Here is a 57,671-nt window from a genome sequence, read left to right on the forward strand (position 1 = left end):
CATTTAATTTATCTTCTACTTTATATTTAGACACAAAAACACCCCAAAGTTTTGTACAAACTTTGGGGTGCAGTGCAGGGGTGTCTTTTTATTTACTTACTTTGTCTAAGTAATTCTTTTCTTAGTTCATCATCAACAGCATAGATGAAAAGTCCGTGCACACCACGTTTTAGTAAAACGTTTAGTTGGTTTCGAATTAGCTCAGAAGATATATCCTTTTGTTCTCCGTTTTCCATTGTTCTTTTTTCTTTAACCTGTCTATCAAAGCTTTTTGACCCATCATAAACTAATTTACCGTTTCTAAACTTAATAGATGGGCCAAGGATAACCCCACAATAATTCAAGTCAAAGCCTTGAATTGTGAATGTTGAACCAACCTCATTAATTGTTTGAGGCTGTTCAGCCCATGATAGTCCTCGATATTTCTTCTCAGCAGGTAATTGATAATTCCAAGGAAGATTAAATTTATCACCAATTGATACTCTCCATAAATCATCAATAGTAGTTCCATCATCTTGAACAACTTTATGATATTTACTGGATTTAAATTTCCAATCATAAGTTGCAACCATTCTAGATAGTCCCTTTGTTAATGACTCGATACTATCATTATGCTTCTTGATTGCATCGTACATATCATTGATATCGTCAAAAATTCTTAAATCATATTTGTCATCATATGGAATCTTTTTAATTTCATCCTTAGTAACAATATCCTCAATCCAATCAATTGTTTCTTTTGAAGCATCCATTCTATTTTGTTCAGATAATTCAATAAGTTGATGGTTTGATTTGGCTCTGTTTATTAAGTCATCAAAAAACGATTTTTCAACGTAACCATTTCGTTTTAAAACTTGCATCGGATCTAGAACCGCTACAACAACATCAGATACGCTTCTTATATCTTTTAAATGACCTGACCCTTGATATACCATGTAACCTTCGGTAAGCAGCAAATGGGCTTCATCAATCAAAGCAATATCTATTTTTGAATTTTCATCTCCAACTTGATGCTTATTTAAAAACTTCGTTGGTTTATTAACTATCGAATCTCCTAGTCTTGTTTTAATACCTATTTTCTGAGCAATGTTTTCATATACTTTCACTTGTTGATCATGATTTACGATCATATATGCTTCTTGATTTTCAGGTTTATTAAGTTCAGCAAAAAGAGAACTTAATAGAACAGTCTTGCCCGTTCCTGCAGAACCTTTAATGATAATTAAATTATCCTTGCTATGACCTTTTCGAATGTCTTTTATTTTATCAATTATTTCATCTCTAGCGTCTAGTTGTTCGTCAGTTAACTTATGAAAAGGAGATGCTTTAAAAATTGCAGAATTGGTAATATCATCCACACTTGGGAATATATCTTTATTTTTCTTAGATAATTCTTTCCAAATATTTTGAAAGATATTTCTAAAATGATCTCTTGTAAAATACAAATCTTGGTCATTTGATCTACGATTATTAAGTTCACCAATGGCATCATCACTAAGAAGATATTTCATTAATTGATTTTCAATATCTAAAGTTAACGACTTATTAAATTCTTTATGAGCAATAACGATAATTTTTGCATCATTAGAATTATTTAATTCTGTCCAATCAGTTCTATCTTCTGATTCGCTGTTTAAATGTTCTTCTGTTCTTCTAACTATATTGTTGGTTTCTCCAACATATGCTTTAAATTGACCGAACTTCTTTTTATTACCACGAATTTTATCTATAACTAGGTATACCGTTGGAAATCTGGTTATTAGTTCATGCTCTTCTTTAGTATTATTTTGTTTTAAAATTTCTTGTTTTATGTCACTATTAATATTGTAATCATATTTTCTAATAATTGGTTTAGCTATGTTGCTATCTGACATTTATAAAGTACCTACCTTAAAGGAGATTTTTATGGAATATAAAACTATAATTCAAGAATTAATTGAATTTAGAAACGACAGAGGCTGGAATGAATATCATACTCTTATATCATTATCTAGAGCTTTAGGTATTGAAGCTTCTGAAGTCGAAAAAATCTTTCTATGGAAGAAAAATGATAGCTCTCTATCATCTAAAGAAAAAGATAACTTGAAGTTAGAATTAGCTGATGTACTAATATATTGCTACTACATGTGTGAAAAACTACAAGTTGAACCTAATGATATTATACAAGATAAAATAAACATTAATAAAGGTCGAAATTGGAAATTCGGCAAATAAAAAAGACACCCTAAGGGCGTCTTTTTTATTATTCATCAATTTCGAAAGGTGGTAATTCGTCTATCAAATCAAGAGTCTTCATGCTTACTGTTATCACAGAAAGTAATAAATTCATGATGTACTTAGGATCATCACTAAATTCATTAGGATCATCTGTAATACCTGATTTTTTATCAGTTTTAACTCTGTATTGATCAATTATCCATTCAATAGCTGGTTTTCCGTTAACAACATAATTGTATGCTCTTTCCGGAATGTTGGTTATCTTAATATCATTGTTATACACAATTGTGTCTAACTCACCCTTCTTTGGATGTTTCATCTTTTCAACTAGATAACTTGGGTTATCATTTGAATATTTAATTTGAACTTCATCAATCTTATTTTGTCTTTCATAGTTTAGATGTAAATCAGCTAGTTTCTTACCGATTTCAATATATTTATTTCTATTTTTTAATTTAGGAATTCTTGGTAAATCCTTCTTTAAATCATTTTGATATTTGTTTCTATATTCAGTTGAATGAAGAACCCCATATACATAATAGAATTTATCATTGCTAGAAACATTGCTAATTTTATTATCGAATAAATTATCTTCTTCATATAAAAATCGAGGAAAATTGCGAGACTTACTAATCATATCCATAAATGTAACATTATCAGTAATAAGGGTACTGAACTCACCCTTATATCCAGCACCGGAAACATTTATGAGCTGATTATCACTTTTATTTGTTGGAAAAGTTTTAAAGGATTTTCTAGTTCTTTCATTTAAAATATGATCTCTATACAAATATTTTTTTGTAAACGGTCTATACATAGACATGATTACATTATTATCATTATAAGTTAGTTTTTCATTTCGCACAGCTGCCATCTTTAAACTAGCTGACCAACTTATTTTCCTCTCGTCATTATTAACAAAAGAACTCAAGTTTTTAACAGTTATTTTATTATGAATTTTATTTATGTTCTCAACTTCATCATTATAATTATTTATCATCAAATTAATATTTTCAGATACTTTCTGTTTAGAGAATCCGCTCACCCAAGCATCTCGATTGGTTACTATTCCTATATCTTTAATATTAAATATTGAATCGTCCTCATCAACGATTGATTGATAATTTTTATATTTTTCATCCCGCTGATTAATCCAATCGTTATTTTTATCAGGTGAAATATCCATCCATTTAAAATTAAAAATTGATGGTTTAGAACCTAACACTGTTAACTTATCATTTTGACTTAGATAATCTCCTATATCATGGTAATGAATTTTATGAGCACTAGTCCCATCTTTTATTAAAATAGATATAACTATAGATGTTCGGCTTCCAGATCCAAAAACGTTTCCCCCTTCTCTTCTTCTCAAATCACCCTGTGTTCTAGCATCACCTCTGATATTAAAAATAAATAAGTGATTAAACTCTTCATATAACGTCTTTCTTAATCCGTCAGCCGACTGGCTATCTATATATGATCCATTAGATACAAACCCAACGATTCCTCTATTACTAATTCTATTTGATGCCCATCTTATTGCAAGAACATAACTATCATACATTCCTAAAACACTTGTAGATCGAGATTTACTTACATATGTTTCAGAAATTGATTTAAATAACTCAGGATATGCTACATTTTTATTGTTATCGTTTTCACTAGATTGTCCTTTAGAGTATGGGGGGTTCCCAACAATAACAGTTATCGGCGTTTCTTGTTCCTTCTTCAATCTTTCATCATTTTCACCAAAAATTTTATCATCTAAAGTATCTTTATTTTCTGTACTTGCAAATGTATCGGTTAAAACAATACCCTCGAACTGTTTATAATCATCTTTTTCATTACCATATTCATTATTTATTTCTTCGAACGTAGATTCAATATTAATTGCAGCAATATAGTAACTTAACAATATGATTTCATTTGCATGCATATCATGCATATATTTAGATAGAATCGCATCAAAGGTTACTTCTCCATTATCAAGTTGTTTTTTGAAATGATAAAGCAATCTTGTCATGAATGTTCCAGTACCAGTGAAAGGATCTAAAATATGAACATTTTTATCGATTAAAGATTTATTGAAATATTTTCGTAATGAATCATCAACTGAGTTAACAATAAAATCTACTACTTCCACGGGAGTAAACACGATACCTAATTGTTCAGTAGTTTTCTTGAATCCTGTTCTAAAGAATTTATCATAAAGGGTTAGGATAAGTTTTTGCTTACCAGCAGCATTATCTATTCCGGTAGCTCTTAGTTTTATGGAATCGTAAAATGGTTTTAATTCGACTTGTTCCTTATCAAATCCAAACATGCTAAATGCTCCAACAACATCATTCATAGCTTTTGATACAGCATTATTTCTTACGAATGAATATTCACCAAATAACGCTTCAAAGATTGGTTCGGTAATCAAATGCTGAGCAAGCATTTCAATTGCTTGTTCTTTTCCAATACTGTTATTAATGTTGTAATGCAAACTGTTTAAAAAGTTATCAAACGCCATTTTCGCACCAGCGTTCGAATCAATAATGTCGCTAATTCTAGTAATATGTCTCTTTGCAATATCGGCAACATCTTTAGACCAATCTTCTAAATATCTTCTATCACCAACTTTTTGTACTACCTTACCGTAGAAAGCATTACGCATTTCTTGCCAGTCAAGCGGTAATTCAAGTTGTTCTGTAACATTTTCTTGTTCTGCCTTTAATCCATCTGCTTCAGTAACATTTTCATCAGGACTACTATTAACCCCAATAAGCTCAAGATTATCTGGTTTCTTCTTGTTTAAATCAATCTTATTTACTTCAGCATCAAAACGATCATCAGTTGAACGCAATGCATTTAATACTTGCCATACTTCCTTGTACTTGCTGTCGTTATCTAATGCAGTACTTGGATCTACACCTTCAGAAACAACAATTGGTAGAATAATGTATCCATATTCCTTATTTTGAGCTTTTCTCATGATACGTCCAACAGCTTGAACAATGTCAACCTGTGATTTCTTAGGACTAAAGAAAATAATTGCATCAAGATTTGGAACATCAATACCTTCAGTTAAGAATCGAACATTAGAAAGAATTCTAGCACGATTATCTTCAATATTCTCGTCACCAAGCCAATCAATTTGTTCAGTCTTTTGAAGTGCATTAAGTCCACCATCTACGTGGTGCACATCAACCATAAAGCTCTCGCTAGATTGAGTATCTAGATATTCATTAACAACAGAAGAGAATTCTTTAGAAATAGCCTTTGAATGCTTGATAGTATCTGAGAATGCGATTGCTCGCTTCATTGGAGCACCTGTAACTTCACCTGTAATTCCGTTACGTTTTACCATAGCATTCCAAACACCAATAATTTTACCGATATCATCAACTTTTAGTTGATTATCAGCAGCCATTATTTGTTGCATATCCTTATTGATGTAAGTCTCACTTACGGCTAAAACAGAAACTTTGTAATCAGTTAAATATCCTTGAGCAACTGCATCACCAAATCCCAAACGGAAGATTTCGTATCCATATTTTGCAGGATCATCCATTGAAGAAACAACAATGCTATTTTCCTCAGCTTTTTTCTTAGCATTTTGGTCATAAATCTTTGGAGTAGCAGTTTGATAAAGTCTAAGCTTACCTTTAACATTCGAATTAGAATGTACTTCTGTGAACATACTATCTTCATTTAATTTATTTGCACCAGTTGTTCTGTGTGCTTCATCAGCAATAATTAAATCAAATTCTGGATAACCCATTTCTTGAGCTTGCTTAATAACATCGATGGATTGGTAAGTTGAAAATACTACCGTCATTTCACGTCCAGTGTCTAACTCTTTTACATATTCATAATTATTAATTAGTTCGTTAACATCAGTCGTTGCTGGGAATCCAATATCTTTAGAGCTTAAATCATCTTCACTTTCTTTCCCCTTCTTTGTTGCTTTACGATCTGAGACAACAGAAAAAGAGGTCATATGAATGTCTTCACTGACATCATCATTCCAATTAAATAATGTTTGTGATAATAACTGAATACTTGGAACTAAATATAAGACATTAAACTTATTCTTTACTTGGTCCTTCATAAGAGCTTCAGTAATTTTTAAACTAGTAAAAGTCTTTCCAGTTCCCGGAGCCATGATTAATTTACCGCGGTCATGGTATTCTTCATTGCTCTTAAAATATTGAACAGCATTGTTTATTGCTTCTTCTTGGTACCCTCTAAGCTTTTTTGGCTTTTTAATTGATAAGTCATTATCTTCAGAAAATGAGAATTTACCCCAATCTACACTTGAGTTCTTCAATTGTGTTAAACCGATAATTGAAAATGGTTTTGAAGTGTTCTTTAATGTTGATTCCGCATTTTTATTCCATTCATCAGTAGTTGAAACAATAATTCCAGCTGAATAACAGTCTTTACCTGTCTCCGCAACGAAAGAATTAATTGCATCTTTGCCGACTTTGCCTTTATAAAATTTGGCTTGAACAGCTGTTAATTGACCATTAAAATCTTTAGCAACAATATCAACACCTGTATCAATACGTGATATTCCAAGATTTGTTGGAACGTCGCTTAGCATCCAGACATCTGAATACTTCTTTTTATAAATTGGTTCATTTTTTAAATACGCAACTACCATCTTTTCAAAAGCAGTTCCACGATCTCTATCATTTGTTAAATGTTCATTTATTTCATTAATTAATTCATTAAATGTTTTTGAACTCAAAATCGTCATCCCCTCAAAAGATGTAACTTATTTACATCTATATGTATATAAGCATTTTACCATTTAAATCGGTACTGTTTCCAATTAGATTAAAATTAAAACAATCATAAAAAAGCACATCCAAAAAGGTGTGCTTTTTGTTTCTTATAATAATTAGATTTCGTAAAAAGAATACTATTGCATATTATTTATTTCATTCTCGAGTTCGTGCTGAAATTCATCTAACAATCTTATCATATTATATATTTCTATTTTTTTTAAATTTTTAGAGTCTAATAACTGTGAGCCAGAATGAATTACTGGATTCTGATTCCTAAATTTATAAGTTTCTCTCACTCCATCGGCCAGTTCATTTATACGATTATTATTAACCTTATCAACTATTTTTTTAATTGATTTTGCTTGATAACTTTTTTCAAATGATACTTTTCCTTTTTTCTTTTTACTGTCATTTATTCCCAATCGAGCCATTAAATACGCTAAATGTCTATCAAAATAGTTCTTATAATAAGCAAATGTTTCAAATAAATTATTCTGATTATCATTTAATAAATACATGAAGTATAAATAATGAATGATTCTATCTTTATTCATCTTTTTTTCGATTTCATTACTATCTTCTGTTAAAGTATATTCTACATCATGTTCACAATAATCATTTATATAACAAAATAGTTCTTTATTTTTGTCTTTCAAAATCTTTTTTAAATCATTATGTTTGAATTTTCTCCCCAGCAAATATTGATATATCATAATTTCATAATATCTAGAATACTCATCACTTCTGGATTTTTCAAATACTCTACGTAAAAAGTTCTTTATTAGGTATCCATCATTACTATCAAGCAACATTTGTATAAATTGTTTTGGATAATGCCTGAATATGCTTAATTTATTTGATAATTCTGTAAGATATTGCACCACCTCATTTTCATGAAATAACCCTTTATTCTTATAGAGTAACCAATTAAAAATCTCAGTATAATGAAACGAATATTTATTATTCCCCATGTTTTTTTTCAATACATCTTCGACTTCCTTATGATCTGGAAAATCAGGAAGATTATTCAATTCCTTAAGCATTTTTACAAAATCGTCTTTTGAAAATAGCTCTTTATAGTCAACATCTTCTAAATTAACTATATAATCATAAATATTTTTATAAAGTTCTTCATCTATGTTCTCAGATACTCCAAAACCTTGTTTATTAATATTTATATTAACTCCAATATCTATTGATGCATTCTGTATTGATTGAGTTATCTGTTCCTTTACCATTCTGATATCTTTACCATCACAATTAAAAACTATATATAAATCATCAACATACCTCAACAATTCAAAGTCTTTAGAATCTAGAAAGCTTTCTATTCTTTTAGTAATATTCCTATCATATTCTGTTAAGTAGAACATGGTCGCTATAAAAGAAATTCCAGTATTATCCATTATTATTGGCATTCTATTCTTACCAAAATATTCTAATAACTTTTTATAAAAGTAAAGTGATCTGATATCCTCTCCATCACACATTTTCTCGATATTCTTAAATAAATATTCTAGTCGTATATTTGGATAAAAATTACTTATATCCATCTTGATATAATAATCATATTGGCTTTTATATTGTTTTAATGCTACTGTAAATCGTTCATAACTTTTTGAGTAATTTAAATCCTCTGTATCATAATCACCAGCATATAACTTACTATGTATATCATCTTTATATTCTGATTTTAAATTATTATGAAAATGTCCTCCAAGTACAATAAAAAATAAAAAAATTATAGGAGTGACCAAATTTATTTCTCTCAAAGTTCCATCATTTTTTGTAACAACAGTCTTATATGATTTTAGCTCTTGATTATTTAAGAAAGCACATGTTCTTATATAATCATCGAAAAACCTTCTAGATAGAATCATTTCTCTGGTTTTTTCATCCATTTTAGTGAATGGATATGATTGTATATATTTACATAAGACATTATTATCAGTTTCAAAATACATACTGATATACTTATTCCATTCTTCATAAGAAATACTTATAAAATCATTTTCGTTCAACAATATGTACCTACCTTTTTACCATTTTTTATATGTATTTAGTATAAATATTTGTGAGTACTTAAACAACAGCATTTAATAAATAGTTATATAATTTTAATCTTAAACTAAAAAAGACACCCTGTCTCAGGGTGTCTTTTTTTTTATCTATTTCTTTTCAAATACAGTCACTGATTCAACGTGAACAGTTTGTGGGAATTGATCAACTGGTTGAACTGGTTGAGTAATTTCATAACCGTATTCAGCTAAACGACGAGCGTCACGTACTAATGTTGATGGGTTACATGATACATAAACAATCTTCTTAGGTGCTACTTGAGCAGCACTGTCGATGAATGATGATGCAAGTCCCTTACGTGGAGGATCAACCATGATAACATCTGGTTTCAATCCTTGTGCTTGCCATTTTTCCATTTGGTCTTCAGCACTACCTGTTACAAAAGTAGTGTTGTTGATGTGGTTCTTTTGAGCGTTAATCTTAGCATCTTCAATGGCTTCCTTAACGATTTCCACACCGTAAACCTTCTTAGCATGTTCAGCAACTGCTAGTGAGATAGTACCGATACCACAGTAAGCATCGATTACGGTTTGAGTACCATCTAGTTGAGCCTTTTCAATTGCTAGAGAGTAAAGTTTTTCAGTTTGTTCAGGGTTAACTTGGTAGAATGAGTTCAATGAAATAGCGAACTTCAATCCAAGTAGCTTGTCTTCGATGTACTTCTTACCATCTAGGCAAACAGTACTCTTACCTAACAATCCGTTACCATCTGACAAGTTGATGTTTTGCATGATACTTGTCACTTCTGGTAAGGCTTCCTTGATTTCACGCACGATGATATCAACCATTGGAATCTTCTTGGTGCGAGTAATTAAACCAATCATCATTTCGTTAGTGTAATGACCTCTTCTAACCATGATGTTTCTAATCACACCACTGTGCTTAGTTTCATTGTATGGTTCGATATGGTACTTACGTAGGATGTCTCTAACAACAACAATCGCCTTGTCGATTTCTGGATCTTGAATGTAGAAATCTTCAATGGTTACTAGGTCGTGTGAATGCTTACGGAAGAAACCAGTTTGTAGTTTTCCATTAATTGAACGAACCGGAATTTGCGCCTTGTTTCTGTAATGGGTTGGGTTATCCATCCCAATAGTTGGCAATACTTCAACATCCATCTTGGACTTATCGAAAAGTTCTTGAATTTGGTGTTGTTTGAATTCCAATTGTGCATCGTATTTTAGATGTTGTAATGGAGCGATTCCTGTACGAGTATAGTTTCTATCGATGTTTTCTACACGATCTGGTGATTTAGTTAGTAACTTTTCTAACTTCGCGAAACCAAAGTTTTGGTTAACTTTGATTACCTTAATCAAAGCTTTTTCGCCTGGAAGAGTGTCTTCAATAAACAAAGGATAATCCTCAATCTTGGCTACTCCCAAGCCTTGGTAAGTTAAGTCGATAATATCGACTTCATATTCTTCGTTCTTTGTAACTGGTGCTTTAAATTTCATATTTACCCCTTTTTCTAAACAAAAAAGTTTTGTTGTAATCTTCTAAAATAATCATACAACAAAACTTTTCGTTTTTAAATTCCACTATGATAATTTATCAACTTTATCGACGAATTCTCTTTCGGCCTTTTCAGCATCAAAACTGATAGACTTCTTTGGCATTTCATCGACATTAGCAAACATTTCAATATGTTGCTTTAAGTCAACAAACGTCATTGGTGCGTCGCCACCATATTCACCGTCCAGGTTAATTTGCATCTTGTCTTCGACAGGATTAGCAACTAACTTGCTGGTCTTTTTGTAAATGATTCGAGGGTCATTGATATGGCGACCACCACTTAAGACTTTCGCAAGCAGTTGAACAATTTCAACGATGTTACTGGTCTTAACAATAATCATTGTAAACTTACCATCATCTAACTTGGCGTCAGGAACAATTTGTTCCAAACCACCGATTGAGTTAGTCATGGCAAGTAAAAACATTGAAGCTTTACCTTTGAATTCTCCACCATCATATTCAAGATCCATTTCGATTGGCTTAATTCTTGGAAGCAACTCAGCTCCACGAACTAGATAAGCCAAGTAACCAAAAATGGTCTTTAAATCTGAAGGAACATCGTAGGTTAATTCGGTTAACAAACCTCCACCAGCGATATTCATGAAATATTTTTCTCCAGCTTTACCAATGTCCATGTTGAAAGTTTGACCTTTCAAAACAACTTTGGCCGCCTCAATTGGATTTTCTCTTGGAATATGCAATGCACGGGCAAAGTCATTGGTAGTCCCAGCTGGAATAATTGCTAGCTTAGGACGTTTTTCTAGTGGTGCAATCCCATTAACAACTTCGTTAATAGTTCCATCCCCACCAGCAGCAACAATCAAGTCAAAGCCATCTAGTGATGCTCTCTTGGCTTCATCGCGTGCTGAGTTAGGTTTAGGAGTGGTTGCGTATGCACTAGTTTCATAACCAGCTTCTTCGAAAACAGCGAGAATATCAATCAGGTTGCGTTTCAAAGCCTCACGGCCAGATGTTGGATTGTATATTACACGTGCCCTTTTTTGCATTTCCAAATTCTCCTAAACTTTATTTATTAATGGATGCCATTAATAACTTGTTAACAACTTGTGGGTTAGCCTTACCACGAGTTTGTTTCATAATTTGACCAACTAAGAAACCAATAGCACGGTCTTTACCATTATGGAAGTCTTCCACAGATTGTGGGTTGTTTGATAGCACTTCATCAATAATTGGTTGTAATTGTGCTGGGTCTGATAATTGAACCATTCCGTTGTCTTCAACGAACTTCTTAGGTTCTTTACCTTCAGTAATACCCTTGAAGACTTTCTTAGCCATCTTAGATGAAATAGTACCGTCTTCAATTAGCTTAATCATTGTAGCTAAGTTTTCTGGTGTAATTTCAGTTTCAGATAGGTCTTTTTGTTCATCATTCAAGTATGCGTTAACGTTAACTTGTAGGTAGTTAGATGCCATCTTAGGATCTGCACCTAATTTAATCATGGCGTCGAAGAAGTCAGCCATTTCCTTAGTTTGAGTAAGAACCATTGCATCGTAGTCCTTCAAACCAAATTCGTTAACGTAACGTTGACGACGACTAGCTGGCATTTCAGGCATTGAATCGTTAATTTCGTTGATCCATGCATCTGTGATGTCTAGTGCTGGTAGGTCAGGTTCTGGGAAGTATCTGTAATCATCCGCACCTTCCTTAACACGCATTAGGACAGTCTTACCAGTTGTTTCATCGAAACGTCTAGTTTCTTGTTGAATTTCGCCACCAGCCATGATTACACGTTGTTGACGTTTTTCTTCGTATGCAAGACCTTTTCTTACGTAGTTAAATGAGTTCAAGTTCTTTAATTCGACCTTAGTACCGAATTCTTTTTGACCGTATGGGCGAATTGAAACGTTAACGTCCACACGCATTGAACCTTCTTCCATCTTAACGTCAGAAATTCCTGTAAATAGGATTCTTTCACGTAAAGCTTCAAGGTAAGCATATGCTTCATCAGGTGAAGCGATATCGGGTTTTGAAACAATTTCGATAAGTGGAGTACCTTGACGGTTCAAGTCAACGTAAGAGAACTTGTTTCCGTGGGTATTCTTACCGGCATCTTCTTCAATGTGCATTTCTTCGATACCGATTTTCTTCTTTTTACCGTCTACTTCGATTTCAATCCAACCATCATGCGCATCAGGAGTATCCTTTTGTGTGATTTGGTAAGCCTTTGGGTTATCTGGGTAGAAGTAGTTCTTACGATCAAAGTGAGGGTATTTTTCAACTTCAGCATGTAGTGCTAAAGCAGCCATAATACCTGATTTAACAACACCTTTGTTGGTTGATGGTAATACCCCTGGGTATCCCCAATCAATTACGTTGGTGTTTAAGTTAGGGTCAACCCCGTATTGTACGGGAGATGGACTGAAAATCTTAGAGTTAGTCTTTAATTCAACGTGGACTTCTAGTCCAATTGTAGTTTCAAAGTTCATTATTGTGCTCCCCCCATCTTTGGATCTTGCTTATGGAAATCAGTGTTTTGTTCGAAAGCGTAAGCAGCTTGGTATAGAGTTGATTCATCAAATGGCTTACCGATTAATTGCATACCAATTGGTAGTCCGTCTGAGAAACCTGCAGGAACTGACATTCCTGGAAGACCTGCCATGTTAACAGGAATGGTTAAAATATCATTCATGTACATAGTGATTGGGTCTTTTTCATCCTTCAAGCTGTAAGCTGGAGTAGGAGCTGTTGGAGTTAAGATCACATCGTAATCTTGGAAAACCTTCTTGAAGTCGTCAATGATTAAAGTACGAACTTCAGCGGCCTTCTTGAAGTAAGCATCAAAGAAACCAGCTGATAATGAGTAAGTACCAACCATGATACGACGCTTAACTTCGTCACCAAAACCTTGTGAACGACTCTTAACGTATAATTCTTCTAGGTTCTTAGCATCTTGTGCTCTGTAACCGTAACGAATACCATCGAAACGTTGTAAGTTTGATGATGCTTCTGAAGGAGCAATGATGTAGTAAGCAGCTACACCGTACTTACTGTTTGGAAGAGATACTTCTTCAACAGTTGCACCTAATTCACGGTACTTGTCAGCAGCGGCTAAAATAGCGTCTTGAACATCTTTATCAACACCTTCACCTAAGTATTCCTTAGGTAAAGCAATCTTCATACCTTTAACACCTTTATCGATGTTTTCAGTAAAGTCAGGAACTTCCTTGTTTGAACTTGTCATATCATGTTCATCTTTACCGGCAATGGCATTTAGAACGACGGCGTTGTCTTTAACAGTTCTAGTCAATGGACCGATTTGGTCTAAACTTGATGCGAATGCAATTAATCCCCATCTAGATACACGACCGTATGTTGGTTTCATACCAACGATACCGTTAAATGATGCTGGTTGTCTGATTGAACCACCGGTATCTGAACCTAGTGATACTAAGACATCCCCTGCAGCAACTGCAGCAGCAGCACCACCTGATGATCCACCAGGTACCTTGTCTAAGTTCCATGGGTTCTTAGTCTTGCCATGGAATGAAGTTTCAGTTGAACCACCCATGGCGAATTCATCCATGTTGGTCTTACCAATGTTGATAGTGCCTGCTTCTTTCATCTTAGCCACGGCTGTACCATCAATGATTGGTTTGAAGTTTGATAGCATCTTTGAACCTGCAGATGTTAATACACCCTTGGTTAACATGTTATCTTTCATCGCAACTGGAATACCTGATAATACGTTATCTGGGTCAATTCCGGCCTTATCAATTTCTTGGGCTTGCTTAATTGCATTTTCTTCATCGAAAACGACGAAAGCGTTAATATCTTCATCGTTCTTCTTAGCATTTTCAATTGTTTGTCTTGTTAATTCTTCGGCGGTAATATCACCATTAACTAGGCTTTCGTGAATGCTAAAAATATCTTTTCCTAAATAGTCCATCTTCACTAGTCCCCGCTTTCATCAATGATTGTAGGTGTTCTAATTAATCCGTCGGAAACGTCTGGTGCGTTATCTAATAATGCATCCCTTTGTCCCCAATTATCAGCAACATCTTCTCTCATAACGTTAATTTGATCTGTAACACTAAATGTTGGTTCGACATTGCTAGTATCTACATCATTTAAGGAATCAAAAATTCCCATGATACTACCTAATTGGTCAGTAAAGTATGGTAGTTGTTCATCGGTTAATTCTAGCTTAGCCAATGATGCAACGTGACTTACTGTCTCTTTACTAATTTTTTCAGACATCGTTGTTCCCTCTTTCTTATATATATTGATAATACTGCTATCAGTATTTTAACACATTCACATTAGTAACTGGTAAAAACGTGAGTATAGAAATTCTTTGATCCAGTTTTTCTTGATAAGAAACTTTGAATTCCTTCTGAAGAACTAACTTGGATATCAATTGGAATGTTGTTTGGTAAGTACTTCTTAGCTGTAGAAGCTACATATTGAGTGAAACTGATGATTTCACTTTGTCCATAGAATTGAGTGGTGATGTTAACGTGTAGACCACGTAAAGTTCCGTCAACGTAATGAGCTTGAGCAGTAACACCACTTAAGTTAGGGAAGAACTTTTGAACTTGGTTCTTGAAGTTTTCAAAAGCGTCTTCGTCATTACTATTAACTTCACTGGTTGAACTATCTGGTAGGACATAGTTCTTAATATCTAGTGACTTCCAGTTATCAACACTGGTTGATCCGGCCTTATTAACTGAGTATGAGTAGAAGTTACCACCAACTAAACTATCGTTAGATGCTTGTTTATATAAAGCAATCACGATTGGAATGTTCTTTAGGTCCTTCTTTTGTCTTAAACGTTGTAATACCTTGTCGGCAATTTCCTTACCTTGTTTTTCAATATCACTATCGCTTAATTTCTTTTGGTAAACGGCACCATAAGCTTCCTTACGGTAGTAGTAAACGGAGTTAATTCCAAGACCAACGGTCATTCCCTTAATCTTTAGAGAACCATGACTTTGTTCCATGAAATCTTGTTCATCCATTTGTTGTAAGTAAAGTGGTTTCTTAGTATCACTACCTGCTGGGTTCAAACCATCAGGATTGTTCTTACTCTTACGACCTAACCAATCTTCGGCAGTACTAGTGTCGATGTATTGGCCTTCTTGTAGGATGTATGTATCTGTTGGGAATTGATCCTTTGAGATACTTAGTAATCCATTTTCAAAACCTTTTAGGTTTAATTGGTTGTCATTTTGTTGAACAGAAACCCCTCTGGATTTACTTGTTAAGTAGTGACCATTCTTAATTACACCTTGATAATAATTGCTATTAGTTTGGGAAATAACTTGAGTACCAGATGAACTGCTACTGTTATCGTTGCTTCCACAAGCTGCTAACACTAATGCACTTAGTAGTGCTACAAATAAAACGTTTAATTTTTTCAACTTGCTTTCCTCCACAAATTACTTAGTTTCATTAACTACAGCAATAAAATCTTGTTCGGTCCATACATCTACACCGAGGCTTTGGGCCTTTGTTAACTTACTTCCGGCATCTTCACCGGCAATTAAAACATCAGTCTTCTTAGAAACGCTTCCGGTAACCTTTGCTCCGTGTTTTTCCAACCATTCGCTGGCCTTTGGACGTGTCCATTCTGAAAGTTTTCCAGTTAAAACCATTGTCTTTCCAGCAACTGGTGAATCAGAAGTATCAATATCAGCTTGAGTAGCTCCTAGATATTGCATGTTAACACCAACTGATTTGAATTCATCAATTAGTTTTTGTGCTTCCGGATTTTCGAAGTAAGTCACAATACTATCAGCGATTGTTTGACCCATTCCGTTAATCTCGGCAATATCTTCAGCACTAGCTGCCATTAGCTTATCCATGTCACCAAAGTGTTCAGAGATAATTCTAGCGGCCTTGGCACCGACGTGTCTGATTCCTAAACCAAATAGTAATCTTTCAACTGAATTACTACGGCTATTATCAATTGCAGATAATAAGTTTGTTGCGGACTTACTACCAAACTTATCTAGTGTTTCAAGTTCTTCTTGAGTTAGTTTGTACAAACTAGCCGCATCATCTAACATGTGACGATCGAATAGTTGTTGGACAATTCTTGGACCCAATCCATCAATGTTCATCGCATTTCTGGAAGCAAAGTGATTAATTTGTTCACTTAATTGAGCTGGACACTTTGGATTAATACATCTCAAAGCAACTTCATCATCCAAATGAACTAACTTATCACCACATGATGGACAAGTAGTTGGAATAACATATTCCACACTGTCAGCTGGACGTTTGCTTGGGATATATTCAGAAATTTCTGGAATGATATCTCCAGCCTTGTGCAACTTAACAGTGTCACCAATGCGGACACCCTTTTCTTCAAGATAATCAGGGTTGTGCAATGATGCCTTAGAAACCTTAGTACCTGCTAATTGAACTTCGTTCATGATAGCAGTTGGTGTAACCACACCGGTTCTACCGACAGTCCATTCAATATCTAGTAGTTTAGTTTCCACTTCTTCTGGTGGGAACTTGTATGCAATTGCCCACTTTGGCACCTTCACAGTGGTTCCGATTTGTTCTTGTAAGGATAAGTCGTTTTCCTTAATAACAATTCCATCGATACCATAGCTTAGTTCATCACGGCGTTGTGTGTAATATTCGATGTAGTCATGGACATCGTCCATGTTCTTAATCACACGGTATGTGGGATTAATGGTGAAACCTAAGTCCTTAAGTTCTTCCAATAATCCAGCTTGGGTATTAGTTTCTAGGTCATCGTAATTTGCAACGTTGTACATGAAGGTACTTAGTTTACGATGTGCGGTAACCTTTGAATCTAATTGTCTTAGACTTCCGGCTGCCGCATTACGTGGGTTGGCAAAAACTGATTCACCATCTTTTTCACGTTGTTCATTTAGTTTCACAAAAGATGACTTAGGCATGTAGCATTCACCACGCACCTCAATGTCGATTGGACGAGTTAACTTTTGTGGAATTGATTCAATCGTTTTTAGGTTGTTGGTGATATCTTCACCAATTGTTCCATTTCCACGAGTTGAACCTTGAACTAAAATCCCGTTTTCATAGCGAAGTGAAATTGCTAAACCATCAATTTTTAATTCACAGTTATACTCGTTGATTTCTGGATAGTTCTTATCCAAGCGATCGATGAAGTCCTTTAGTTCTTCTTCAGAGAAGACATCCCCTAAAGAAAGCATTGGAATTTCATGATTGACCTTGTTGAAACCAGGTAAAGTTTGTCCCCCAACGTTTTGGGTTGGTGAATCACTAGCAATTAAATCAGGATGGCTAGCCTCGATTTCTTGAAGTCGGCGGTAGCTCATATCGTAGACATGATCTTCTACGCTTGGACTATCTTCTTGATAGTATTGACGACTCCAAGTCTTTAGTTGGTCTTTTAATTTATTGTATTCAGTTTGAATATCGTTACTTTGATCAGTCAATTAGCTCACCTCTATTGAACTTTTTGAATTGGTGCGAATGCAGCTAATAGTCTTTTTAATCCCTTGTCTGGGAAAGCAATATCTAGTTCCATATCTTCGCCAGTACCGTTAACTTTCACAACAGTACCTGTTCCCCAGGCCTTGTGTTCAACCTTGTCACCAACGGTCCATGCCTTCTTGTCAGCACCAGTTCCTTCAGGTTTTTGAACCTTCTTGGCTGGTTGCTTGTAAGCACGTTGTTGTGCAAAGCGCGCATTACGTTGGCTTCTGTTTGAATCAAATGGTGTCTTTACAGTACTGCTTTGTGCAAAGTTGTTTTCTGATTCAATTAACTCAGGTGAAATTTCGTTTACAAAACGAGATTCAGGATTAGTTTGACGACGACCATATAACATTCTTGAGAACGCGTTAGTTAAGAATAATTTTTCTTGTGCACGGGTAATTCCTACGTATGCTAAACGACGTTCTTCTTCTAGTTCCTTTTCATTTTCCATTGAACGACCTAGTGGGAAGATTCCTTCTTCCATTCCCATTAAGAATACAACTGGGAACTCTAGCCCCTTGGCAGCGTGAAGTGTCATTAGGGTAACTTGTGGAGAGTTTTCTTCGACATCGTCTTGTGCGGAAACTAAGGCTAGATCTGCTAAGAAGTCGGTTAATGGTTCGTTACCATCTTCGTTGTCTTCTTCACTCCTGTTGGTATCGAATTGTTGAGTTACTGAAATAAATTCTTCAATATTTTCAATTCTAGCTTTGTTTTCAAGTGAGTTAGTCTTCTTTAGTTCTGCTAGGTAACCAGTGTCATCCAATACGTGTTGGGCAACATCTGTGACGCTACCTTCTTTGGCAACCTTTTGAATCTTAGTCATCACGTTGGCAAAGTCAGCAATTGAGTTTCTAGCACGACTTGAAAGTGTGTTGTTTAAATCAACGTTTTTGGCAGCTTCTAGCATTGACCAACCGTTTTCACCGGCGAAAATTCTAAGTTTATCAACACTTGATGCACCAATTCCACGTTTAGGTTCATTGATGATACGTTCTAAACTCATTGAATCACTTTGGTTAGCGACTAGTGTTAGGTAAGCCAAGATGTCTTGGATTTCCTTTCGGTCGTAGAACTTGTGTCCACCAACAATGTTGTATGGAATGTTTGATTTTAGAAGTGTTTCTTCAATAATACGTGATTGAGCATTGGTACGGTATAGGATAGCAAAATCATTGTATGAGTAATGCTTTTCATCCATAATCTTTTGAATTTGGGTAACTGCGAAACGTGCTTCATCAATTTCGCTTTGGCCACGGTAGTATGAAACCTTGTCCCCTTCTTTGTTTTCGGTCCAAAGGTTCTTGGCCTTTCTAGCAACGTTGTTTTGAATAACGTCGTTAGCAGCACTTAAGATGTTCTTAGTTGAACGGTAGTTTTGTTCAAGCAATGTTGTGTGCGCGTCATTGTAATCATCTTGGAAGTTCAAGATATTGTTCATGTTGGCACCACGCCAACCGTAGATACTTTGATCAGAATCCCCAACAACACAGATGTTTCTGTATTTCTTAGAAAGCATAGTAACTAGTTTGTATTGTGCTTCGTTGGTATCTTGGTATTCATCGACGTGAATGTATTGGAATTTATTTTGGTAGTATTCCAATGTTTCCTTATCGGATTCAAACAATTGGATGGTTAACATGATTAAATCATCAAAGTCCAATGCTTGGTTTCCGTGAAGACGTTTTTGGTATTCGTCATAAACCTTAGATACAGTTTCTTCAAATGGACTGTTGTGGTCAATTGATTCACTGTATTGAATTGGGTCTAATAAGTCATTTTTAGCGTTTGAAATAGCTGAAAGAATTGCTCTTGGGTCGTTCTTCTTAGGATCAATATCAAAGTCCTTTAGAATTCTCTTTACCAAGGTTCTTTGTTCACTACTACCGGCAATGGTAAATGCACGGTTAAAACCAATTTTATCAATGTGTCTTCTTAAAATTCTGACACATAGAGCATGGAAAGTAGAAATCCAAACGTCGTTTCCACCGTAATCTAGTAAGTTAGAAACACGTTCCTTCATTTCACGAGCTGCTTTATTGGTAAAAGTAATTGCTAGGATATTCCATGGCAATACGTTTTTTTCTTCGATTAAGTAAGCAATGCGATGGGTTAAGACACGGGTCTTACCACTACCTGCACCGGCCATTATCAATAGAGGACCTTCGGTACATAGTACTGCTTCTTTTTGTTTATCATTCATTCCTGAAATTAAATCGTTTACTGGCACAAAAAACACAATCCTCTCAAATTTATATATAGTTTAATTATATCATAGCTGGGCATATTTTCATTTAGCACCAAATAAAAAAGTCGGCAAATTATGCCGACTCTTTTTAATCTTCTACAAAAGTGACTTTGTCGTTATCTAGTGATTTAATTTTCGCAAGTGATTCTAGATGAATCCCTGTCTTTTCAATCAAATCGTGGCCCTTTTGATATGATTTTTCAATTACGATACCAATTCCATTAACTGATACGTTAGCTTGTTTAGCTACGTCCAATAATCCTTGAACAGCTTGGCCATTGGCTAAGAAATCATCAATGATTAGTAGACGGTCATTGGGTTGAATAAATCTTTTATCGATACTAATTTGGTTGCTGGTTTGTTTAGTGTATGAATATACCTCACTAGTATATACGTCATCTGTTAGTGTTAAACTTTTGTGTTTTCTAGCAAACACAACTGGGACATCCATGTACAATCCAGCCATTACTGCAGGAGCAATTCCGGAAGATTCAACAGTTACGATTCTAGTAATGTCGTCGTCCTTAAATAGTCTAGCAAATTCCTTACCCATTTCAGCCATCAATTTAGGATCAACCTGATGGTTTAGAAATGCATCAACTTTTAATACATCCCCAGGTAGTACACGTCCGACTTCTTTAATCTTATCTTCTAGTAGTTTCATTTGATGTTCCTCCTGTAGTGGTAGTTTGTTTATCATATTGATATAGCTTGTATTTACGGATAATTTCAATAATCTTATTGCGATATGTTGGATCAGTCGCATATCCGTCAACTTGTAACCCCTTTGCAGCAGCAACGTAATTATCTGAGTCAATTACATCCTTATACTGATTTGGGTTCCAATCAGTCCCATTTACGAGCAATAGCGCGTGGCTTTCAACTGACTCGGACCAACTGTTATACACTCTAAAACGACCCGTGATGGTGATAAATTTGCCGTTTACAAACTCTTGGGTAGAAAGATTCACAGATGGTTGGTTTCCCGACGCTTTAACACCGTATAAGTTATTATATTGACTAGATAATTGACTAGTTCCCCAGTCTGACTCAAGGATTGCTTGGGCCAAACTGATACTAACTAGGATGTTGTAACGTCTTTGCACGTCATTTGCGGCCGGTAATAAAGCATTGATGAACTTACGATGTTTCTTTAACACATTCTGTTGTGTATATGAATCATACGTGTAAATGCGATCAAATATCTTCATCCCGCCTGCGAATAAGAGTACGCCAACGATTAAAATAAAAATAAGACATCCAAAGTTAGATGTTTTCTTCTTTCTTCTTCTTCGATATCTTCTTTTACTCACAGAATCTCTCCTTATATTATTTAATATTCTAAACTATTCGCTAAAAAAAAGAAAATCAAATTTTAACTTAAATATTGTTTAATTGACAAATGACTCATTTTTCTGTAATTTTAAGGTATAAGTTAGGAGATGTATGCTTTTGGTAAAAGATAAATTAACAAGCAATGACAAATCACCATTTGATGTTGGTGACCAAGTTTCATTCATGCTAGAAAAGAAGAAATTCCAAGGAATCATTGAAAAAGGATACAACAACTCATACATGATTGGTTTTCAAACTACCGATCCTGCATTAGAGGACAAATACCACGGAAAGATCGTTATTAACAACAAGAACATCACCATGGTAAAAGAAGGACCTCACAACTCAAAAGGTAAAAACAAGGATAGTGAATCCGACGAAAAGTAATAAAAAAGCACTGATGACATTAGTCATCGGTGCTTTTTTTGCGTATTTTCAATAGTGGTGAACCAATCACTGGTACCAATGCACCAGAAAGAATGGCTTCCACTAATCCGTTGGTTGCTGCTACGAATAATAGGTATGGTAGTAGTTGATCAACATTAATGTGGTAGATGTTAAATGCATCCCCGCGGTAGAATACATAGACCAAACCTAATAACACAACGGTGTTGACTAGTGAACTGACGAACCCAGTGATTGACATATACATGCGATATGGCTTGTTAGGTTTGTATAATCGTTTGAAAATTAATCCAGCGACTAAACCAACTAGGATTCTTGGTAGAACAGAAACTAGTGGGTTCGTAAATACATAGATTGCCAATGGACTAGTTGGCCACCAAAATGCGCGGACAAATGTGATCAATCCCCAAACACCACCGACAATTGCCCCCTCTTTAGTGCCAAGCAGAATTGCTGCTAAGACAACTGTGATTGGAATGATGGTAACACTAAGTGGTCCAATTGGAATGTTTCCCAATCCAGGGATACTTGTTTGTATGATAATTATTGCGATAAACACGGATAAGATGTTCATCTTATAAGCTTTATTTCTAATGATCATCATCTCCTCTTTGAGATTTTACTTTCATATAAAACAACATTGAATATTAAACACTATTTTAATTAATAAGTCCACTTATGTATAAAAAAAGAACTTCCACACGGGAAGTTCTTTTGAAAACAGAAAGATAAGTGTATCTTAACGTTTTGAGAATTGACCAGCTTTACGAGCTTTCTTAAGACCTGGTTTCTTACGTTCTTTCATACGAGCGTCACGAGTTAATAAACCGGCACTCTTTAATGAAGCACGGAAGTCAGGATCTACTTCTAGCAATGCACGAGCGATTCCGTGACGAGCTGCACCAGCTTGTCCTGAGAAACCACCACCGTTAACATTGATTAAAGCATCGTAGTTACCTGATGTTTCAGTAACATTGAATGGTTGCATTACCACTGCTCTTAAGTTAGGGAATGGAATGTAATCTTCAATATCCTTTTTGTTCATAACAACTTTACCAGTACCGGGTACTAAAATTACTCGGGCTACTGAGTCTTTACGACGGCCTGTGCCGCGATATTGTACTTGAGCCAATTAAGTTTCCTCCTTAAATTAGGTTATTAATGTCTAATACTTCAGGGTTTTGTGCTTGGTGAGCATGGTTAGCATCAGCGTATACGTGTAAGTGTAGTAATTGCTTGTGAGCTAATGTACCACTTGGTAGCATACCTTTAACTGATGTTTCAACTAACTTGTCTGGAGTATCATTTAACATTTGACCAGCAGTTTTTTGTTTTAGACCACCTAAATAACCTGTGTGGTGGGAGTATAGCTTATCGCTAGCTTTACGACCTGTTAATGCAACTTTTGAAGCATTAATAACAATAACGTTATCGCCAGTATCTACATGAGGTGTAAATGTTGGCTTGTTTTTTCCTCGTAAAATAGAAGCAACGACAGTTGATAGACGACCTAAACTGATATCAGTTGCGTCAATGATGTACCACTTGCGTTCTACTTCACCTGGTTTTGCCATATATGTTGTACGCACTTTAATCTTCCTCCATGTTTCTGTGTTTGTTCGACACCAATATAAGTTTCCGGGGCTTATTGTGGGGCAAACAATACCATGCTTTATACTACAATTTTTTAATTATAAAGTCAACCTAAAATCATCTTTGATGATGAGGTAGTTTTGTAGGATGAGCAGGATCATCTCCCTCATAGTATACATGTTTTAAGTATAGTCCGCTAGCGGGAACCGTTCTTCTTGCTTCAGTACGATCCTTAACTTTGTATAGTCTTAAAATATCATGTACATCCCTTGAACCTGAACCAATTTCAACTAAGACCCCTACCATGATTCTAACCATGTTATATAGGAAACCATTACCGTAAAATTCGAATATTAATTCATTTTCTTTTTCATCAATTCGACATTTTGCTTCGTAGATGGTTCTGACATTAGTTCTAGCTGATGAACCTGAGGCAACAAAACTAGTAAAGTCATGTTCACCAATCAAGTCTTTTAGCGCAATGTTAATCTTGTCAATATCAACCGGGAATCTCCATTGCGCTGTATATCTTCGTTTGAATGGATTACGGAATTCGCCCATATCCATTCGATACATGTATCGTTTCCCTGATACATCGTATCTAGCGTGAAAATCACTTGGGACCTTTTCTACCTTTTTAATTTGAACATCCAAAGGTAGCATGCTGTTCAATGCCTTTAGCATGTTTTCTTCAGGAAGGTCGTATGGAAAGTCAAAATGAGCGACCTGTCCTAATGCATGAACCCCTGCGTCTGTTCTACCTGATCCATACACAGTAATTGCTGGGTCCGGATTTTTAGCCATCTTATTAACAATCTTGGTTAAGATTCCTTCGATGGTTCTTTTCTTTGGCTGACGTTGGAAACCGTAAAAGTCGGTTCCATCATAAGCCATCGTGATTTTATAACGATATGACATTTCTATTATCTAACTCCTATATATAAATATAACTATCGCCATGACTAAAATTAATAGCATGCATACAAAATCATTTGGTTTCCATTTAAATGTATGAAAGTGAGAACGTTCCTTGTTAGTCTGATAGCCCCTTGCTTCCATTGCGATACTTAAATCATCGGCATGTTTAAAGGCACTGACAAACAAAGGTATCAATAATGGGACAAACGCCTTAACACGTTTGATTAGTCCCCCATCACCGAAGTCGACACCACGAGAACGTTGTGCATCCATGATTAATTTAGTTTCATCTGTTAAGGTTGGCACGAATCTCAATGAGATAGAAATCATCAAAGAGAAAGTTTCAACCGGGAAATTAAATCGCTTTAGTGGTTTTAATAACGCACTAATGCCTTGTGAGATTTCAAGTGGTGATGTCGTTAGTGTCAACACAGTCGACATCGCAATAATTAGCATAAAACGAATCGTTAATACGATTGCGTTTAAAATTCCATAGCTTGTTAGTTTAACAATTCCCCATGAAAAGTAAACGTGCCCACCTGAGCCAAAGAACACCTGAATCATGACTGTGAAAATAATCACCCACAGCATTGGCATTAATCCCTTAATGAAGTATCCAAAGGAACACTTTGATAACAATACGAATAACAACACAGTGGCTGCCATCAAGACGTATGTAATTAAATTGTTGGCAAAGAAAACCATGATGATATAGGCAAATGCGATTAACATCTTGGCGGCTGGATTCATTTTATGAATTAGTGAGTTACCAGGAAGGTATCTTCCAAATATAAAGTTATTCATCCTTATCTTCATTCCTTAATTTATTAATGATGCCGTTAATTAATTCGTCCGCGTCTAAAGATAACTTATCTAGTGTTACACCTTTATCAGCCAAATCCTTGGTAATCTTAACAGTCTCAGGTACTTGTAGATCATACTTGTTCAAGAAATCCACGTCCGTGAATAGCTCGTCAGGATAACATTTTTTAACAACCTTACCACCACTCATAACGACTACTCGATCAGAATATTTGGCGACGTCATCCATTTGGTGACTAACTAAAACGATTGTCATGTTTTCTTCTCGATTAAGTCTTCTAATCAAGTCGAGGATATATTGTTGTCCCTCTAAATCTAAACCAGCAGTTGGTTCATCCAACACTAGGATTTCTGGGTTCATTGCTAAAACACCAGCAATCGCTACCCTTCTCTTTTGACCACCTGATAAATCAAATGGTGACTTCTTCAATAGGTCATGGTCTAAATGAACCAGGTCAGCTGCATGCATCACAGTATCGTTTAGTTCTTCTCCGGTAACGCCAAAGTTACTTGGACCAAAGGCAATGTCTTCCTCCACTGTTTCCGCAAACAATTGTTGTTCTGGAAACTGGAATACCATGCCAATCTTTTGACGGAGTGGCTTTAGGTGCTTGTTATTAGTACGACTTGTGATTTCCTTATCACCGATTGTGACACTACCACTAGTTGGTCTTAATAAGGCATTAATATGTTTAATCAATGTCGATTTTCCACTACCAGTCTTACCGATAATTGAAACAAAAGAACCACTCTTTATCTTCAATGAGACATCTTCTAGAGCATGAAATTCTAATGGCGTGTTTTCTTGATATACGTGACTTACATTTTTGAATAATATTGCGTTATCCATTCTACAATCTCCTCGTCATTCAAATAGTCATCAGAAATATCAAAGCCCTCTTCCTTCAATCTTAAACGTAGTTGTTCTGAGAAAGGTAGCTTCAAACCATATTCCTCGACATTGTCTAATTCAGTGAATAGCTTTTGTGGAGTGGTATCTAGTACCATCTTACCGTCACGAATTAGAATCGTACGATCTGATTTTTCGATTTCGTTAATATCGTGTGAAATCGATAATACAGTTAGATTATACTTTGTTCTAACATCATTAATCAAATTTGTTATTAAGTATTTTGCTTTCGGATCCAACATGCTAGTGGCTTCATCCAAGATAATAATCTTGGGGCTCATGGCTAGAATCCCTGCAATGGCAACACGTTGCTTTTGCCCACCTGATAATCTGGTTGGGTCCTTTTCAGCATAGTCCAACATATCAACGTCAGTTAACGCCTTTTCGACCGCATCTTTCATCTTATCCTGTGGCATGTTTCTGTTTTCTAAACCAAATGCGATATCATCTTGAACCGTTGATGCCACAAACTGGTTGTTAGGATCTTGGAAAACAATCCCAATTCTATCTCTTATGTCATTAACAGTATCTTCATTTAATTCAATCCCATCAACTTTGATACTGCCGCTTTGGGCCTTTAATAAACCATCTAGTAAGCTAATTAGTGTCGATTTCCCACTACCGTTTTTCCCGATAATGGATACCCATTCACCTTCATTAATATCAAAGGATAAATCATTTACAGCAAAGTTGGTTGAATCAGTATATTTAAATTTTAGGTTTGATACATTGATAATCTTACTAGACACTTCATTCACCCCGTTTAAAATTATGTATAAAAAAATCACTAATAGGCTATTGATGCGAAGCAAAGCTCCATTCAAGCTAGACTTGGGGCTTGCCCATCATCATAACGCTTTATATCAATAGCCCTAGTGATTTGTTGTTACTATTTAATTAAGTTTACGATTAATTAATCAACTAATTGTAAAATAACCATTGATGCACCGTCACCACGACGAGGCATAGTCTTTAGAATACGAGTGTAACCACCGTTACGTTCTGCATACTTAGGAGCAATTTCATCAAATAGCTTTTGTAATGCAGTAGTAACAGTTACGTCATCACCATCTTCTTTAGCATCAGCAACTACGTTTTGTAGGAATGCTGCAGCTTGACGACGAGCATGAAGATCTCCACGCTTACCAAGAGTAATCATCTTTTCAGCAGTTGAGCGTACTTCTTTAGCACGAGCTTCAGTGGTCTTAATTTCACCGTTTACTAACAAGTCAGTAGTTAGGTTACGTAGTAATGAACGACGGTGTGCACTAGTACGTTGTAATTTACGGTAACTCATAAATGGATATCCTCCTTTATACTAATCTTCTTTACGCAATGACAATCCAAGGGCTTCTAACTTATTCTTTACTTCAACAAGTGACTTACGTCCTAAGTTACGAACCTTCATCATGTCTGCTTCGCTTTTGTTGGTTAATTCTTGAACAGTGTTGATTCCTGCACGCTTCAAACAGTTGTATGAACGAACTGATAAGTCCAATTCTTCAATTGTCATTTCAAGCATCTTTTCTTTGTGTGTTTCTTCCTTTTCAACCATAACTTCAGTGTTCTTGGCTTCATCAGTAAGATCAACAAACATAGCAAGATGGTCGTTTAGAATCTTGGCTGCTAAACTAATTGCTTCACTAGGAGTGATGGAACCATCAGTCCAAACGTCAAGAGTTAGCTTATCAAAGTCAGATCTTTGACCAACACGTGCGTTTTCAACTTGATAATTAACACGTTCGATTGGGGTATAAATGGAATCAACTGGTAAGACACCGATTGGCATTCCATCATTACGAGCCTTATTCTCATCAGCAGAAACATATCCGCGACCCTTGTTTGCAGTCATTCTCATGTGGAATGTAGAACCTTCAGCAACTGTAGCGATGTGTAAGTCTGGATTTAAGACAGTTACATCACCATCAGCCTGAATGTCTCCAGCAGTTACTTGAGCTGGACCAGTAACATTGATTTCCATTTCTTTGTCTTCGCCATCTTCGGCATCCAACTTCAATGAAATCTTCTTAACATTTAAAATAATTTGAGTTACGTCTTCTACAACACCAGGTACTGTAGAAAATTCATGTAAAACATCATCAATTTGAATGCTAGTTACGGCTGCACCAGGTAAAGATGAAAGTAAAATTCTACGCAACGAGTTTCCAAGAGTTGTTCCGTATCCACGTTCTAGTGGTTCAACAACAACTTCTCCATAATTATCAGTTTCATCAATCTTATGAATATTAGGTTTTTCAAATTCAATCATTCTTATCTTCTACCCCTTTCAAAACGCTCTGAGTTAAATATTAATTAGTCCATCATACAGAGATGAGAATAAATTAAACTCTACGACGCTTTGGAGGACGAGATCCATTATGTGGAACTGGAGTAACATCACGAATAGCAGCAACTTCTAAACCAGTTGATTGAAGTGCACGGATAGCTGATTCACGACCTGAACCAGGACCTTTAACAGCAACTTCAACAGTCTTCATACCATGTTCCATAGCTGTCTTAGCAGCGGCTTCTGAAGCCATTTGTGCAGCAAATGGAGTTGATTTACGACTTCCACGGAATCCTAAAGCACCAGCAGATGACCAAGCAATTGCATTACCTTGCATGTCGGTAATCATAACTAATGTGTTATTAAAAGTAGAGTGAATGTGAGCAACACCAGATTCGATGTTCTTCTTTACTCTACGCTTACGAGAACCTTTCTTTTGAACCATGATTTACTAACCTCCTTTATTTATTATTTTTTCTTACCAGCAATAGTTACTTTTTTACCCTTACGAGTACGGGCGTTGTTCTTTGTGTGTTGACCTCTAACAGGTAAACCACGACGGTGACGCATTCCACGGTAAGAACCAATTTCTTGAAGCTTCTTGATATTCATTCTTACTTCACGACGTAAGTCACCTTCAATTTTGTAATTGTCAACAACTTCACGGATTTTATCTTCTTGGTCTGGAGTTAAATCACGAACACGAACATCTTCTGAAACGCCAGCCTTTGAAAGGATTTCAGCAGCTCTACTTTGACCGATTCCAAAGATGCTAGTTAGACCAATAACGATACGCTTATCACGTGGTAAATCAATTCCGGCGATACGAGCCATTCAAACACACCTCCTGTTTATATAAAATTACTTACCTTGTCTTTGTTTATGTTTTGGATTTGAGCAAATGACCATAACACGGCCTTTTCTCTTAATTACTTTACAATTTTCACACATTGGTTTTACTGATGGACGAACCTTCATTATATAACCCTCCTATACTTCAAGACAGTATCCTTACTTATAACGGTAAGTAATACGTCCCTTGCTTAAATCATATGGTGACATTTCAACTGTGACACGATCACCAGGTAAAATACGAATGTAATGCATTCTAATTTTACCGGAAACGTGAGCTAAAATTTCGTGACCATTTTCTAGTTCAACACGAAACATAGCATTTGGTAAGGTTTCGCTAACCTTACCTTCAATTTCAATAACATTATCTTTAGACAAAGAATTTTCCTCCTCGAAAAATACGATTACTACATAAAGGTAGCCAAATGCCAAGATATTATCGACAAAGACCGCCATGTAGCTAATCGCAAATACACATGGGTTAGTTTATCACACAAACATACTTCCAGCAACAAATGCTAGCCGCAGAAGCAATTACTAGAATTGCTTAAGTATTTTGTCAATGTCTTTAGTAACATCATCAATATCTTGACCACCATCAACAGTGAATAATAAATCACGTTCTTTGTAAAAATCAATTAATGGTGTATTCATCTTGATGTTCACATCTAAACGATTCTTAACTGTTTCAGGCTTGTCATCACTACGTTGATAAAATTCATGGCCACCACAAATATCACAAGTATCTTCAACTTTTGGCATTTTGTATAGCTTGTGGTAAGTGGCACCACAGTTCTTACAAATGAATCTACCAGAAAGTCGATCAACAAGAACTTTAGGGTCAACGTCAATATTTATAACAGCATCCAATGGACGATCAAGCTCTTTACAAATTTCTTGCAAAGCATTTGCTTGTTCGATAGTTCTAGGAAAACCGTCTAACATATATCCTTTTTTAGTATCATCTTGTGCAAGACGATCTTTAACAATTCCACATGTTACATCATCAGGAACCAAGTTCCCTTTGTCAATATATTGTTTTGCCTTTAATCCCATTTCAGTTTGGTCTTTTATAGCGGCACGAAAGATATCTCCAGTAGAGATATGTGGAATACCATAATTTTCAATAATGGATTCAGCTTGTGTACCTTTACCAGCTCCAGGAAGCCCCATTAAGATTAAGTTCATTGACATATTTAATTACCTCCATTCACACTTTTATAAATCATTTGGACGAGGTGATTGAATGAATCCAACATATTCTTGTTTCATCATTAAACCACGAATTTGTCTAATTGTTTCGATGGCAACACCAACAACAATTAGTAAACTAGTACCACCTAAACCGATGGATTCGTCTAAGCTCCAAACGTTTTGTGCAATTAAAGGAATTAAAGCAACAATTCCTAGGAATAGGGCTCCAACTACGCTAAGTCTCATTAGGACTTTTGACACGTAAGTTTGAGTTCCATTTCCTGGCCAAACACCTGGAATATAGCTTCCTTGTTTTTGCAAGTTTTCTGAAAGTTTTTCAGGGTTAACTTGAACAAAAGCGTAAAAGAATGTAAAGACAACAATTAATACAGTATATAAGGTAGCACCTGAAAGAGTTTGCATATTAAATACGTTACTCAATACTTGGTACCAACCATCACCAGAATGTTTACCTGCAAAGAAAAGCAAGATTGCTTGTGGTGTTGAGATAAACGAACTGGCGAAGATAACAGGGATAACACCGGCAACATTAACCTTTAAAGGTAGGTAACTATTGTCACCCGCGCCTGTTTCTCTTCTAGTATATTGAATTGGAATCCTACGTTCAGCTTGTTGGAACCAGGTAACAAAAGTAACAATTATTAGAATTACAACGAATAGCGCAGCTAAGAATAAGATAGAAGGCCATAGTTGTGAAGAAGTATCTCCAACAATGTATTCCTTATATAATTGTTGAACTCCTGTAGGAATTCTTGCGATAATACCGGCGAAGATGATCATTGAAACACCTTGACCGATACCACGATCAGTAATCATGTCACCCATCCAAGTTGTTAACATTGAACCACCGGTTAAAATTAAACCGATACTCAAATAAGTAGCAGGACCAGGATTTTGAACAAGGTTCAAACTGCTTAAAGTGTTAAATCCGGCTGTAATTCCAATAGACTGCACGAAAGCAAGAAATACTGTAAGTATTCTGGTAACTTGGTTCAACTTACGTCTACCCACGTCACCTTGTTTGCTCCATTCAACAAAACGAGGAACGATATCCATTTGTAATAGTTGAACGATGATTTGCGCAGTAATATATGGTGAAACACCCATAGCAAATAGTGAATAGTTAGTTAATCCACCACCACTAAAGGTGTTTAAAATGCTAACCAAGCCAGATGAAGCAACGCTTTGGAGTGCCTTAGCATTTATACCAGGTACTGTAATATAAGCACCTAATCTAAAAACAATCAATACTCCCAAAGTAAACATGATTTTATTTCTAATATCCTTTACCTTAAAAGCGTTTTTCAAGGCTGATAGCATCTAGATCACCTCGATCTTACCGCCAGCATTTTCGATGGCTGACTTAGCAGCATCAGAAAATTTGTTAGCCTTAACAGTTAGCTTCTTGTTAAGTTCACCGTTACCTAGAATCTTAATTCCATCCTTGGCACTCTTAACGATACCAGCTTCCATTAAAGTTTCTGGTGTAACTTCAACACCGTCGTCAAATTGATCTAAAGTAGATAAGTTAACGATAGCGTATTCCTTACGGTTAATGTTAGTGAAACCACGCTTAGGAATTCTACGGTAGAAAGGCATTTGGCCCCCTTCGAATCCAACACGTGTCTTACTACGAGCCTTTTGACCCTTTTGTCCACGACCAGAAGTCTTACCTTTACTTCCTAATCCACGACCTAGACGTTGTCTTGATGAACGTGAACCTTCGGCAGCTTTTAATTCATGTAATTTCATTTGAAGTGCACCTCCTTGTTATTTATTACTTAACTTGTTCAACTTTAACTAAGTGTGCGATATGGAACAATGCTCCACGAGTTGCTTCGTTGTCAGGTTTAACAACAGTACTGTTAATACGACCTAAACCTAGCGCCTTAACAATTTTACGTTGTTTGGGGAGACGGTGTTCTGCACTGTGAGTTAAAGTAATCTTTAATTGAGCCATCTTCTAACCCCTCCTTATTCTGCTAAATGTTGAGCAGAAACGCCACGTAAAGTAGCAACTTTTTCTGCACTCTTCAATGCTTTTAGTCCTTCAAAAGTAGCACGAATAGCATTGATTGGAGTATCTGAACCTAAACGCTTACTTGTAACATCGTCAATACCAGCTAATTCCATAACTGAACGAACGGCACCACCAGCGGCAACACCAGAACCTTCTTCAGCAGGTTTTAACATGATCTTACCACCACCATAAGTACCGATAATTTCATGAGGAATAGTAGTACCAACCTTAGGAACACTAATTAAGTTCTTACGACCATCTTCAACAGCCTTACGGATAGCATCTGGAACTTCTTGAGCTTTACCAGTACCGAATCCGACGTGACCATTTCTATCACCAACAACAACTAAAGCAGCAAAACGTAGACGACGTCCACCTTTAACAACCTTAGTAATACGGTTGATTGATACGACAGTATCTTCAAGTTCTAATTTATTTGGATCAATAAATTCAGCCATTGCGGTTATTCCTCCTTTTATTAAAATTCTAGTCCGTTTTCACGTGCAGCTTCAGCAAGAGCTTGTACACGTCCATGGTATAAGTAACCACCACGATCGAAAACAACATTTTTAACATTTTTTTCAACGGCACGTTTGGCAACTAAAGCACCAACAGATGATGCTTGTTCAGTCTTGTTTGAACCGTTAACTTCTTTGTCTAGAGTTGAGGCACTAGCAAGCGTAACACCCGCTACGTCATCAATAACTTGAGCGTAGATGTTTTTGTTAGAACGGTATACGTTCAAACGTGGGCACACAGCAGTACCAGAGATTTTGTTACGGACACGCAAGTGACGACGTTGACGTGTCTTGTTTTTATCTGGTTTATTAATCAAAATAGTCACCTCTTAAATATTAATTAAAATAGTTAAGCAATGAGATCTAACTCATTACTTACCTGTCTTACCTTCCTTACGACGTACAACTTCGTTTTCGTAACGAATACCTTTACCCTTGTAAGGTTCAGGTGAACGAACAGCACGAACACGAGCTGCAAAGTCACCAACGTGTTCTTTGTTGATACCGCTGATAGTAATAGTTAAACTATCTGGAGTTTCAACCTTAAGATCATCATTGATTTGCATTTCAACAGGGTTGGAGTAACCAACGTTTAATTCTAGGACAGAACCTTTAGCTTGAGCACGGTAACCAACACCGACTAGCTTAAGTGTCTTAGTAAAACCATTTGATACACCTTCAACCATGTTGTTTAAGTTAGCACGCATAGTACCGTGCATTGCACGGGTCTTGTTATCGTATCTAACTGCTGGTTCAAAAGTTACAACGTTATCATTAACGTTCATCTTGATAATTGGTGAGAATTCACGAGTTAGTGAACCCTTAGCACCTTTAACAGTTACGTTGTTACCTTCAGTTGATAATTCAACACCTTCAGGTAAAACAATCTTTCTGTAACCAATACGACTCATTTCATTACACCTCCAATTCAAGCAAAAAGTATTACCAAATGTAAGCTAATACTTCTCCACCAATTTTTTTAGCACGAGCTTCTTTATCAGTGATAACACCTTCAGAAGTTGAGATAATTGCAATACCTAAACCATTTAATACCTTAGGAATTGAATCAGATTTTACGTATGAACGTAGACCTGGTTTTGAAATACGCTTCAAGCCAGTGATAACACGTTCATTGTTCTTACCATATTTTAGGAATACGCGGATAACGCCTTGTTTGTCGTCTTCAACGTATTCAACATCGCGAACGAAACCTTCACGTTTTAAGATTTCAGCAATGTTGTTTTTGATTTTTGAAGCTGGAACTTCAACTGAATCGTGACGAGCCATGTTGGCGTTACGAATTCTAGTTAATAAGTCAGCGATTGGATCTGTCATGGACATTAACGTAGACCTCCTATCTAATTATAGTTAATTTTACCAACTTGCCTTCTTCATACCAGGGATTTGGCCTTTGTGCGCAAGATCTCTGATGCATAGACGGCATAAATGAAACTTCTTGTAAACTGAATGAGGTCTACCACAGCGTTCACAACGAGTGTAATTTCTTGTTGAGAATTTAGCAGGACGTTCACTTTTTACAACTAATGCTTTTCTAGCCATATTATTTATACCCTCCTATTATTTTGCAAATGGCATACCGAATTGAGTTAACAATTCTTTGGATTCTTCGTCAGTGTTAGCAGTTGTAACAATAACGATGTCTAATCCACGTACACGGTTAACGTTATCGTAGTTAATTTCTGGGAAAATTAATTGTTCACGAATACCTAGAGTGTAGTTACCACGACCGTCGAATGAACGGTTGTTAACACCATGGAAGTCACGAACACGTGGTAATGAAACGTTAACTAACTTGTCTAAGAAGTCATACATACGTTCACCACGTAGAGTAACTTTGGCACCAATTGACATACCTTCACGTAAACGGAAGCCGGCGATTGATTTCTTAGCCTTAGTTACTAGAGGTTTTTGACCAGAAATTAGAGTTAATTCTGAAACAGCTTCGTCTAAATTCTTAGCGTTAGTAACAGCGTCACCAACACCCATGTTTAGAACGATCTTTTCAATTTTTGGAGCTTGCATAACTGAAGAGTAGTTAAACTTTTCAACTAATGCTTTTGTAATTTCATTTTTGTACTTATCTTGTAAACGGTTTGACATGGAAAGGTATCCTCCTTTCAATTAAATTTTAATCGATTGATTTGTTTGATTTTTTAGAAATACGAACTTTCTTACCATTTTCAATTTTGAATCCAACCTTAGTTGGTTCGTTAGTTGATGGGTCAATTAACATAACGTTTGAAACATGAATTGGAGCTTCAACTTCATTAATGCCACCTTGTGGGTTAGCTTGTGAAGCTTTTTGATGTTTCTTAACAATGTTAATGCCTTCAACGATTACGCGATCTTTTGAAGCGATAGTCTTGGTAACAGTACCTTCTTTACCTTTATCCTTACCACTAATAACGCGAACTTTGTCACCGGTTTTAATAAACATTTCTTGGCACCTCCTTGGTTGACATTGATTAATTAAAGTACTTCAGGGGCTAGAGAAACGATCTTCATGAATTCGTTGTCACGTAGTTCACGTGCAACTGGTCCGAAAATACGAGTTCCCTTTGGACTTTTATCATCTTGAACAAGTACGGCAGCATTTTCATCGAAACGGATGTATGAACCATCTGCACGACGTGATACTGACTTAGTTCTTACGATTACAGCCTTAACAACGTCACCCTTTTTGACAACGCCACCTGGTGTTGCTTGTTTAACAGTAGCAACAATGATATCACCGATACCTGCATATCTTCTGCTTGATCCACCTAAAACTTTAATAGTTAAAAGTTCACGAGCACCTGAGTTATCAGCAACTTTCAAACGACTTTCTTGTTGAATCATTAGCTAATACCCTCCTTCCGGTATTTACTCAGAATACGATAAAATTCTTATGTTAGATAATAACAGCTTTTTCAACGATATTAACTAGACGGAAATTCTTAGTAGCTGATAGCTTACGTGTTTCCATAATTTCTACAACATCGCCTAACTTAGCTTCATTGTTTTCATCATGAGCTTTGTACTTCTTTGAGTACTTAACACGTTTTCCGTAAGTAGGATGTGTTTTGTAAGTTTCAACAACAACAGTAATGGTTTTGTCCATCTTGTCTGAAACAACACGGCCTCTGTAGACCTTACGCATATTACGTTCCATATTACATTGACCTCCTATCGTATTCTATTTGTTTAGTTCTTGTTGACGCAAAGCAGTTTTGATACGTGCAATGTTCTTACGAACTTGCTTCAATCTTGCAGTGTTTTCCAATTGACCAGTAGCTAATTGAAAACGAAGGTTGAATAGTTCTTCTTTATAGCTTTGTTCTTTTTCATGCATTTGAGCAGTGGTTAGTTCATTAATTTCTTTAGCCTTCATTTGATTCGCCACCTACTTCCTCACGTTTAATAATCTTTGTTCGAACAGGAAGTTTAGCTGAAGCTAAACGTAAAGCTTCTAGAGCAACTTCTTCAGAAACTCCACCAACTTCGAATAGGACTTTTCCACGTTTAACTGGAGCAACCCATCCTGCTGGAGAACCTTTACCATTACCCATACGAACCCCTACACCTTTTTCAGTGTATGACTTGTGAGGGAAAATCTTAATCCAAACTTTCCCACCACGCTTCATATGTCTTGTCATAGCAATACGACAAGCTTCGATTTGACGGTTAGTGATCCAATGTGAATCGATTGATTGTAAACCAAATTCACCGAATGAAACAGTGTTTCCACCCTTTGAATGACCACGTAACTTACCACGGTGTTCACGACGGAACTTAACACGTTTTGGTACTAGCATGTTTATTTCCCTCCTTTATCGTTTTCTTGAGCATCGTTAACTGCTTGTGGTAAAACTTCACCACGGTAGATCCAAGTTTTTACACCAATTGATCCGTAAGTAGTGTGAGCTTCTTCCCAAGCGTAGTCGATGTCTGCTCTTAGTGTATGCAATGGAACAGTTCCTTCAGCGTATGCTTCCACACGTGACATATCTGCACCATTTAGACGACCAGCAACTTGAGTTTTGATACCCTTAGCACCGGCACGACGAGAGCGTTGCATTGATTGACGCATTGCACGACGGAATGCTACACGGCCTTCCAATTGACGAGCAATGTTTTCACCAACAAGTTTTGCATCTAAATCAGGTTTCTTGATTTCGATGATGTTGATGTGAACTCTCTTACCTGTTAAATTGTTTAATTCTTTACGAAGATTTTCGACTTCTGATCCGCCTTTACCGATAACCATACCTGGTTTAGCAGTGTGAATTGAAACGTTAACACGCTTTGCAGCACGTTCGATAACAACTCTTGATACGGAAGCGTCAGCGAGTCTCTTACTAATGTATTCACGGATTTTTAGGTCTTCGTTAAGATCGTTAGCAAAGTCAGCTTTTTCAGCGTACCATTTTGCGTCCCAATCGCGAATAACTCCGACACGTAATCCAGTAGGATTTACTTTTTGACCCACGGCTAATCCCTCCTATTTTTCTGATACTACAACTGTGATATGACTAGTACGTTTGTTGATTGGAGAAGCAGAACCTTTTGCTCTTGGACGGAAACGTTTTAAAGTTGGTCCTTCGTTAACAAAAACTTCGCTTACTACCAAGTCTTCACGATCTAAATCAAAATTATTTTCTGCATTTGCTACAGCTGACATTAAAACTTTTGAAACAACTGGTGAAGCTCCTCTTGGAGTGAACTTCAAGATTGCAGCTGCTTCTGAAACGCTTTTACCTCTAATAAGATCAACTACAAGGCGGACCTTACGTGCGGCAATGCGAACAGTTCTAGCAGTAGCTTTTGCTGATGTAACTTGTTCAGCCATTTGTTATCCTCCTTGCTTAAACAGTTTTCTTATCGTCGTTTCCATGTCCATGGAAAGTACGAGTTGGTACGAATTCACCTAGTTTGTGACCTACCATATCTTCTTGAATATAAACTGGAACGTTCTTTCTTCCATCATAAACAGCGATAGTGTAGCCAATGAAACTAGGGAAGATTGTTGAACGACGTGACCATGTCTTGATTACGTCTTTCTTGTCTTGGTCTTTTTGAGCATCAATTTTCTTTAAAAGATGCTTATCGGCAAAAGGTCCCTTTTTTAAACTACGAGACATTATGAAACCTCCTCTTCAAAATCAGTATAGGGAAGTGTATACCCGAAGGTATAACTTAGTTTATTACATCTTTGATCCCTTACGACGGCGAACGATGAACTTGTTGGAACGAGCATTCTTACTACGAGTTTTCTTACCAACAGTCTTCTTGTGCCATGGTGATAATGGTGATGGGTAACCAACTGGAGCTTTACCTTCACCACCACCATGAGGGTGATCGTTAGGGTTCATTACAGAACCACGAACGTGTGGACGTTGGCCCTTGTAACGGTTACGACCAGCTTTACCAATGTTAACTAATGAGTGTTCTTCGTTACCAATGCTACCAATAGTTGCACGGTTAACTGAAAGAATCATACGAACTTCACCTGATGCTAGACGAACTAGTACGTATTTTCCTTCCTTACCCAATAGTTGAGCTGAAGTACCAGCAGAACGAACTAGTTGTCCACCCTTACCTGGTTTTAATTCGATATTGTGAATAACAGTACCTACAGGGATATCCTTCAATGCTAATGCATTACCTGGTTTGATGTCAGCGTTTGGTCCTGATTGAACCTTGTCGCCAACTTTTAGACCCTTAGGTGCTAGAATGTATGACTTGATACCGTCAGTGTAAACAACTAACGCAATGTTAGCAGTACGGTTTGGATCGTATTCGATAGTCTTAACGATACCATCAACGTCGTCATGGTTACGCTTGAAATCAATAATACGGTATTGATTCTTGTTACCACCACCACGGTGACGAACAGTCATATGACCATAGTTGTTACGACCAGCAGTGTGTGACTTAGGAGCCAATAATGACTTTTCAGGTTTTGAAGTAGTCAAAACACTGTAGTCAATGCTAGTCATGTTACGACGACCATTACTGGTTGCCTTGTATTTTTTAATAGCCACGGTGTTTTCCTCCTAAATTGATATTTTATTTATTGCTAAATAAGTTAATTTCTTTTGAATCGTTTGATAAAGTAACAATAGCCTTACGACGCTTCTTAGTGTAACCTGAGAAACGACCTTGGCGCTTTAGCTTACCTTTAAGATTCATAATATTTACATTTGCAACTTTAACATCAAAGATGTCTTGAATTGCGTTCTTCACTTGTGTTTTAGTTGCTCGTAAGTCAACATCAAAAGTGTATTTCTTTTCGTCCATCATAGCAGTTGATTGTTCTGTAATAACGGGACGTAGGATAATATCACGTGATTCCATTATGCGAGCACCTCCTCTACTTGAGAAAGAGCAGCCTTTGTGATGACAATCTTGTCACTGTTTACAACGCTCAATGTGTTTAAACCTTTAGCTGAAACGATTTCAACGTTCTTTAGGTTACGAGCTGATAATACAGCGTTCTTGTTGTCTTCTTCCAAGACTACTAATGTCTTAGTTGAAGCATTTAGCTTGTTTAGTGCTTCTGAGAAGTCTTTAGTCTTAGGAGCATCGAAGCTTAATGAGTCAACAACTACGAAGTTGTCGTTAGCAACCTTTTCTGATAGAACAGACTTGATAGCTAGACGGCTAACCTTCTTTGGTAAGTGGTAGCTGTATGAACGAGGAGTTGGTCCGAAGACAATTCCACCCCCACGCCATTGTGGTGAACGGATTGAACCTTGACGAGCACGTCCAGTACCCTTTTGACGCCATGGCTTCTTACCACCACCTCTAACAGCGCTTCTGTTCTTTACAGCGTGTGTACCTTGGCGCATTGATGCTCTTTGCATCAAAACAACGTCAAATACAACACTGTCGTTTTGTTCGATAGCAAAGATTTCATCGTTTAATTCAACGTTTCCGTTCTTGCTACCATCTTGTTTGTATAATGCTACGCTTGTCATTTATGGTTCCTCCTTTCTTATTTTTGTGATCCGCGAGCTGCAGATTTAACAGTTAAGAATGACTTGTTGGCACCAGGAACGTTACCCTTAATTAGGATTACGTTGTTGTCAACGTCAGCCTTAACTACTTCAAGATTTTGAATAGTAACTTGCTTGTTACCCATTCTACCTGGTAATTTCATACCCTTAGTAACACGGTTGATAATTACACCAAGTGAACCAGGACGACGGTGGTATCTAGAACCGTGAGTTTCAGGACCTCTAGCTTGACCATCCTTATGAATGTTACCTTGGTAACCATGACCCTTTGTGATACCTGTTACATCTACGATGTCACCGGCTTCAAAAATGTCTGCCTTGATTTCGTCTGCTACATTGTAATCGCTAAGCTCAACATCTCTGATTTCTTTAATGAAGCGCTTAGGATTTGTATTTGCTTTTGCTACATGACCTTTTTCTGGTTTGTTACTTAAAACATCACGTTTGTCTTCGTAACCAAGTTGGATAGCGTTGTATCCATCAGTTTCAGTTGATTTAGTTTGTAGAACAACGTTTGGAGTTACATCTACAACAGTAACTGGTACTAATTCACCGTTTTCAGTGAAAACTTGAGTCATTCCGACTTTTCTACCTAAGATTCCTTTTCTGGTCATGAGTACACCTCCGATATATTGTAATTTTGATTAATTATAGTTTAATTTCGATATCAACACCGCTTGGTAAATCAAGCTTCATTAGTGAATCAACTGTTTTTGGTGTTGGGTTTAAGATGTCGATAAGACGCTTGTGAGTCAACATTTCAAATTGTTCACGTGACTTCTTGAACTTATGTGGTGAAGCTAGAACAGTATAAACAGTTCTATCTGTTGGCAATGGAATTGGACCAGAAACACTAGCACCAGTTCTTTGCGCAGTAGCCACAATCTTTTCAGCTGATTGATCTAAAGTACGGTGTTCATATGCCTTTAAACGGATACGAATCTTTTGCTTTGCCATTATTTTCCCTCCTCGTCTGTATTTTAAATACGACTAACTCCGTGGAAATTACCGGCGCACCCTTCATGACAAAGTGGCCGGGTGTGTCGCAACCTCCCACATCAACGCTTTTCTCATATCTGCTTGAGAGCATACTAACCCCTCGAACAGGTACTTGTATATAATACTAGATTTCCTGCGGTGTTTCAAGGGTTTTCACTCATTTTGTTAAAATTATTTTTAAATTTTTTATTCAAATTTTTTCAAAAAAATTGAAACTTTTTTATTTTTTCTTCCATATTATATTTATTTGATCAAAAAATAATTTATTAAATTAAATAACAAATTTCAAAAAATATTATCAAATTTATTCTTTATCTATATTTATAGAAGAAATTCCCCTTTTTTATGTACAAAAAAAAGAAGCGTTGAAATTAATCAACACTTCTTAATTTAGAAACACTAATTACTTGTTTCCACCGTTCTTTTCAATAATTTCTTCTTGAACTGCGGCTGGAACTGGTGAGTAGTGATCGAATGTCATTGAGAAAGTACCTCTACCTTGAGATGCTGAACGCAATGTAGTTGCGTAACCGAACATTTCTGATAGTGGAACCATAGCATGGATTAGTTGAGCTTTGTTTCTAACTTCCATACCATCAACGTTACCACGACGTGCAGTAACTTGTCCCATAACATCACCCATGTATTCTTCTGGAACCACGATATCAACTTTCATGATTGGTTCTAGGATAACTGGGCCAGCTGACTTAGCAGCATTTCTTAATGCTAATGATGCAGCAACCTTAAATGCAGCTTCTGATGAATCGACATCATGGTAACTACCATCATATAACTTAGCCTTAACATCAATCAATGGGTAACCAGCAAGAACACCGTTTGCCATTGATTCTTTTAGACCTTGTTCAACTGAAGGAATGTATTCACGAGGAACAACCCCACCAACGATAGCATTTTCGAATTCGAAACCTTTACCAGTTTCATTTGGAGTAAATTCAATCCAAACGTCACCATATTGACCTTTACCACCAGATTGACGAACGAATTTACCTTGAGCCTTAGTTGGCTTAGTAAATGCTTCTCTGTAGGCAACTTGTGGTTGACCAATAGTAGCTTCAACCTTGAATTCACGTTTCATACGGTCAACGATGATGTTCAAGTGAAGTTCACCCATTCCGGCGATAATAGTTTCACCAGTTTCGTTATCAGTTTCAGCCTTAAATGTAGGATCTTCTTCTGATAGCTTTTGTAGAGCAATGTTCATCTTGTCTTGGTCAGCCTTAGTCTTAGGTTCAACAGACACAGAAATAACTGGATCTGGGAATACCATTGATTCTAGGTGTAATGGGTGCTTTTGATCAGTTAGTGAGTCACCAGTAGTGGTGTTCTTCAAACCGATAGCGGCAGCGATATCACCAGAGAATACTTCTGGGATTTCAGTTCTATCATTTGAGTGCATTTGTAGTAAACGACCAACACGTTCACGTTTGTCCTTAGTTGCGTTAAGAACGTATGAACCTGATTCTAGAGTACCTTGGTATACACGAATGAAAGTTAAACGACCAACAAATGGGTCAGTTGCAACCTTAAATGCTAGGGCAGCAAATGGCTTGTTGTCATCAGCTTTAAGTTCAACATCTTCACCTGATTCAGGATCAGTAGCCTTGTATGGACGAACATCAAGTGGTGATGGTAAGAAGTCCAATACGGCGTCCATTAACATTTGGATACCCTTGTTCTTAAATGCTGAACCAGCTAATACTGGGTAGTATTCTAGATTAAGAGTACCTTGACGGATGGCAGCCTTGATTTCAGGTACAGAAATTTCTTCACCTTCAAGGTATTTTTCCATAATTCCGTCGTTGATGTCAGCAAGTGATTCAATTAAGTTAGCACGTGCTTCATCAGCTTTTTCCTTGTATTCGTCAGGAATATCAACGATATCGTAGTTTGAACCATTTTCATCTAGATCGTAGATGTATGCTTTCATTTCTACTAAGTCGATAACACCTTGGAAAGTGTCTTCCTTACCGATAGGAATTTGGATAGCGTGTGCGTTAGCATCTAGACGTTCGTGTAGAGATTCTACAGAAGCTTCGAAGTCAGCACCTAGCTTATCCATCTTGTTAGCGAATACGATACGAGGAACTTCGTATTCTGAAGCTTGACGCCAAACAGTTTCTGTTTGAGGTTCAACCCCAGCAGCAGCATCCAAGATAGTAATTGAACCATCTAGAACACGTAGTGAACGTTCAACTTCGGCAGTGAAGTCCACGTGTCCTGGTGTATCGATGATGTTGATACGAGTATCTTTCCAACGTGCAGTAGTAGCAGCTGAAGTGATAGTGATACCACGTTCTTGTTCTTGTACCATCCAGTCCATTTGTGAAGCACCATCATGAGTTTCACCAATTTTGTGGATTCTACCAGTGTAGTACAAGATACGTTCAGTAGCAGTAGTCTTACCGGCATCAATATGAGCAGTGATACCGATATTACGAGTTTTTTCTAATGGGAATTCACGTTTGTTAGCCATTATAAAAAGTTTCTCCTCTCAAAAATAAATCTCTTTTGTAAAAAAGTGGCTAATATAATAACACATTAGCCACTCAATTAAATGTACAAATAAGTTTGTACGTTTATTTTACCAACGGTAGTGAGCAAATGCACGGTTAGCTTCTGCCATCTTATGAGTGTCTTCACGTTTCTTAACTGAAGCACCTGTGTTGTTAGCAGCATCCATAAGTTCACGACCTAGGCGTTCAACCATTGTGTGTTCACCACGTAGACGTGCGTAGTTTACGATCCAACGTAAACCTAGAGTAACACGACGGTCAGGACGTACTTCGATAGGAACTTGGTAGTTTGATCCACCAACACGACGAGCCTTAACTTCTAGTACAGGCATAACGTTGTTCATAGCTTCTTCGAATACGTCAACTGGGTCATTTCCAGTTTCTTTCTTAATAAGATCAAATGCACCATATAAAATTTCTGATGCAGTTCCTCTCTTACCATCTAACATCAAACGGTTAATTAAGCTTGAAACCAATTTTGAGTTGTAGATTGGATCAGGAAGAACTTCACGTTTTTGAACATTTCCTTTTCTTGGCATTTAAAAATCCTCCTTGTTTTCTTATAGCGGAATAAATGTTTTAGTCTTTAGGCTTCTTAGTACCGTATTTTGAACGACCTTGACGACGGTCAGCAACACCGGCAGTATCTAGAGCACCACGAACGATGTGGTAACGTACCCCAGGTAAATCCTTAACACGACCACCACGAATTAAAACAACACTATGTTCTTGAAGGTTGTGACCAATACCAGGAATGTATGCAGTAACTTCAATCAAGTTTGAAAGTCTAACACGGGCGTACTTACGTAGAGCTGAGTTAGGCTTCTTTGGAGTCATAGTACCAACACGGGTAGCTACTCCACGTTTTTGAGGAGCAGGGTTGTTAGTTTGCTTCTTCTTGTAACTGTTGTACCCATGGTTTAAAGCTGGGGCTTTTGATTTAGAACTTCTAGAATGACGACCTTTACGTACTAATTGGTTAATAGTAGGCATCTAAAAATTCCTCCTTCCAATAAAATTTATTTTTAAGTCCACACATCCAGGTGGTTCTTTTTTATGTAAAAGTTCACCGGATGAATAAGCACTTAATAATATTATCACGACGTCTCATTTGTGTCAATGAAACTTAGGATTTCTTTCGTAAATAATATTGGAGGTTTTAAATATGTTTTTATTCATTTTATTTATCCTGGGTTCTTCCTTTGGATCGTTTCTTACTGCCCTATTCTATCGACTAGAGCATCAAGAAAGTCTGGTCGGATTTTCCCATTGTGATGTCTGCAAACACCGACTAGAAGTGATTGATTTAATCCCTATCTTCTCTTATCTACTTAATCATGGTAGATGCAGGTACTGTCATAAGACCTACTCAAGTTTATCGTTTGTAAACGAAGTGTTCTTAAGTACAATCTTTCCATTAATATTTATTGAAACCAGAAGTATGCTGCCATTGCTTATCATTGTCTATCTTTTCTACTTAAGTCTAGAAGATATGCACAAGCAAATGGTTTCAAGTATTATTTTACACTCACTGCTATTAATTGTTTTTGTTATCACTCTTCCCTTCTCTAGAATTTTGATATTAATGCCGATTTATTTTTTCTTCTATCTTTTAAACTACAACTATCATTTTATTGGTGAAGCAGATATCGATCTATTTGCAATTTTGTTTCTGTTAATCGGTAACCATATTCTATTAATCATCTTTGTTGCTAGTATGTTTGCCTTAGTCGCCTATCCGTTTATCAAACAAGTCAGCGGAAAAATCCCGTTCATTCCATTTATATATCTATCATATTTGATGTTTCTATGTATAAAAAAATAGCAACCGCTATTCAGCGATTGCTATTTTTGAGTTGTAAATTATTGGTTATTTACGTCTTCTTCATTCATACGTTTTTCAATTTGGCTAATTGAGTAAACGTCGTTTGAATCAACTTTTGGTGATTCTTGTTCTTCAACTTTAGCGTTGATTTCACCGTAAGTCTTCATTCCAGTACCAGCTGGAATTAGCTTACCAATAATAACATTTTCCTTAAGACCAACTAATGGATCGTTCTTTCCACGGATAGCAGCATCTGTTAGAACACGAGTAGTTTCTTGGAATGATGCAGCTGATAAGAAACTGTTAGTTTCTAGGGCAGCCTTAGTAATACCTAAGATAACTGGACGTGCAGTTGCTGGAATCTTACCAGAAATAACTGCGTCAGCATTAGCTTCCTTAAAGTCGTTAATATCCATTAAAGTACCCGGTAGAACTTCAGTGTCACCTGAGTCCATGATTCTTACCTTACGTAGCATTTGACGAACCATGATTTCGGCATGCTTATCACTAACTTCTACCCCTTGCATACGGTAAGTCTTTTGAACTTCACTTAGCAAGTATACTTCAGTTGATAGTGAGTCACGAACCTTGATTAGTTCCTTAGGATCAATTGAACCTTCGTTAATAGCTTGTCCACGACGGATGAAGTCACCTTCAGCCACGTTCATACGAGCATTAATTGGAACCTTGTAAGTTCTAGTGTCGGCGTCACCTTTAACAGTAACTTCCTTCACTCTTTCAGCAGGGTTTTCTTCAATTAGAGATACAGTACCTGTAACTTCAGTAATTTCTGCTTTACCTTTAGGGTTTCTAGCTTCGAAGATTTCTTGAACACGAGGAAGACCTTGTGTGATATCGGCGTTACCAGCAACCCCACCGGTATGGAAGTTACGCATAGTTAATTGAGTACCAGGTTCACCAATTGATTGAGCAGCAACAGTACCAACTGCTTCACCAACTTCTACAGGTGAACCAGTAGCTAAGTTACGACCGTAACATTTTTCACAAACCCCGTGAACTGTGTTACAAGTGAATGCTGAACGAATTTCAACTTCTTCAATTCCAGCAGCTTCAATTGCTTCAGCTTCAGGTTCGTTAATCATTTGGTTATGCTTAACAATTACTTCACCAGTTTCTGGGTTCTTAACTGTCTTCATAGCATATCTACCAATGATTCTGTCGTATAGAGGTTCAATCATTTCGTTACCTTGCTTCAATGCAGCAACGATAACTCCACGGTCAGTGTTACAATCTTCTTCTCTGATAATAACGTCTTGAGCCACATCAACTAGACGACGAGTTAAGTAACCTGAGTTGGCAGTCTTCAAGGCAGTATCAGTCATACCCTTACGGGCACCGTGGGTAGAAATAAACATTTCAAGAACTGATAGACCTTCACGGAAGTTAGCAGTGATAGGTAGTTCCATGATTTCACCATTAGGTGCGGCCATCAAACCACGCATACCAGCTAATTGAGTAAAGTTAGAGATGTTACCACGGGCACCAGAGTCACTCATCATAAAGATAGGGTTTTGAGGATCAAAGTTCTTCAACAAGTCGTTTTGAATTTCATCCTTAGCATCACTCCAGATACCGATAACTCTTTCGTAACGTTCTTGGTCAGTAATTAAACCACGACGGAATTGTTTTGTAACGTTTTCAACTTTTTTGTGTGAATCAGCAATAATTTGAGGTTTTGACTTAAGGTCAGTAACGTCAGTGATACCAACAGTTAAACCTGACTTAGTTGATTCGTTGTAACCTAAGTCCTTCATTCTATCTAGTAGTTGTGAAGTTTCAGTTACCTTGTATTGCTTGTAAACTTCAGCAATGATGTCTGATAAGAAACCTTTCTTGAAGGCACCGTTTAGAGGAGCATTCTTCAAGTGTTCATGGATATCTTCACCAGGTTCTAGGAAGAAACTGTCAGATAAGTGACCATGTAGGTTAGTATCAGTTGGTTCGTTCAAGTATTGGAATGTCTTTGGAAGAATACCGTTGAAGATAATCTTACCAATAGTTGTTACCAAAATCTTGTCCTTTTGTTCGTCAGTGAATGGTTTTTCACTCATTGATGAAACGGCAATACCAACACGAGTATGCCAGTGAGTTAAACCACTTTGGTATGAAAGTCTTGCTTCTTCAGGTGTGTTGAAGATCATACCTTCACCTTCACGGCCTTCTTCTTCCATAGTTAGGTAGTAGTTACCAATAACCATATCTTGAGAAGGAGCAACGATTGGGTTTCCATCACGAGGGGCAAGAATATGAGTAGCAGCTAGCATCAATAGTCTTGATTCAGCTTGTGCTTCGTCTGATAAAGGAACGTGGATGGCCATTTGGTCACCATCAAAATCGGCGTTGTAAGCTTCACAAGCTAATGGGTGAAGACGCATTGATTTACCTGAAACCAATACTGGTTCGAATGCTTGAATACCTAATCTATGCAATGTAGGTGCACGGTTAAGTAATACTGGATGTTCCTTAATTACGTCATCCAATACATCGAATACTTCTTCATCTTTACGTTCGATTTGACGTTTAGCAGACTTAATGTTCGAAGCACTACCACGTTTTACAAGTTCTTTCATAATGAAAGGCTTGAATAATTCCATGGCCATTGGAACTGGAAGTCCCATTTGGTTGAACTTCAAGAATGGTCCAACATCAATAACAGAACGACCAGAGTAGTCAACACGCTTACCAAGTAAGTTTTGTCTGAAACGACCTTGCTTACCTTTAAGCATGTGTGATAGTGACTTAAGTGGACGGTTACCAGGACCGGCAACAGGACGACCACGACGACCATTATCGATTAAAGCATCAACAGCTTCTTGTAGCATACGTTTTTCGTTTTGAACGATGATACCAGGAGCATGTAGATCTAATAATCTCTTTAGACGGTTATTTCTGTTAATAACACGACGGTACAAGTCATTTAAGTCAGAAGTGGCGAAACGGCCACCTTCTAGTTGTACCATTGGTCTTAAGTCAGGTGGAATAACTGGAATTGCTTCCATTACCATCCATGACAAGTCATTACCTGATTGTAGGAAGGCTTCTAGAATATCTAGACGTCTAACCGCTCTAACACGCTTTTGACCAGTAGCCTTCTTTAGTTCATCTTTTAGTTCAGCAACTTCTTTATTGATATCAACATTGTTCAATAAAGTTCTAATTGCTTCAGCACCAATCTTAGCTTCAAAACGGTTACCGTATTCAAGTTTCTTTTCACGGTAATCTTGTTCTGAGATTAGTTGCTTGTTTTCTAGTGGAGTATCACCAGGATCTGTAACAACGTATGAAGCAAAGTAGATAATTTCTTCCAAAGCACGTGGGCTCATGTCTAATACAAGACCCATACGACTTGGAATTCCTTTGAAGTACCAAATGTGAGTTACTGGAGCAGCTAATTCAATGTGACCCATACGTTCACGACGTACTTTAGCACGTGTAACTTCTACTCCACAACGATCACAGACGATACCCTTGTATCTAATACGTTTATATTTACCACAAGCACATTCCCAATCCTTTGTAGGACCGAAAATTCTTTCGTCGAATAGACCATCTTTTTCTGGTTTTAAAGTTCTGTAGTTGATAGTTTCTGGCTTTTTAACTTCACCAAATGACCAACTACGAATTTTATCAGAAGAAGCTAATCCAATTTGCATGCTTGAAAATTTGTTTACATCGACCAATGGATAGTCCCCTTTCTTTATTCCTTAAAGTTGGTGTTTGCTTTGTCGTCTTGTTCAGACTTTTCTTCATCTTTGTCTTCTTGTTCTTTCTTTTGCTTTTCAGCTAGTTTGCTTAAAGCATCAACGTTAACAACACCGTCGTCTTCTTCGCTGTCTAAGTCACGAAGTTCGATTTCTTGGTTGTCTTCGTTAAGAACCTTCATGTCTAATCCAAGAGCTTGAAGTTCTTTTACAAGAACACGGAATGATTCAGGAACACCTGGCTTAGGAATTGGTTCACCCTTAACAATAGCTTCGTATGTCTTAACACGACCAACAACGTCATCTGACTTGTAAGTCAAGATTTCTTGTAGTGTGTATGCGGCACCATAAGCTTCTAGGGCCCAAACTTCCATTTCACCAAAACGTTGTCCACCAAATTGTGCTTTACCACCAAGTGGTTGTTGAGTAACTAGTGAGTAAGGTCCAATTGAACGAGCATGGATCTTATCGTCAACCATGTGAGCAAGTTTCAAGTAGTGCATTACACCAACTGCAACACGTTTATCAAATGGTTCACCGGTTCTACCATCGTAAACAATTGACTTACCGTCTGAAGCCATACCAGCTTCCTTAACAGCGTCCCAGATATCTGAATCACGAGCACCATCGAATACCGGAGTACTTACGTGGATACCTAGTTTTCTAGCAGCCATACCTAAGTGTAATTCAAGAACTTGTCCAATGTTCATACGTGAAGGCACACCCATGGGACTCAATAGAATATCAATTGGAGTACCATCTGGTAAGTAAGGCATATCTTCTTCAGGAATAACAATGGAAACAGTACCCTTGTTACCGTGACGACCAGACATCTTGTCCCCTACTTGGATCTTACGTTTTTGAGCAATGTAAACTCGAACCATCTTGTTTACACCTGGTGCTAATTCATCACCATTTTCTCTAGTGAAGACCTTAACGTCTTGAACGATACCGCCACCACCGTGAGGTACACGTAGTGAAGTATCACGGACTTCTCTAGACTTTTCACCGAAGATAGCATGTAGTAAACGTTCTTCAGCTGATAATTCTGTTACACCCTTAGGAGTAACCTTACCAACTAAGATGTCACCATCATGTACTTCAGCACCAATTCTGATAGTTCCTTCTTCGTCAAGGTTTCTTAAAGCGTCTTCCCCAACGTTAGGAATTTCTCTAGTCATTTCTTCAGGTCCAAGTTTGGTATCTCTAGTTTCTGATTCGTATTCTTCAATATGAATTGAAGTGTATACATCTTCACGAACTAATCTTTCTGAAATACCAATGGCATCTTCGAAGTTGTAACCTTGCCAAGTCATGAACGCAACAACTGGGTTTTGACCTAAAGCAAGTTCTCCGTTTTCCATTGAAGGACCGTCAGCTAGAATTTCATCAGCGTCAACCTTGTCATTTACACGAACAATTGGACGTTGGTTGTAGTTCTTACCACCGTTTGAACGTTGGAACTTCATTAGCTTGTAAGTATCTAATGAACCGTCTTCTCTTCTAACACGTACTTCGTCAGCGTCAACGTATTCAACAGTACCTGGGTGTTTACAGATTAAAGCAACACCAGAGTCATGAGCTGCCTTGTATTCGATACCAGTACCAACTAGTGGTGCATGTGGATTAACCAAAGGAACAGCTTGACGTTGCATGTTGGCACCCATCAAGGCACGGTTGGAGTCATCGTTTTCCAAGAAAGGAATACATGCAGTGGCAACTGAAACTACTTGCTTAGGAGAAACGTCCATGTAGTCAACGTTTTCAATCTTAGTTTCAATATTATTTGACTTGTATCTAGCCATAACAACATCGTTCTTGAATGATCCGTCTTCATTTAATGGAGAGTTAGCTTGAGCAACTACGAAGTTATCTTCTTCGTCAGCTGATAAGTAATCAATCTTATCAGTTACTTTGTGAGTATCCCATGATACACGACGGTAAGGTGTTTCCACGAAACCGTACTTGTTAACCTTAGAATAACTTGAAAGTGAGTTAATCAAACCAATGTTAGGACCTTCAGGAGTTTCAATTGGACAAATACGACCATAGTGAGTGTAGTGAACGTCACGAACTTCGTATCCGGCACGGTCTCTGGTCAAACCACCAGGTCCCAATGCAGATAGACGACGTTTATGAGTTAATTCACCCAATGGGTTAGTTTGGTCCATGAATTGTGACAATTGTGATGAACCAAAGAATTCCTTAATTGAAGCTACTACAGGACGAATGTTGATTAATTGTTGTGGAGTAACAGTAGTAGTGTCTTGAATTGACATACGTTCTCTTACTACACGTTCCATTCTTGCTAGACCAATTCTGAATTGGTTTTGTAGTAATTCACCAACAGAACGGATACGACGGTTACCTAAATGGTCAATATCATCAGGTTCACCAATTCCTTCTTGCAAGTTGAAGAAGTAGTTGATAGCAGAAATGATATCTGCTGGAGTGATGTGATGGTAATCCAATGAGATGTTGTCGTTTCCAATCATGTTAACAACATGATCTGGGTCTTTTTCTGATTGTACTTTGATGATTTGTACAGTCATTGGTTCTGGAACAACTGATTGTTCTGAAGGGTTGAAAGTGTATGCCTTGAAGTCTTCGCGGTCCAAGTATGGAGCTAATTCCTTCATGACATTCTTATCAATTACAGTACCCTTCTTAGCAATAATTTCACCAGTATCTGGATCAGCTAAAGTTTCAGCAAGGGTTAATCCTAGTAAACGAGTCTTTAGGCTTAACTTGTTGTTAGTCTTGTATCTACCAACAGGAGCCATGTCGTAACGTTTTGGATCGAAGAAACGAGTAGTCAATAGGCTACGAGATGAATCAGCAGTCTTAGGTTCACCCGGACGTAGACGTTCGTAAATGTCCTTTAATGCTTCTTCAACACGTGAATCTTCTGTGTCTTTGTGGACATCTTTTTCAAGAGTCAATGAAAGACTATCATTGCTACCCAAAATTTGAGTAATTTCGTCATCTGAACCGAAACCTAATGCACGAACTAGTTCAGTAATTGGTAGCTTTCTAGTTCTATCAATACGAACGTATGATAAGTTCTTTGCGTCAGTTTCGAATTCCATCCATGCACCACGGTTAGGAATTACAGTAGTACCATAGCTGATACGTCCATTTTTATCTTCTTCTTTGTGGAAGAATACACCAGGAGAACGAACTAATTGTGAAACAATTACACGTTCTGCCCCGTTAATAATGAAAGTACCTTGATCAGTCATCAATGGGAAATCGCCAAAGAATACATCTTGGGTCTTAATTTCACCAGTTTCATGATTGGTCAATTTCAATGTGATATGAAGTGGAGCTGAGTAGTTAGCCTCATGATCTCTTGCTTCATTAACAGTGTACTTAGGTTCTAATAATTGGTAATCAACGAATTCTAAGGATAGTTTTCCTTGGAAATCATCAATTGGCATAATGCTGTTAAACATTTCACGCAAACCTTCATCTAAGAACCACTTGTATGAATCGGTTTGAATTTCAATTAAATTAGGTAAATCAAGAACTTCCTTGATTTGAGAGTAACTTCTACGAATACGGTGTTTACCATATTTAACTAAATGTCCTGCCAAGTTCTTCACCCCTCCAAAAATTTCTACGTAAGTGAAATATTACAATTGTGTTACAAATGCATTTTTTTACCCTTTTTTTCTAAAAATGAGCAAAAAAAAACCAAAATAAGCAATTCAAATTGAAGCTTATTTTTGGTTAATATAGGCGTGTCTGACGGACAATAGATCGCCGACACACATTTCACTTCGTAGTTATATATTTAGTATGATACTCTCGAAGGTATATAAAGTCAAGATTTAGACAATAAAAAAAGAGGGATAATTCCCTCTTTTTTATTATGCCTTAACGGCCTCTTTTTTAGTAATTGTAATCTTGCCTTTAGATGCTCCGATTGAAACGTCATCCCCTGGTTTAATTTCACCAGAAAGAATTTCTTCAGAAACTTTATCTTCGACATCGTTTTGCAATGCACGACGAATTGGACGTGCACCGTATTCAGGATTGAAACCATTCTTAGCAATCAATTCGATTGCTGCTGGAGTCATCTTCACATTGATACCTAAGTCGTGAACTCGTTTCAATAAATCGTTAGACATTAATTTAACAATTTCTTGAACTTGTTTTTCGTTTAGTTCGTGGAAGATGATTGTTTCATCGATACGGTTTAAGAATTCTGGTCTGAAGAATCTCTTCATTTGTTCTTCGACTGTCTTTCTCATTAGCTTGTAGCTTTCGTCGTCATGATCTAGTTCTGCACCAAAACCAACGGTCTTCTTATCACGTAGGGTTCTAGCACCTAGGTTAGAAGTCATGATTAGGACAGTGTTTCTAAAGTCAACATGTCTACCTTTAGAATCTGTTAGGTATCCATCATCTAATACTTGTAGTAACAAGTTGAAGACATCTGGATGAGCCTTTTCTACTTCATCGAATAAGACAACTGAGTATGGATGTTGTCTTACCTTTTCGGTCAATTGGCCACCTTCGTCGTATCCAACGTATCCTGGAGCTGAACCAACCATTCGAGAAGCGGATTCCTTTTGCATGTATTCTGACATATCAATTCTGATAATGTCGTCCTTTGAACCAAACATTTCTTCAGCTAAGTCCTTAGCTAATTCAGTCTTACCAACACCGGTAGGTCCTAAGAAGATGAATGAACCAATTGGTCTGTTTGGATCCTTGATACCACTTCTAGCACGTCTGATTGCACGTGATACGGCAGAAACGGCTTCGTTTTGACCAATAATCTTCTTGTGTAGGATTGATTCTAGGTTAACCAAACGCTTGCTGTCAGCCTTAGTCATCTTAGTTACTGGAACACCAGTCCATTCTGAGACAACCTTAGCGACATCTTCACCGGTTTCTTCGATATCGAAGTTGTGGTCTTCTTGACGTTGCTTTTTGATATCAGCGGTTTCTTGACGCTTAGTCTTTAGTTCTTCTTGTAGTTCTTGTTCCTTTTGACGAAGTGAAACGGCATCTTCGAAGCGTTGTTCTTCGATGGCGCTTTCCATTTGAGTACTGTATTCGTTGATCTTGTTTTCTAGTTCTTCTAATGGATTATTTTCGTCTAAGTTGTTAATTCTAACCATTGCGGCAGCTTCATCCATCAAGTCGATTGCCTTATCAGGTAGGAAACGGTTGCTGATGTATCTGCTTGATAAATCAACAGCCTTTTCGATCGCGTCATCGGTAATCTTTACTTGGTGGTGGCTTTCGTACTTAGGACGAATGCCCTTTAGGATTTCGACAGCTTCATCTCTAGTAGGTTCATCAACTGAAACAGTTGCAAATCTTCTAGCTAATGCACCGTCTTTTTCGATGTACTTTTGGTATTCATCCAAAGTAGTAGCACCGATTGTTTGAAGATCTCCTCTAGCAAGTGCTGGCTTTAGGATGTTAGAAGCATCGATAGCTCCTTCAGCACCACCGGCACCCATTAGAGTGTGTAGTTCGTCAATGAATAGGATTACGTTACCCACTGACTTGATTTCACTGATAATCTTCATTAGACGTTTTTCAAACTCACCACGGTACTTAGTACCAGCAACTAGAGTTCCCATTTCAAGCATCATGATACGCTTGTTTTGCATGTCTTCTGGAACTTGTCTGTGAGCAACCTTTAATGCCAAACCTTCAACAACGGCAGTCTTACCTACCCCTGCTTCCCCGATTAGCACTGGGTTGTTCTTAGTACGACGACTAAGAATTTGAATTACACGTTTGATAACATCGTCTCTACCAATAGTAGGATCGATTAGACCATCCTTGGCTGACTTAGTTAGGTCAGTGGCAAGTGAGTCTAATGTAGGAGTAGTTCCGTTGTTACGAGCTGCTCTACTTCCTGGTAGTGGAATGTTCTTTGAGTTTGAACTTGAATCACCTGGGAATCCCATCTTACGTAATAGTACCTTCTTTACATCGTTTACTTCGACCACGTTTAGCGCCACTAGAATTCTAGCAGCTAAAGTGTCTGGAGTATCTAGGATGGCAAGTAATAAGTGTTCTGTTCCTATCTTAATTGCACCGTATTTCTTCGCAATTTGGCCAGATAAGGTCAAGATTGCTTCAGCCTTAGGTGAGTATGGTAGGTATGTGTCCTTGTCTGAATCGGTTAGGTTACCGTATCCAACCAAGATTTCCATTTCGCCTTTAATATCATCTTCGTGAACGTCGCATTGCTTTAAGGCTGACTTTGCGATGCCGTTATCTTCCATTGATAAAGCTAGTAATAAGTGTTCTGTCCCAATTCCTTGGTGGCCAAACACTTTGGCTTGTTCTTGTGCCAAAATCAATACGTTCTTTGCGCTTGGAGTAAAAATGTTATCCATATCGTGCCTCACTTTCTAGCTTTTGTATCTTAAATGATCAAGTATTGCTACCATTATATTCGCTCTAATCTCATTTTCAAGTAGTTTGTTGCCAACGGCTAGTGTCTGCTTGTTAATAGATGCTAACACTAAATCGGCTTCATTGTCAGTAATTAGATTATTTAACACCAAAGTGTTGATAATTGCCTTACCTTCACGTTGTGTTAAACCGTCGCCAATGGCATTAATCAGCGTATCTAAAATATCTATATTATCAAGAAGCTTAACCTTTTCAATGCGGATGTATCCACCGCCACCACGCTTACTTTCAACTACATATCCATTTTGAATGGTAAACCTAGTCTTAATAACGTAGTTAATTTGTGATGGAACAACATCGAAATGGCTGGCAATATCAGATCTACTTATTTCGACTCTCTCGTCTTCAGCAATCATTTCCTTTAAATACTTCTCAATAATATCTGAAATATTTTTACCCTGCATAATACCACCTCTTTCTCTGACTAATTCTGACTATAATTATACGGACTTATATAGAAAATGCAAAGATTTTTAACGATTTAGGAAAACAAAAAAGAGAAAACAAATTAATGTTTTCTCTTTTACTTTATATTATCGGGAAGACAGGATTCGAACCTGCGACCCCCTGGTCCCAAACCAGGTGCTCTACCAAGCTGAGCTACTTCCCGAAAATAAAGAAATGCACCCAGTAGGAGTCGAACCTACAACCTTCTGATTCGTAGTCAGACACTCTATCCAGTTGCGCTATGGGTGCATAATAGTATTAAATTATTTAAAATGCCGAGGACCGGGATCGAACCGGTACGGTTATCACTAACCGCAGGATTTTAAGTCCTGTGCGTCTGCCAATTCCGCCACCCCGGCAGAACTATGCAAAAGCGGAAGACGGGATTCGAACCCGCGACCCCCACCATGGCAAGGTGATGTTCTACCACTGAACTACTTCCGCATAATGCCGACTAGATGATTCGAACACCCGACCTCTTCATTACTAGTGAAGCGCTCTAGCCAACTGAGCTAAGTCGGCAGCAATTATGCAAATTGCAAATGCGGGCGAAGGGATTCGAACCCCCACTTCCATAAGGAAACTAGAACCTAAATCTAGCGCGTCTGCCAGTTCCGCCACGCCCGCATGATTATATTAAAATGTATATGGCATAGAGCCAATGAGCCGTGGCAGGTTCGAACTGCCGACCCTCTGATTAAAAGTCAGATGCTCTACCGGCTGAGCTAACGGCTCATATGGAGGATACAGGGCTCGAACCTGTGACCTCCTGCTTGTAAGGCAGATGCTCTCCCAACTGAGCTAATCCTCCATGAGGTCTTTCAAGTTATCTCTTAACAAGACAACTATTTAATAATATCATTTCCAACAATCAATGTCAACAAGAAATTTTACTTAATTGTTGATATGACTTGCTTCTGAGCCGTTCTCTTTAACTCAACAAAAAACATTATATCTAAATTTCGTCCGTCTGTCTACCCCCTTTTTCAAAAAAATAAAAAAGCGACAATCTTTCGATTATCGCTTTAATAGAAACTATTCAATTAGTCTTCTTTTTCAATCTTAGTCTTACCACCCATGTATGGTTGTAGTACTTCTGGAATGTTGATTGATCCATCTTCATTTTGGAAGTTTTCTAAGATAGCAGCTACCGTTCTACCAACGGCTAAACCAGAACCGTTTAGAGTGTGAACGTATTGTAGCTTACCGTTTTCATCCCTGTATTGGATGTGTGCACGACGTGCTTGGAAGTCTGTTGTGTTTGAACAACTTGAGATTTCACGGTAACGACCTTGGGCTGGCATCCATACTTCGATGTCATGAGTCATTGCCGCTGTGAAACTCATGTCACTAGTAGTTAGTGTGATTACGTGGTAAGGAATACCCAACATCTTCAATAGGTCTTCGGCATGAGCAGTGATACTTTCTAGTGCATCCCATGATTGTTCAGGCTTAGTGAATTGAACCATTTCAACCTTGTTAAATTGGTGTAAACGAATTA

The 57,671-nt window shown here is 37.1% G+C and carries 60 protein-coding genes and 8 tRNA genes (1 of these 68 running past the window's edge); 3 read left to right on the forward strand and 65 right to left on the reverse strand.

Annotated elements, in window-relative coordinates; genetic code table 11:
• Positions 1-92 precede the first annotated feature (92 nt).
• Complete coding sequence (locus tag JUD45_RS02890; protein ID WP_203619672.1) at positions 93-1,874, reverse strand: DUF2075 domain-containing protein; 1,782 nt, start codon at positions 1,872-1,874, stop codon at positions 93-95.
• Positions 1,875-1,905: 31 nt separating this feature from the next.
• Here JUD45_RS02890 and JUD45_RS02895 point away from each other — a divergent pair, with 31 nt between their 5' ends.
• On the forward strand, positions 1,906-2,214 hold the full coding sequence (locus JUD45_RS02895) for a nucleotide pyrophosphohydrolase (RefSeq protein ID WP_203619673.1): 309 nt from the start codon (positions 1,906-1,908) through the stop codon (positions 2,212-2,214).
• A 28-nt stretch (positions 2,215-2,242) separates the two neighbouring features.
• Here JUD45_RS02895 and JUD45_RS02900 read toward each other — a convergent pair whose 3' ends face one another.
• The 12 genes from JUD45_RS02900 to JUD45_RS02955 all read right to left on the reverse strand — a co-directional run bounded on the left by JUD45_RS02900 (position 2,243) and on the right by JUD45_RS02955 (position 21,510).
• On the reverse strand, positions 2,243-6,955 hold the full coding sequence (locus tag JUD45_RS02900; RefSeq protein WP_438800468.1) for a type ISP restriction/modification enzyme: 4,713 nt from the start codon (positions 6,953-6,955) through the stop codon (positions 2,243-2,245).
• A 174-nt stretch (positions 6,956-7,129) separates the two neighbouring features.
• A complete protein-coding gene (locus tag JUD45_RS02905; protein ID WP_203619675.1) occupies positions 7,130-9,016 on the reverse strand; it encodes an AbiA family abortive infection protein in 1,887 nt (628 codons plus the stop codon).
• A 147-nt stretch (positions 9,017-9,163) separates the two neighbouring features.
• Positions 9,164-10,531 carry a 23S rRNA (uracil(1939)-C(5))-methyltransferase RlmD gene (rlmD, locus tag JUD45_RS02910; protein ID WP_198177939.1) on the reverse strand — a complete coding sequence of 456 codons (1,368 nt, stop codon included), beginning with the start codon at positions 10,529-10,531 and terminating at the stop codon, positions 9,164-9,166.
• A gap of 84 nt (positions 10,532-10,615) precedes the next feature.
• Positions 10,616-11,596, reverse strand: coding sequence for a diacylglycerol kinase (locus tag JUD45_RS02915; RefSeq protein ID WP_057198176.1), 981 nt, complete (start codon positions 11,594-11,596; stop codon positions 10,616-10,618).
• 19 nt (positions 11,597-11,615) lie between these two features.
• Positions 11,616-13,037, reverse strand: a complete 1,422-nt coding sequence (gene gatB, locus JUD45_RS02920) for an Asp-tRNA(Asn)/Glu-tRNA(Gln) amidotransferase subunit GatB (protein ID WP_203619676.1) — start codon at positions 13,035-13,037, stop codon at positions 11,616-11,618.
• Positions 13,037-14,497, reverse strand: coding sequence for an Asp-tRNA(Asn)/Glu-tRNA(Gln) amidotransferase subunit GatA (gene gatA / locus JUD45_RS02925; RefSeq protein WP_203619677.1), 1,461 nt, complete (start codon positions 14,495-14,497; stop codon positions 13,037-13,039). Before gatA ends, gatB begins: the two co-directional genes overlap by 1 nt.
• Before the next feature lie 5 nt (positions 14,498-14,502).
• Positions 14,503-14,808, reverse strand: a complete 306-nt coding sequence (gene gatC / locus JUD45_RS02930; RefSeq protein ID WP_034531556.1) for an Asp-tRNA(Asn)/Glu-tRNA(Gln) amidotransferase subunit GatC — start codon at positions 14,806-14,808, stop codon at positions 14,503-14,505.
• Positions 14,809-14,870: 62 nt separating this feature from the next.
• A complete protein-coding gene (locus JUD45_RS02935; RefSeq protein ID WP_203619678.1) occupies positions 14,871-15,971 on the reverse strand; it encodes a CamS family sex pheromone protein in 1,101 nt (366 codons plus the stop codon).
• Between the two features lie 18 nt (positions 15,972-15,989).
• Positions 15,990-18,008, reverse strand: coding sequence for an NAD-dependent DNA ligase LigA (gene ligA / locus JUD45_RS02940; protein ID WP_203619679.1), 2,019 nt, complete (start codon positions 18,006-18,008; stop codon positions 15,990-15,992).
• An 11-nt stretch (positions 18,009-18,019) separates the two neighbouring features.
• Positions 18,020-20,281, reverse strand: coding sequence for a DNA helicase PcrA (gene pcrA, locus JUD45_RS02945; RefSeq protein WP_203619680.1), 2,262 nt, complete (start codon positions 20,279-20,281; stop codon positions 18,020-18,022).
• Between the two features lie 106 nt (positions 20,282-20,387).
• Complete coding sequence (locus JUD45_RS02950; protein WP_053792870.1) at positions 20,388-20,963, reverse strand: xanthine phosphoribosyltransferase; 576 nt, start codon at positions 20,961-20,963, stop codon at positions 20,388-20,390.
• Positions 20,944-21,510, reverse strand: coding sequence for a glycoside hydrolase family 73 protein (locus tag JUD45_RS02955; protein ID WP_203619681.1), 567 nt, complete (start codon positions 21,508-21,510; stop codon positions 20,944-20,946). Before JUD45_RS02955 ends, JUD45_RS02950 begins: the two co-directional genes overlap by 20 nt.
• Before the next feature lie 241 nt (positions 21,511-21,751).
• Here JUD45_RS02955 and JUD45_RS02960 point away from each other — a divergent pair, with 241 nt between their 5' ends.
• Complete coding sequence (locus tag JUD45_RS02960) at positions 21,752-22,021, forward strand: hypothetical protein (RefSeq protein WP_034534428.1); 270 nt, start codon at positions 21,752-21,754, stop codon at positions 22,019-22,021.
• A 19-nt stretch (positions 22,022-22,040) separates the two neighbouring features.
• Here the strand turns inward: JUD45_RS02960 and JUD45_RS02965 are convergent, their stop codons facing one another.
• The 39 genes from JUD45_RS02965 to rpsL all read right to left on the reverse strand — a co-directional run bounded on the left by JUD45_RS02965 (position 22,041) and on the right by rpsL (position 44,719).
• Positions 22,041-22,640: an ECF transporter S component gene (locus JUD45_RS02965; protein WP_034534425.1), complete on the reverse strand. Its 600-nt coding sequence runs from the start codon at positions 22,638-22,640 to the stop codon at positions 22,041-22,043.
• Between the two features lie 138 nt (positions 22,641-22,778).
• Complete coding sequence (gene rpsI / locus JUD45_RS02970; RefSeq protein ID WP_034531546.1) at positions 22,779-23,171, reverse strand: 30S ribosomal protein S9; 393 nt, start codon at positions 23,169-23,171, stop codon at positions 22,779-22,781.
• Positions 23,172-23,184: 13 nt separating this feature from the next.
• Positions 23,185-23,628: a 50S ribosomal protein L13 gene (gene rplM, locus JUD45_RS02975; protein WP_034534424.1), complete on the reverse strand. Its 444-nt coding sequence runs from the start codon at positions 23,626-23,628 to the stop codon at positions 23,185-23,187.
• A 121-nt stretch (positions 23,629-23,749) separates the two neighbouring features.
• The gene (truA, locus tag JUD45_RS02980; protein ID WP_054483705.1) at positions 23,750-24,550 is read right to left on the reverse strand and encodes a tRNA pseudouridine(38-40) synthase TruA; all 801 of its coding nucleotides are present in this window, start codon (positions 24,548-24,550) and stop codon (positions 23,750-23,752) included.
• A gap of 9 nt (positions 24,551-24,559) precedes the next feature.
• Positions 24,560-25,354, reverse strand: coding sequence for an energy-coupling factor transporter transmembrane component T family protein (locus JUD45_RS02985; protein ID WP_203619682.1), 795 nt, complete (start codon positions 25,352-25,354; stop codon positions 24,560-24,562).
• The gene (locus tag JUD45_RS02990) at positions 25,347-26,222 is read right to left on the reverse strand and encodes an energy-coupling factor transporter ATPase (protein WP_034531539.1); all 876 of its coding nucleotides are present in this window, start codon (positions 26,220-26,222) and stop codon (positions 25,347-25,349) included. Before JUD45_RS02990 ends, JUD45_RS02985 begins: the two co-directional genes overlap by 8 nt.
• Entirely contained in the window at positions 26,192-27,019 is an 828-nt protein-coding gene (locus JUD45_RS02995; RefSeq protein WP_203619688.1) for an energy-coupling factor transporter ATPase, read from the reverse strand. Before JUD45_RS02995 ends, JUD45_RS02990 begins: the two co-directional genes overlap by 31 nt.
• A gap of 176 nt (positions 27,020-27,195) precedes the next feature.
• Positions 27,196-27,579, reverse strand: coding sequence for a 50S ribosomal protein L17 (gene rplQ / locus JUD45_RS03000; protein WP_034531537.1), 384 nt, complete (start codon positions 27,577-27,579; stop codon positions 27,196-27,198).
• A 21-nt stretch (positions 27,580-27,600) separates the two neighbouring features.
• Positions 27,601-28,551, reverse strand: coding sequence for a DNA-directed RNA polymerase subunit alpha (locus tag JUD45_RS03005; protein WP_034531535.1), 951 nt, complete (start codon positions 28,549-28,551; stop codon positions 27,601-27,603).
• 73 nt (positions 28,552-28,624) lie between these two features.
• The gene (gene rpsK / locus JUD45_RS03010) at positions 28,625-29,014 is read right to left on the reverse strand and encodes a 30S ribosomal protein S11 (RefSeq protein ID WP_034531534.1); all 390 of its coding nucleotides are present in this window, start codon (positions 29,012-29,014) and stop codon (positions 28,625-28,627) included.
• A 23-nt stretch (positions 29,015-29,037) separates the two neighbouring features.
• Positions 29,038-29,403, reverse strand: coding sequence for a 30S ribosomal protein S13 (rpsM, locus tag JUD45_RS03015; RefSeq protein ID WP_034531532.1), 366 nt, complete (start codon positions 29,401-29,403; stop codon positions 29,038-29,040).
• A 27-nt stretch (positions 29,404-29,430) separates the two neighbouring features.
• On the reverse strand, positions 29,431-29,547 hold the full coding sequence (gene rpmJ, locus JUD45_RS03020) for a 50S ribosomal protein L36 (RefSeq protein ID WP_034531530.1): 117 nt from the start codon (positions 29,545-29,547) through the stop codon (positions 29,431-29,433).
• Positions 29,548-29,580: 33 nt separating this feature from the next.
• Positions 29,581-29,799: a translation initiation factor IF-1 gene (infA, locus tag JUD45_RS03025; RefSeq protein WP_034531529.1), complete on the reverse strand. Its 219-nt coding sequence runs from the start codon at positions 29,797-29,799 to the stop codon at positions 29,581-29,583.
• 159 nt (positions 29,800-29,958) lie between these two features.
• On the reverse strand, positions 29,959-30,609 hold the full coding sequence (locus JUD45_RS03030; protein WP_277813699.1) for an adenylate kinase: 651 nt from the start codon (positions 30,607-30,609) through the stop codon (positions 29,959-29,961).
• 30 nt (positions 30,610-30,639) lie between these two features.
• Complete coding sequence (secY, locus tag JUD45_RS03035) at positions 30,640-31,956, reverse strand: preprotein translocase subunit SecY (RefSeq protein ID WP_034531525.1); 1,317 nt, start codon at positions 31,954-31,956, stop codon at positions 30,640-30,642.
• Positions 31,957-32,388, reverse strand: coding sequence for a 50S ribosomal protein L15 (gene rplO, locus JUD45_RS03040; RefSeq protein ID WP_034531523.1), 432 nt, complete (start codon positions 32,386-32,388; stop codon positions 31,957-31,959).
• Positions 32,389-32,413: 25 nt separating this feature from the next.
• The gene (gene rpmD / locus JUD45_RS03045; protein WP_034531522.1) at positions 32,414-32,596 is read right to left on the reverse strand and encodes a 50S ribosomal protein L30; all 183 of its coding nucleotides are present in this window, start codon (positions 32,594-32,596) and stop codon (positions 32,414-32,416) included.
• A gap of 14 nt (positions 32,597-32,610) precedes the next feature.
• Positions 32,611-33,114 (reverse strand): 30S ribosomal protein S5, encoded by a 504-nt coding sequence (gene rpsE / locus JUD45_RS03050; RefSeq protein ID WP_034531520.1) that lies wholly within the window; start codon positions 33,112-33,114, stop codon positions 32,611-32,613.
• A gap of 20 nt (positions 33,115-33,134) precedes the next feature.
• Positions 33,135-33,491, reverse strand: a complete 357-nt coding sequence (rplR, locus tag JUD45_RS03055; protein ID WP_080695536.1) for a 50S ribosomal protein L18 — start codon at positions 33,489-33,491, stop codon at positions 33,135-33,137.
• Positions 33,492-33,545: 54 nt separating this feature from the next.
• Positions 33,546-34,085, reverse strand: coding sequence for a 50S ribosomal protein L6 (rplF, locus tag JUD45_RS03060; protein ID WP_054608320.1), 540 nt, complete (start codon positions 34,083-34,085; stop codon positions 33,546-33,548).
• A 31-nt stretch (positions 34,086-34,116) separates the two neighbouring features.
• Positions 34,117-34,515 carry a 30S ribosomal protein S8 gene (gene rpsH, locus JUD45_RS03065; protein ID WP_034531516.1) on the reverse strand — a complete coding sequence of 133 codons (399 nt, stop codon included), beginning with the start codon at positions 34,513-34,515 and terminating at the stop codon, positions 34,117-34,119.
• A 33-nt stretch (positions 34,516-34,548) separates the two neighbouring features.
• Positions 34,549-34,734 (reverse strand): type Z 30S ribosomal protein S14, encoded by a 186-nt coding sequence (locus tag JUD45_RS03070; RefSeq protein WP_034531514.1) that lies wholly within the window; start codon positions 34,732-34,734, stop codon positions 34,549-34,551.
• 18 nt (positions 34,735-34,752) lie between these two features.
• Complete coding sequence (gene rplE, locus JUD45_RS03075; RefSeq protein ID WP_054606796.1) at positions 34,753-35,295, reverse strand: 50S ribosomal protein L5; 543 nt, start codon at positions 35,293-35,295, stop codon at positions 34,753-34,755.
• Between the two features lie 28 nt (positions 35,296-35,323).
• Complete coding sequence (rplX, locus tag JUD45_RS03080) at positions 35,324-35,632, reverse strand: 50S ribosomal protein L24 (RefSeq protein WP_034531511.1); 309 nt, start codon at positions 35,630-35,632, stop codon at positions 35,324-35,326.
• A 32-nt stretch (positions 35,633-35,664) separates the two neighbouring features.
• Positions 35,665-36,033, reverse strand: coding sequence for a 50S ribosomal protein L14 (rplN, locus tag JUD45_RS03085; RefSeq protein ID WP_034531509.1), 369 nt, complete (start codon positions 36,031-36,033; stop codon positions 35,665-35,667).
• 52 nt (positions 36,034-36,085) lie between these two features.
• A complete protein-coding gene (gene rpsQ / locus JUD45_RS03090; protein ID WP_138726690.1) occupies positions 36,086-36,346 on the reverse strand; it encodes a 30S ribosomal protein S17 in 261 nt (86 codons plus the stop codon).
• A gap of 24 nt (positions 36,347-36,370) precedes the next feature.
• Positions 36,371-36,565, reverse strand: coding sequence for a 50S ribosomal protein L29 (gene rpmC, locus JUD45_RS03095; RefSeq protein WP_034531506.1), 195 nt, complete (start codon positions 36,563-36,565; stop codon positions 36,371-36,373).
• Entirely contained in the window at positions 36,555-36,989 is a 435-nt protein-coding gene (gene rplP / locus JUD45_RS03100) for a 50S ribosomal protein L16 (RefSeq protein WP_034531505.1), read from the reverse strand. The genes rpmC and rplP overlap by 11 nt, the downstream gene beginning before the upstream one ends.
• A gap of 2 nt (positions 36,990-36,991) precedes the next feature.
• A complete protein-coding gene (gene rpsC / locus JUD45_RS03105) occupies positions 36,992-37,663 on the reverse strand; it encodes a 30S ribosomal protein S3 (RefSeq protein WP_034531504.1) in 672 nt (223 codons plus the stop codon).
• 12 nt (positions 37,664-37,675) lie between these two features.
• The gene (gene rplV / locus JUD45_RS03110; RefSeq protein WP_034531503.1) at positions 37,676-38,023 is read right to left on the reverse strand and encodes a 50S ribosomal protein L22; all 348 of its coding nucleotides are present in this window, start codon (positions 38,021-38,023) and stop codon (positions 37,676-37,678) included.
• A gap of 16 nt (positions 38,024-38,039) precedes the next feature.
• Positions 38,040-38,315: a 30S ribosomal protein S19 gene (gene rpsS / locus JUD45_RS03115; RefSeq protein WP_034531502.1), complete on the reverse strand. Its 276-nt coding sequence runs from the start codon at positions 38,313-38,315 to the stop codon at positions 38,040-38,042.
• Positions 38,316-38,378: 63 nt separating this feature from the next.
• Positions 38,379-39,218 carry a 50S ribosomal protein L2 gene (gene rplB, locus JUD45_RS03120; protein WP_203619683.1) on the reverse strand — a complete coding sequence of 280 codons (840 nt, stop codon included), beginning with the start codon at positions 39,216-39,218 and terminating at the stop codon, positions 38,379-38,381.
• A gap of 25 nt (positions 39,219-39,243) precedes the next feature.
• Positions 39,244-39,531: a 50S ribosomal protein L23 gene (gene rplW, locus JUD45_RS03125; RefSeq protein ID WP_034531498.1), complete on the reverse strand. Its 288-nt coding sequence runs from the start codon at positions 39,529-39,531 to the stop codon at positions 39,244-39,246.
• Positions 39,531-40,154 (reverse strand): 50S ribosomal protein L4, encoded by a 624-nt coding sequence (gene rplD / locus JUD45_RS03130; protein ID WP_034531497.1) that lies wholly within the window; start codon positions 40,152-40,154, stop codon positions 39,531-39,533. Before rplD ends, rplW begins: the two co-directional genes overlap by 1 nt.
• Positions 40,155-40,171: 17 nt before the next feature.
• Positions 40,172-40,807, reverse strand: a complete 636-nt coding sequence (gene rplC / locus JUD45_RS03135) for a 50S ribosomal protein L3 (protein WP_034531496.1) — start codon at positions 40,805-40,807, stop codon at positions 40,172-40,174.
• A 34-nt stretch (positions 40,808-40,841) separates the two neighbouring features.
• The gene (rpsJ, locus tag JUD45_RS03140) at positions 40,842-41,150 is read right to left on the reverse strand and encodes a 30S ribosomal protein S10 (protein WP_034531495.1); all 309 of its coding nucleotides are present in this window, start codon (positions 41,148-41,150) and stop codon (positions 40,842-40,844) included.
• Positions 41,151-41,595: 445 nt separating this feature from the next.
• Positions 41,596-43,686: an elongation factor G gene (gene fusA / locus JUD45_RS03145; protein ID WP_034531494.1), complete on the reverse strand. Its 2,091-nt coding sequence runs from the start codon at positions 43,684-43,686 to the stop codon at positions 41,596-41,598.
• A gap of 108 nt (positions 43,687-43,794) precedes the next feature.
• The gene (gene rpsG, locus JUD45_RS03150; protein WP_034531493.1) at positions 43,795-44,265 is read right to left on the reverse strand and encodes a 30S ribosomal protein S7; all 471 of its coding nucleotides are present in this window, start codon (positions 44,263-44,265) and stop codon (positions 43,795-43,797) included.
• 40 nt (positions 44,266-44,305) lie between these two features.
• Complete coding sequence (gene rpsL / locus JUD45_RS03155; RefSeq protein WP_034531492.1) at positions 44,306-44,719, reverse strand: 30S ribosomal protein S12; 414 nt, start codon at positions 44,717-44,719, stop codon at positions 44,306-44,308.
• A gap of 172 nt (positions 44,720-44,891) precedes the next feature.
• Here rpsL and JUD45_RS07085 point away from each other — a divergent pair, with 172 nt between their 5' ends.
• Positions 44,892-45,551: a prepilin peptidase gene (locus JUD45_RS07085; protein ID WP_034531491.1), complete on the forward strand. Its 660-nt coding sequence runs from the start codon at positions 44,892-44,894 to the stop codon at positions 45,549-45,551.
• 38 nt (positions 45,552-45,589) lie between these two features.
• Here the strand turns inward: JUD45_RS07085 and rpoC are convergent, their stop codons facing one another.
• From rpoC to serS, 13 genes are all read right to left on the reverse strand, one after another.
• Positions 45,590-49,252, reverse strand: coding sequence for a DNA-directed RNA polymerase subunit beta' (rpoC, locus tag JUD45_RS03165; protein ID WP_203619684.1), 3,663 nt, complete (start codon positions 49,250-49,252; stop codon positions 45,590-45,592).
• 17 nt (positions 49,253-49,269) lie between these two features.
• Positions 49,270-52,878, reverse strand: a complete 3,609-nt coding sequence (gene rpoB, locus JUD45_RS03170; RefSeq protein ID WP_034531489.1) for a DNA-directed RNA polymerase subunit beta — start codon at positions 52,876-52,878, stop codon at positions 49,270-49,272.
• 267 nt (positions 52,879-53,145) lie between these two features.
• Positions 53,146-55,644 (reverse strand): ATP-dependent Clp protease ATP-binding subunit, encoded by a 2,499-nt coding sequence (locus JUD45_RS03175; RefSeq protein WP_034531488.1) that lies wholly within the window; start codon positions 55,642-55,644, stop codon positions 53,146-53,148.
• A 15-nt stretch (positions 55,645-55,659) separates the two neighbouring features.
• Positions 55,660-56,127: a CtsR family transcriptional regulator gene (locus JUD45_RS03180; protein WP_034531487.1), complete on the reverse strand. Its 468-nt coding sequence runs from the start codon at positions 56,125-56,127 to the stop codon at positions 55,660-55,662.
• Between the two features lie 132 nt (positions 56,128-56,259).
• A tRNA-Pro gene (locus JUD45_RS03185) sits at positions 56,260-56,333 on the reverse strand.
• Between the two features lie 12 nt (positions 56,334-56,345).
• Positions 56,346-56,419, reverse strand: a tRNA-Arg gene (locus tag JUD45_RS03190).
• 24 nt (positions 56,420-56,443) lie between these two features.
• Positions 56,444-56,529: transfer RNA gene (locus JUD45_RS03195), tRNA-Leu, on the reverse strand.
• A gap of 13 nt (positions 56,530-56,542) precedes the next feature.
• Positions 56,543-56,614: transfer RNA gene (locus JUD45_RS03200), tRNA-Gly, on the reverse strand.
• Between the two features lie 4 nt (positions 56,615-56,618).
• Positions 56,619-56,692: transfer RNA gene (locus JUD45_RS03205), tRNA-Thr, on the reverse strand.
• 21 nt (positions 56,693-56,713) lie between these two features.
• Positions 56,714-56,797, reverse strand: a tRNA-Leu gene (locus JUD45_RS03210).
• Positions 56,798-56,832: 35 nt separating this feature from the next.
• A tRNA-Lys gene (locus JUD45_RS03215) sits at positions 56,833-56,905 on the reverse strand.
• Between the two features lie 3 nt (positions 56,906-56,908).
• Positions 56,909-56,981 (reverse strand) — tRNA-Val (locus JUD45_RS03220).
• Positions 56,982-57,213: 232 nt separating this feature from the next.
• On the reverse strand, positions 57,214-57,671 hold the end of the coding sequence (serS, locus tag JUD45_RS03225; protein WP_138726365.1) for a serine--tRNA ligase. The gene runs 826 nt beyond the window's last position; the window shows 458 of its 1,284 coding nt (coding positions 827-1,284); its start codon lies beyond the right edge, outside the window; it ends in the stop codon at positions 57,214-57,216.

The sequence above is a fragment of the Apilactobacillus nanyangensis genome (assembly GCF_016861915.1).
Taxonomy (GTDB): domain Bacteria; phylum Bacillota; class Bacilli; order Lactobacillales; family Lactobacillaceae; genus Apilactobacillus; species Apilactobacillus nanyangensis.

Excerpts from the sequence above, each read along its gene's own strand:
- JUD45_RS02890 (WP_203619672.1), bottom strand. The coding sequence starts at position 1,874 with ATGTCAGATAGCAACATAGCTAAACCAATTATTAGAAAATATGATTAC.
- JUD45_RS02895 (WP_203619673.1), top strand. The coding sequence starts at position 1,906 with ATGGAATATAAAACTATAATTCAAGAATTAATTGAATTTAGAAACGAC.
- rlmD (WP_198177939.1), bottom strand. The coding sequence starts at position 10,531 with ATGAAATTTAAAGCACCAGTTACAAAGAACGAAGAATATGAAGTCGAT.
- JUD45_RS02915 (WP_057198176.1), bottom strand. The coding sequence starts at position 11,596 with ATGCAAAAAAGGGCACGTGTAATATACAATCCAACATCTGGCCGTGAG.
- gatB (WP_203619676.1), bottom strand. The coding sequence starts at position 13,037 with ATGAACTTTGAAACTACAATTGGACTAGAAGTCCACGTTGAATTAAAG.
- gatA (WP_203619677.1), bottom strand. The coding sequence starts at position 14,497 with ATGGACTATTTAGGAAAAGATATTTTTAGCATTCACGAAAGCCTAGTT.
- gatC (WP_034531556.1), bottom strand. The coding sequence starts at position 14,808 with ATGTCTGAAAAAATTAGTAAAGAGACAGTAAGTCACGTTGCATCATTG.
- JUD45_RS02950 (WP_053792870.1), bottom strand. The coding sequence starts at position 20,963 with ATGAAACTACTAGAAGATAAGATTAAAGAAGTCGGACGTGTACTACCT.
- JUD45_RS02955 (WP_203619681.1), bottom strand. The coding sequence starts at position 21,510 with ATGAAGATATTTGATCGCATTTACACGTATGATTCATATACACAACAG.
- JUD45_RS02965 (WP_034534425.1), bottom strand. The coding sequence starts at position 22,640 with ATGATCATTAGAAATAAAGCTTATAAGATGAACATCTTATCCGTGTTT.
- truA (WP_054483705.1), bottom strand. The coding sequence starts at position 24,550 with ATGTCATATCGTTATAAAATCACGATGGCTTATGATGGAACCGACTTT.
- JUD45_RS02985 (WP_203619682.1), bottom strand. The coding sequence starts at position 25,354 with ATGAATAACTTTATATTTGGAAGATACCTTCCTGGTAACTCACTAATT.
- JUD45_RS02990 (WP_034531539.1), bottom strand. The coding sequence starts at position 26,222 with ATGGATAACGCAATATTATTCAAAAATGTAAGTCACGTATATCAAGAA.
- rplQ (WP_034531537.1), bottom strand. The coding sequence starts at position 27,579 with ATGAGTTACCGTAAATTACAACGTACTAGTGCACACCGTCGTTCATTA.
- JUD45_RS03005 (WP_034531535.1), bottom strand. The coding sequence starts at position 28,551 with ATGATTGAATTTGAAAAACCTAATATTCATAAGATTGATGAAACTGAT.
- rpsK (WP_034531534.1), bottom strand. The coding sequence starts at position 29,014 with ATGGTTCAAAAGAAAGGTTCTCGTAAGCGTAGAGTAAAGAAGAACATC.
- rpsM (WP_034531532.1), bottom strand. The coding sequence starts at position 29,403 with ATGGCTCGTATCGCCGGAATTGATTTACCACGTGATAAGCGTATCGTT.
- rpmJ (WP_034531530.1), bottom strand. The coding sequence starts at position 29,547 with ATGAAGGTTCGTCCATCAGTAAAACCAATGTGTGAAAATTGTAAAGTA.
- JUD45_RS03030 (WP_277813699.1), bottom strand. The coding sequence starts at position 30,609 with ATGAACTTAATCTTAATGGGGCTTCCTGGAGCTGGTAAAGGTACACAA.
- secY (WP_034531525.1), bottom strand. The coding sequence starts at position 31,956 with ATGCTATCAGCCTTGAAAAACGCTTTTAAGGTAAAGGATATTAGAAAT.
- rplO (WP_034531523.1), bottom strand. The coding sequence starts at position 32,388 with ATGAAATTACATGAATTAAAAGCTGCCGAAGGTTCACGTTCATCAAGA.
- rpmD (WP_034531522.1), bottom strand. The coding sequence starts at position 32,596 with ATGGCTCAATTAAAGATTACTTTAACTCACAGTGCAGAACACCGTCTC.
- rpsE (WP_034531520.1), bottom strand. The coding sequence starts at position 33,114 with ATGGCTGAATTTATTGATCCAAATAAATTAGAACTTGAAGATACTGTC.
- rplF (WP_054608320.1), bottom strand. The coding sequence starts at position 34,085 with ATGAGTCGTATTGGTTACAGAAAGATTGTTTTACCTGAAGGTGTTGAA.
- rpsH (WP_034531516.1), bottom strand. The coding sequence starts at position 34,515 with ATGTCCATGACAGATCCAATCGCTGACTTATTAACTAGAATTCGTAAC.
- JUD45_RS03070 (WP_034531514.1), bottom strand. The coding sequence starts at position 34,734 with ATGGCTAGAAAAGCATTAGTTGTAAAAAGTGAACGTCCTGCTAAATTC.
- rplE (WP_054606796.1), bottom strand. The coding sequence starts at position 35,295 with ATGTCAAACCGTTTACAAGATAAGTACAAAAATGAAATTACAAAAGCA.
- rplX (WP_034531511.1), bottom strand. The coding sequence starts at position 35,632 with ATGTTTATTAAAACCGGTGACAAAGTTCGCGTTATTAGTGGTAAGGAT.
- rplN (WP_034531509.1), bottom strand. The coding sequence starts at position 36,033 with ATGATTCAACAAGAAAGTCGTTTGAAAGTTGCTGATAACTCAGGTGCT.
- rpsQ (WP_138726690.1), bottom strand. The coding sequence starts at position 36,346 with ATGGAACGTAATATGCGTAAGGTCTACAGAGGCCGTGTTGTTTCAGAC.
- rpmC (WP_034531506.1), bottom strand. The coding sequence starts at position 36,565 with ATGAAGGCTAAAGAAATTAATGAACTAACCACTGCTCAAATGCATGAA.
- rplP (WP_034531505.1), bottom strand. The coding sequence starts at position 36,989 with ATGCTAGTACCAAAACGTGTTAAGTTCCGTCGTGAACACCGTGGTAAG.
- rplV (WP_034531503.1), bottom strand. The coding sequence starts at position 38,023 with ATGGCTGAACAAGTTACATCAGCAAAAGCTACTGCTAGAACTGTTCGC.
- rpsS (WP_034531502.1), bottom strand. The coding sequence starts at position 38,315 with ATGTCTCGTAGTTTAAAAAAGGGACCTTTTGCCGATAAGCATCTTTTA.
- rplW (WP_034531498.1), bottom strand. The coding sequence starts at position 39,531 with ATGGAATCACGTGATATTATCCTACGTCCCGTTATTACAGAACAATCA.
- rplD (WP_034531497.1), bottom strand. The coding sequence starts at position 40,154 with ATGACAAGCGTAGCATTATACAAACAAGATGGTAGCAAGAACGGAAAC.
- rplC (WP_034531496.1), bottom strand. The coding sequence starts at position 40,807 with ATGACCAGAAAAGGAATCTTAGGTAGAAAAGTCGGAATGACTCAAGTT.
- rpsJ (WP_034531495.1), bottom strand. The coding sequence starts at position 41,150 with ATGGCAAAGCAAAAGATTCGTATCCGTTTAAAGGCATATGAACACCGT.
- fusA (WP_034531494.1), bottom strand. The coding sequence starts at position 43,686 with ATGGCTAACAAACGTGAATTCCCATTAGAAAAAACTCGTAATATCGGT.
- rpsG (WP_034531493.1), bottom strand. The coding sequence starts at position 44,265 with ATGCCAAGAAAAGGAAATGTTCAAAAACGTGAAGTTCTTCCTGATCCA.
- rpsL (WP_034531492.1), bottom strand. The coding sequence starts at position 44,719 with ATGCCTACTATTAACCAATTAGTACGTAAAGGTCGTCATTCTAGAAGT.
- JUD45_RS07085 (WP_034531491.1), top strand. The coding sequence starts at position 44,892 with ATGTTTTTATTCATTTTATTTATCCTGGGTTCTTCCTTTGGATCGTTT.
- JUD45_RS03175 (WP_034531488.1), bottom strand. The coding sequence starts at position 55,644 with ATGGATAACATTTTTACTCCAAGCGCAAAGAACGTATTGATTTTGGCA.
- JUD45_RS03180 (WP_034531487.1), bottom strand. The coding sequence starts at position 56,127 with ATGCAGGGTAAAAATATTTCAGATATTATTGAGAAGTATTTAAAGGAA.